Genomic DNA, 54,638 nt, shown 5'->3' with positions numbered 1-54,638 from the left:
AAAATGAGGAAGAATCCATACGTAGTGCCTTAAGTGCCATTCAAAAAGAAATTTATTTGCATAATAAGACTGAAAAGGAAATGATTCATGTCTTTATCGATGAATTTTATCCGAGCTATTACCGTGTCCTTGTGCGTTTTTATGTGGCAAGCAATGAAATGGCTGTCATGCTAGATACACGTCAGGATATTTTATTTGCGATTCGTCAAATCATTGAGGAACTACAAATTGTGTTAGTAAATCCAACAGAAGATGAATGGTTTGGTACTAAAAAATAGTTTGAATTGTTAGTTTTTTTAGTTTACAATGAAGGTGAGTAATCAGCTTTGATGAAGAGTAGTAGCTATTATTATTTGTTATAGAGAGCTAGTGGTTGGTGGAAACTAGTGCAAATGAATGGCGAATGGACTTCGGAGCTCTAATCCTGAAAAAAGTATGGATTAGCGTTTGCCTGCGTTATAAGGCTTAGAGTGGGTCTTTATAGGAGACCAATGAAGGTGGCACCACGGCTTTTCCGTCCTTTTGTGATGGAAAGGCCTTTTTATTTTGATTCAGCAGCTCTTTACTGTGCGAAAGCAGAGCGACAGCAGTAGATTTTTCCTGTGCCGAAAGTGAAGCGTCAGGTGCAAAATACTTCCATTTCTAACAGATGGAGAGAGGGATGCTGATGAGGAGCTTTTCAAGCGAGCTTGAAAAAGTCCAGACACAATTACGTTGAGGCGTAATTGATATGTTTTAAGGTGTAGAAGAGTAGAGCCTAGAGAAGGAGAGAGAATTATGACAGTTGAGCTTAGAACGTATACTATGAAAGTATTACAAGGGGATATGATGACGCCAATCTCCGTCTATCAATCACTTGAAGGAAAGCATAAAATGCTTTTCGAATCGTCAGCCAAGCATGAGGAAAGTGGTCGATATTCATTTATCGCCGTCAACCCAATTGCAGAATTAATTAGCGATCAAAATGGTTATTCTTTTACCAAAGATCGTCATACAGAAAAGGGAAGCGAAAATGTACTTGTTAAATTAAAGCAGGTAATGCCGTTCCATCAAGAGGATTATCCTTTCGCCTTTTTTGGGGGCGCCATTGGTTTCTTTGGATATGAAACCGCTTTTTATACAGAGAGAATAGGTGAATACTTACAGGATGATTTAGAAATGCCTGACGTCCATATCTTTTTCTATGATACCTTTATTGTGTTTGATCATTTAAAGCAAGAGATTACATTGGCAGCTATTGATTTATTTGCTGAGGGACGTTCTCTTGAAGAAATGAAAGATGAGATCAATAGGATTGAAGAACAGCTATACGCTGGCGCGAGATATGAAGAAATGGAGCTTGGAGAGCTAGATTTCAAGCCAATGATTGCAAAAGAGCAATTTATCGCATTAGTTGAACGTGCGAAACAGCATATTCTTAAAGGTGATATATTCCAAATTGTTTTATCCCAACGCTTCACCTCATCCTTTACTGGAAATCCATTCGCCTTATATCGTCAATTGCGTACATCTAACCCATCGCCATATATGTTCTATATGGATTATGGAACGTACACTATTTTGGGCACCTCTCCAGAAAGTCTAGTGAAGGTAAAAGATCGCAGAGTAACGACAAATCCTATTGCTGGTACAAAACCTAGAGGTCAAACAGTGGAGCAGGATAAGGCTATAGCAGAGGGCTTATTAAATGATGAAAAAGAAATTGCTGAACATCGGATGTTAGTGGATTTAGGTCGCAATGATTTAGGTCGAATTTCAAAAATTGGAACAGTAAAGCTTGTAAAGTATATGAATATTGAGCGATATAAGCATGTTATGCATATCGTGTCAGAGGTTATCGGAGAATTACGTGAGGATGTGCATGTTTTGGATGTTCTTCGTGCCTGTCTTCCTGCAGGTACAGTATCAGGTGCACCGAAAATTCGTGCTATGCAGCTTATCAATGAGCTAGAGCCCGTGAAGCGTGGTGTTTACGCTGGCGCAGTTGGCTATATTTCTACAACTGGGGATATGGATTTAGCACTGGCTATTCGTACAATGATTATTAAGGATCAACATGCCCATGTTCAGGCAGGTGCAGGTATTGTGTACGACTCTGTGCCATTGTCTGAATACGAGGAAACATTGAATAAAGCACGCGCGCTATTGGAGGTAAAAAAATGATTCTACTAATCGATAACTATGATTCTTTCACTTATAATTTATATCAGCAAATATCAATGCTTGGAAAGGAAGTAAAGGTAGTACGTAATGACGAGCTTACTGTAGCTGATATTGAGAGCATGCAGCCAGAGGCGATTATATTATCCCCTGGCCCAGGAACGCCAACTGAAGCCGGAATAACAGTGGATGTAGTAAAAGAGCTTTATAAAAGGTTTCCGATTTTAGGTATTTGTCTTGGACACCAATCTATTGGGCAGGCTTTCGGAAGTAATATTGTGCAAGCTAAAAATATAATGCATGGTAAACTATCTACACTTCAATATGAAAAAGCAGGATTATTTGCACAATTAGACGGGGAAATTGAGGTCATGCGTTACCATTCGCTTATTATGGAACAGAGCACTCTACATGAGGAGTTTAAAATTTTAGCAACCTCTAGTGATGATGGCGAAATTATGGCAATACAACATAAGAATTATCCGCTTTTTGGTCTGCAATTCCATCCAGAATCTATTGGGACAGAAGAGGGCGGTCTCATGATGCAAGCCTTCTTAGAACAGATTTCATAAAGTAAATAGAAAAGGCTGTCACTAATATCTTTTATTGACAGCCTTTTCTTATTTATTGTTTTTTTCCTGTAATTAGCTTTGCAATTTCCTCTAAGGACATTGAAGAATTGACCTCATAGGAACCAATTTGTAAGCTTCGTGAGTATTTTGCATTGGCAAGTAAGAGCTCCATCTCCACACTATTGTCAATGATACCGCCATCTTCCAGCTTTTTTGCTACAGTATATGGTGCCATGCCACTATAAATTTGAAGCGTCATAGTAGCTGCGTTGTTAGAGCCGTCAACGGACTTATTTATATCCTTCGATTCAGTTGGATTAGGTTTCTCAGTATTTTCTTTAGGAACCTGTTTTATTTGCTCCTTTAACGAAGTAATTTCTTGATTTGCCTGTGCAAGCTTTTTTTGTAGTTCCTCTACTTGCTTCTCATTTGAGGAAGTTTTCGTCGGTAGACCGATATTGAAATCGAAACGAGTAGCTAAAGCTAGTAAAGCACCCACAAGAAATAAGGCAATGCCGAATGAGCGGATCGCAGACTTATTCATCAATTATCGACCTCCGTTTGCAATCACTTGTCGGACTTGTTCCTCAGTTAAATTAGAGCGAATACTTATATCTGCTACGGACATACCCTGCTTATTGAGTTCAAGCACCTGACTTACAATAATTTGATGGATGGGTTTTGTTTTGGTAGCTACTTGACCATTTTTGGATACTTGAGCTGCTTGTTGCACAGCTTGCATGACCTGTTGAACCTTTGGATTTGAGACTGAGTTATTTATTGCTGACGGTGTTTTAACCTGAAACTCCGGCTCAAGCAGCAGTTCCTCTTCGACAATTTTAAGTCGTCGCTTTAGATTGTTGGTTTCCTGGAAAATGGAGATTGATAATTCTTCTACATCCTGTTCGACTTTTTTTGCATTATTTTTGAAAAAGAACGATACAATGATTAGAACAATACCTACACTCATAAGTATGATGGATAAATCCAATAGTCTCACCTCATTAAAGTATGTAATTATCCTGCATAACCTAGTAAATTATCTGTACCAAAAGGGAAGCATCAGGTACAAGACTCCCACTTCAATTTAAGTGAGGCAAAAAAATATATGTGGGAGATTAACTGCCCATATTAGCCCGATTGAGGCCAACACAATGTTAGTCACACAAGCGTTTCCGCAGGATGAGGAGTACTTAGCTTGTGTTTCTCTAACAATCAGTGGGAATGGGAAAACCCCACTGATAAAAGTCACTTTATAAGGTATTTTACCATATGCAAACTTAATATGAAATGAAGGTAGATTTTTTTTCAGTTTGTGTTATAATAGGTTAGTCGTATAAATCATGCTCAAATTTAAATTCTTGATATAGAGTGGGAGGGTTAATGATGCGCGTAAACATTACTTTAGCTTGCACAGATTGCGGCGAACGTAACTACATTTCTAAAAAGAACAAGCGTAACAATCCAGAGCGTCTTGAACTTAAAAAATATTGCTCTCGCGAGAAGAAATACACTCTTCACCGTGAAACTAAGTAATCGCTCATTAAGCCAAAACCACAAGTGGTTTTGGCTTTCTACATTTTATCTTCATTCAGGCAGAGGTTTTTTGTATCGAAAGCAAAGCGACAGCTACAAATGTTTTCTGTAGCAAAAGCAAAGCGACAGCTACAATTACACCAAGTCGAAATTGATTAAGGGAGGTAGCTTGGCTTGGATAAAACAACCTTACGAAACAAGGTAAAGGAAGCGCTTGCAACTATGAGTGAAACAGCTTATCATGAGCAGTCTTTAGCTATAGTAAAAAAAGTGCTACAGGAACCATATATAATAGAGGCAAATACAATTGGTATTACAATTTCCAATAAACCAGAAGTCGACACGCTTCATCTTATAAACGAATTATGGCAGCTTGGTAAAAAAGTTGCAGTTCCAAAATGTAACCCAAAAACAAGAGAAATGACATTTTACATTATTAATTCTTTTGAACAGTTAGAAACTGTGTATATGCATTTGCGTGAGCCGATTCCAGAAAAATGTGAGTTTGTTGACGCAAATGAGATGAATGTCCTACTTGTTCCAGGAGTTGTTTTTGATCAATATGGCTATCGAATAGGCTATGGCGGTGGTTATTATGACCGCTATATATTAAACTATAAAAAGGGTAAGCTCATGTCATTGCTATTTGACGAGCAGCTAGTTGATCGTGTTCCTACAGAAGTACATGATTGCCCAGTAGATATCATTGTGACATCCACAATACGTATAGATTGTGCTGCACAACGAGGAGCGAATTAAAATGGATAAAATGTTAGATATTTATGAATTATTGAAAACATATGGTACTTATATTTATACACGTGATCCCATTGGAGATTTAATGCTAATGGAGGATGAAATTCGTGAATTGTATAAAGCAAATGTGCTTGATATTAAAGATTACCAAATGGCATTGTTACTAATTCGACAAGAAACTACAAAACTTCGTATGAAAGAAAATAATCAATCGTGATTGAAAGATTACGAAATTGGGTATTGTAAAAATAGTGTAACAACTTTGTAATATTCTAAGAAACAGTGGCTTTCCACTGTTTTTATGATTTTATGAAACTTTTTACAATGCAAAACGTATATATAAGTATCTGGCGCATAGAAGAGTAAGGAGAAGAGTTTTCCAAAAATATATCTGTTGATTATCTGTAAAAAAAGGATTAAGATATATTTTGTTTCAGTAACAAATTGTTAAAAATTATTATTTTTTTGTGTAAGAAAGTAGGGAGGATGTTAGGAATGAAATCAATTAAGTGGCCTAAACATTCATTTATGATACTAGCAATTGTAGCAACTTGGATAAAAACGGTCATTGTTTATCACACAAGTTTTGAGATGAAAATTGAAAATGCGATGCAACAATTTATCTTGTTTATTAATCCGTTAAGTTTCTTACTCTTTGCTTATGGATTAGCATTGTTCTTTAAATCAACAAAGGCTAAAAACCGATTTATTATTACTGTCAGTGTTCTTTTATCAATAGTCTTATATGGAAATGTGGCGTTCTATCGTTTCTACAATGACTTTATTACATTACCGGTATTATTCCAGACAAGTAATTTCAGCGATTTAGGAACTTCTGTAGCAGCTATTGTAAGCCCATGGGATTTATTGTATTTTGTTGATGTACTAATTCTAATTTTAGCTAATAAATATGTACCTAGAATGAAAGAAGCAGTAAAAGTCAACGTTGAATTCCGTCGTGCGTTCTTCGTATTAGCAATTGCTATGTCTTTCTTAAACTTAGGGCTAGCAGAAACAGAGCGTCCACAACTGTTAACACGCAGCTTTGACCGCGAATTACTTGTGAAAAACATTGGTACGTACAACTACCACTTGTATGATATTTATATTCAATCAAAATCTTCTGCTCAACGTGCATTAGCGGATGGTAGTGAGCTAGTAGAAGTGAATAACTATATTCGCTCTAACCAGGCAGCCATTAACCCTGAAATGTTTGGGGAGTACAAAGGGCGTAACTTAATCGTTGTGTCAATGGAATCTTTACAAAACTTTGTTATTAATAATCAGATGGATGGTCATGAAGTTACACCATTCTTAAACTCTTTAACAAAAGATAAAGATACGTTTTATTTCAGTAATTTCTACCACCAAACTGGCTTAGGAAAAACATCTGATTCAGAATTTATTTTAGAAAACTCATTGTTCGGCTTAGGACGTGGTGCAGTATTCTTCACACATGGTGGGAATACGTACAACTCAATGGCTGAGCGTCTTGGAGAAAACGGCTACTTTACAAATGTCATGCATCCAAATAATAAATCATTCTGGAACCGTGACATGATGTATCAATCTTTAAATATCGATAAATTCTATGATATAGATTCATATACGATTGGCGAAGGGCAAGCTGTCAACTGGGGAATGAAAGATGTCCCATTTGTAGAGCAATCTGCAGCATTAATGAAAGATATGCCACAGCCATTCTATTCTCGACTAATTACATTAACGAATCACTATCCATTCACATTGGATCCGGATGATGTTATGATTCCTGAATATACTTCGAATTCAGGTACATTAAATCGCTACTTCCAAACGGTTCGTTATATGGATGAAGCACTGAAAGACTTCTTCCAAAGCTTAAAAGATCAAGGCGTATATGATAACTCTATTATCGTAATGTATGGTGACCATTATGGTATTTCTGAAAACCATAACAAGGCGATGGCACAGTATTTAGGAAAAGAAAGCATTACACCATTTGATAATGCACTGCTACAAGAAGTACCTTTATTCATCCATATCCCTGGAGCTGGCGATGGTAAAGAAATGACTGAGGTAGCTGGACAAATGGATTTACGTCCAACAATCTTACATCTTCTTGGCGTTGAAACGTCAAAAGACATGCAAATGGGCGCAGACTTATTCTCACCAGAGCATGAAGACTTTGTTGTATTCCGTGACGGTCGATTTATAACAGATAAATATGTTTATGCTGGTGAGGCTTGCTATGACAAAGCTACCGGTGAAGAGGTTGATGGCGAGCCATGTCAGCCATATGCTGATCGAGCTACAATGGAATTAGAAAATTCCGATGCCATCATCAACGGCGACTTGCTTCGATTCTATGATGAAAAGACTGGGAATTTGAAACAAGATGCTGTGAAATAACATAAAGAGGGATCTCTACTTATATGGAGATCTCTCTTTTTGTATTTCAGGAAAAATGGGAGAAATGCTCGGGTAGTGAGGGAAACTGCTCAGGAAACGCGGGAAACTGCTCAGATGAAAGAAAAACTCGCTCGGGTAGCAAAGAAAACTGCTCAGATGAAAGAAAAACTCGCTCGGGTAGCAAAGAAAACTGCTCAGGTGAATGAGAAATACGCTCGGAAAGCAATGCAAACTGCTCGAATGAAAAGGAGACTCACCTAATTAAAAAAATTCATTCAGATAGTCAAAAAAGTAGGTTTATGGCTCCCTATCAATAATGTGATCTAGATAGAAAAAGAGCAGCCTCGTAATAGAGACTGCTCTTGTTTCTGTCTAGATTTTAGTGTAATTTTGGTGGATAACCGCTATGAACGATTGTCATGATGACGAACCAACCGAATACTACAGCACTTAATAAGTTGAAAACAACACTTAAAAGGTTCTTTTCTTTAATTGCTTGGAATGTACCAACTACAGCAAAAATCGCTACTAGACCAAAAATAACCATTAATAAGTTCATTAAAAATTGACACTCCTTTCGACATCAGAAAATGAATGTCGTAAACAATATTCCTCCTTAATTGTAAACGTTCTACCTGTTTTTGTCGAGAACTAATATAGCGTAAACTATGAACATTTATCGTCAAATTGTGGCAAAGGCTGTATAATAGGAAATTGAGGTGATGACAATGATGAACGTACGAAGTTATTCACTTGGACCCGTCCAAACGAATTGTTATATCGTATCGAATAAAGAGAAGGAATGCTTAATATTTGATCCAGGAGAGGAAGCGCAGCGAATTATTAAAGCTATACGCAGTAATGGTTTAACGCCATTGGCTATTTTTTTAACACATGCACATTTTGATCATATTGGTGCAGTGGATGCAGTCCGTGAAGCTTTTAATATTCCCGTATGGATCCATGAAAAGGAAGTTAGCTGGTTAGGAGATCCATCAAAGAATGGCTCTAGCAAATATGCGGCTTTACCAGATTATGTTGTTGCTGCACCAGCTGAAGAAAATATAATAAAAGAAGAGCGTCTATTTGAAATAAACGGTTTTGTATTTAAAGCAATTTTTACACCAGGTCATTCACCTGGCAGTATTTCGTATATATTTGAACATGATGGTTTTGCTATTGTGGGAGATACGCTATTTGAACAAGGTGTAGGAAGAACCGATTTAATTGGCGGTTCAACAAAGGTACTTCTTGCATCCATCCATGATAAATTATTAACTTTACCAGAGGATACGATTGTCTATCCTGGTCATGGCAATTACACGACCGTTGGAGCGGAAATGGAGACAAATCCCTTTTTAAATGGATTTTAAAAAACGATAGAAAAATTAAACAATTTTATTTATTTGTGCTAAAATAAACTTAGGTGATGTAGATGGAATTGATTTTACTTTTATCGCTGATTACTGATTTTAATTACTTAATTCAACATAGTCCGTTTATTAAAGTATACATCTATACTATATTTGATAAAATTTCTGTTTTTGATACGAATTTTGATGTAACGATTGATTTAACAGTCAATGTAAGTTTTGAAACAAAGATGTATTTATCTCATATCACACTTAATAAATGGCTGAGAACAGTAATTTACAGTAAATCCGATAATGATGAGGAATTAGTATCCCTTTTATAAGAAAAATTATAAAAGGGGAGATAATCATTAATGCTTGAATTATTAACACAACCATTGACAAATTTGTTAGAGGCTTTTTTTCATTTTACAGGGAGCTATGTTTTTGCAATCGTACTTCTTACAGTGCTTTTACGTTTAATTCTAATGTATCCAAATTTCAAGTCTTTTAAATCCCAACAGGTGGTTACGCAAACTACCGAAGGGAATAAGGAGCAATTATTAGCTTTACAAACAAAGTTAAGCCAAGCTAAAACAGATGAAGAACGTAAAGAGTATCAACTGCAAATGTCTCGATTAATGATGGAGAACTTTTCAGGCATGAAAACGGGATGTCTAACAGCGCTTATACAATTTCCGATTTTAACTGGCTTGTATTTAACCATTTCTAAAAACAATGCTATTATGCATGAGAGCTTGTTATGGTTTAATCTTGGTTCTGCAGATATTTTTATGGCAGCTTTTGCAGGTTTAGCGATGATGATTCAAATGTATTTATCATTTAAGCTAGCAGGAAATAGTAATCCACAAATGAAAATGATGATAGGGATCATGCCAGCTATGATCGTATTCTCATCTCTATTCATGCCATCAGCCATCCCATTCTATTGGACTGTGTCCTCTATGTGGATGATTATACAAACGATTGTGTTTAATAAATATAAACCTAAACTAACCTCATAAAATATAAATCCCCCTAACCTAAGGGGGATTTTATTATGCTCATAAAAGATAGAAACAAAAAAGGCGTGTCTCATATTTTGAGACACGCAATTTTCTCTGTATTAATGACCGCCACCAGGTACGTGAATAAATGTTGTATAGTACGTGAAGCCAGCGAAGAATACAGTTAAATATGCTCCGAAAATGTACATGTACATACGTTCTGAAAGGTTTAAGAAGCCTAATAATAAGAATAAACCTGTATTACCTACGAATAATAGCGATACCTCGTTCATACCACCAAGGTAGAACATAACTGCAAAAATACCTGTCCAGAATGCCATAACTTTATACATATTATCCATGAAATTTCCCCTCCTTTTGCCCACGACACAATAATCTCTTACTCATTATAAATGATATGAAAGGTGTCTGTAAACTGGAACTTCTCCTTCTTTGTGACAAACAAATGGAATTTTTAAATTAACGATCTAATTCTGTCACGTTTATTTCATATTTACATAAATCACAATTATGTATCATGCTTTCAATTTGTATAAATTCATTACTAGAAAATAATGCATCTAACTGACCCTTTAGATAGGATTCATGTAAAGAACATACAATTTCTGAATGGGTAGTAAGCTGTTCCTGGAACGGACAATTAAATATGGAGAATATCACCTTTTTGCCATGCTCTGTTTGCTGTATTTGCGGGATATAGCCAATTAATGCAGCATTGTCTGTTAATAGTTGAAGCTTTTGGTCGAAGGAAAGGGTATTATTTAATTTTAACTCAGCACTTACATAATTCTTCATTTGCTGGAATCCGTCTTGGTAGCCGATTTCCATGCATTTTGTTAAAGCAGATGGGCCAAATTCTTGAATTAATTGAATTGTCCACTTTAATAGTCGATCCTCATCCCGTCTTGGGAATGTTAATGATACCCCTTTTTCGGAAGCCTTATATACGCGGCCAGGTCGCCCGCCCTTACCAGTCTTGGCAAAATCAGCAGTAATTATATTAATTTCTGAAAGTTTTGTTAAGTGCAGGCGTGCAACGTTCGGATGAATGCCGAATTTATCAGCAATATTTTGAACAGTTACTGTTTTTCTCTCTTTCAATATGTACTCATAAATCGAGTATCTAGTTTCATCGGCTAATGTACTAGTAATCTTTAATGGATGGATCATTTGCTTCACCTCAATTTTATTTTTCAAATACTATTTAGTCTACCAAGTGTTAGTAAAAAAATCATGTTGATTCTATTATATTGTATTATTGAAAAAGATACAGTTCCTTTCGGCATAAATATTAACTTTTTCATGTAAGGATGTTCTTTTTTAGTGGAAATTTGCAAGTTATCCACATTTTTATAACAAAAACCTAAATTGTTAGGCGTTTTAATAGCAAATTTTTATTTTGAGAAAAGGGCTTTTCTCGTGACATATTCGTCACTATACTAGGAAATAACGAATAGGGCGGTCATATTCGAATGAACTAGAAGAGAGGTGCAAATGTGCAGAATTTCGAAACAATTGTCGAACAAAAATGTGAGCAGCTTTTACTAAGGGCTTATCATTTCGGTGCATCAGATTTATTATTAGTACCCGAAATGGAACGGTACCGTCTGTATTTTCGGAAATACGATAAGCTGCTTCAGGCTGGTGAATTACCGAACGATCTGGCAGAACGGATGATTTCCTTCTATAAATTTTTGGCAGCCTTAGATATTAGTGAGCGTCGCAAACCCCAAAGCGGCTCCTTTCAAAAATCAATGGAGAAAGATCCATTTGCCTTTCGTGTATCTACACTTCCCTCAGTGTTTTTAAAAGAAAGTCTGATTATCCGACTTCTTCTACAAAATCATACATTCCCACTTACGTCTTTATGTTATTCCAAATTCGCAGCGAACATCTTAATGGAGCTCGTGAAACATCAGCAAGGGCTTCTATGCTTTACAGGAGCAACTGATTTTGTCACGAGAGTACAAGTAAATTAGTCAATAGAATTCTAAATTAGTGATAACAATTCGAGGTCGTGCTTTTTTATATTTATTACATTTTGGAGGGCGTTCTTCATAACGAAACTCAATTTTTCGTATAAAGCGTTGTACGAATTCATTTTTCTCTTCTTGGTTTAATTGTACAAAACAATTATTGAATGTGACTATAATATCCTTTATAGCATCTAAATTAATTTTTTCAGGTTCTTCATACTCATCTAATTGTTTCTGTAGGTTATTGAGGACATTTTTAGTATCATACATAAGTTTTTCAAATTCCGCGTCATTGATATGGTCTGCGGCCCACCCACGTTGATACTTTAATCGTTGTTGTTCTACTTGTGCAATTTGCTGTAAAATTTCTTCTGTTTCTATATGATATACTGGTTCGGGTGCTTCAAAATCCGCGAAATTAATATTTTGCATGTATTCTGTCAGTCCTTCAATAAAATATCTTTCACCAGATGTTTTTTGAGTCCGTTTATACTTTGAACAGTAACTACATCTATAAGTGTAGCCAACTGTTTCTGAACCATCGGCACGTTTATTTATAAATCTTGTAGCTATTAATCTATGCCCACAATTATCATTAGGGCAAACTAAAATGCCACCGAAAATACCTGTGCTTTCAATGTCTTTTCGGAATTGCTTACCTCTATCATCAAGCATCTTTTGTAATCTAAGGAAGCGTTCTTTTGTGATATAACCATCATGAGTGCCTTCTCGTATCTCTCCTTTGCGCCTTGACGCTCCATAAACAGCAGGATTTCTTACTATGCGTGATACAGCATTAGCACTCCAACCTCTACTCTGATCAGTGACTCTATAATGGTCACTTATGCTATTGTAAGACCATCCAGCTTCTAATTTATTTATAATATCAATCACATATTTACCTTTGTCATTCTTCACCAATTTATCATTTTCATCTACATCATACCCATACGGAGGTTGACCTGACCATTCACCATCAGCAGCCTTCTCATCTAAAGCCATGATAATCCTTTCTGATAAATTTTCCGTTTCCCATTGAGCTAATAGGGCAACGAGTCCAATGAACATTCTACCCATTGCTGTGGTTGTATCATAAACTTCGGTGGCGGAACGAAACTTACAATTATACTCTTCAAGCAAGTCCAACATCTGATGTAAATCACGCACAGATCGTGTGAAACGGTCAAGTCGATACACTAAAATAATATTGATTTTTTGTTGTTTAATATCTTCTAATAGCAGTTGTAATTTTGGTCTTTTTATATCTTTTGCTGATACACCTTCATCTACGTAAAATTTATACTCCGACCAACCTTGAGCTTTACAATATGCCACTAAACTTTCTTTTTGTGCTGCAATAGAATAACCCTCATTAGCTTGTTCAAGTGTACTCACCCGTACATATAAGCCTACTACCATATTTCTCACCTCGTTTTATACAAGAAAAGAGCTAGACAAATGTGCCTGCTCTTTTCTTGTAATCATTTGCTTATCCCTTCATTCGCCCTTGTCGCCAGTATAAAAATCCTTTTAAATAATATCTTGCTCTTGCGAGACTGATAACCTTTGCGCTTTTTTCTCAGCTCGCAATTCTTGACGGAAAAGATCTAGTTCTTCCTCGATTTCTGCTTCAATTTCTGCTTCAATGTCAGTTTCCACAGTAGTAGCAACTATTTCAGAGCGTTGTTGAATAATACTCTCTACTTTTTGTACAATTGCTTTTCGTACGTCTGAATCAAGTTCCATATAACCACGCATGATAGCAACCTCTAATTCACTGAGATTGCTTTTTTTAATTTGCTCATCAAATGAAAAAGTAGCGGGTTGGACAAACATTTCACCTTCGCCAGTTCGTAACCATTCTTCGTTCACATTGAATTCGTGACAAATGATTTTAATAATTTTTTCGGTCACAGCGTTTTGACCATTCTCAATATTAGATAGATAGTTTTGAGAAGCTACAATCTTTTTGCCAAATTCTTTTTGATTCATTTTCAAATCTTTTCGTATTAAGCGCACTCGTTCGTTTATATCCAAAAAATCACCTCCTCAAAAAGAGTATAACACAAAAAATCTTTATAGAGATATTTAGATGTTGAAATAGTTGACATTTAATCCTTGTAAAGATAATATAAAATCATTAAGAAGATATTATTTTATCGTCCTTATAGTTGAAGCGGTAGTAAAGCTCTAATTCATTTATTAAAGGTGGTGATAAACATGACAGACATCTTATACAACATTGAAGAAAAAACTGATTGGAAACAATTGGATATTTTACTGGAACAACTAGAGCCGCATGAAAAAGAGCGAGTGTTTGGTTTTGTTGAAGGAGCTTTATTCTTAAAACAATTCAAACAACAGCAACAGAATGAAAATGCGTAGGGAATTAAATAGATGGAGCGCTGTGATACCGAGCCAGTGACGGTATAGTCGTAACTTATAGCTGATATGACAGTAGCAACGTTAGATGAATAGAGAGAGGTGAGAAGTATGGAGGAAAAGAAAAAAACAATCGCCGCTGGAACGACGATTGTTGAAAAGAGTTTTTCTGAAAGTTTTCAGAAAGGTACAACTGTAAATTTTAAACTCAAAGCCACAGTTGAAAATTTGAATACAAAAGATGTTGAGGAAATATTGACATTCATTGCTCAATCGTCACGCAAGTTTTACCTCGAAGTTGCTAAAAACGTTAATAATACGCTTTAAGCATTTCGGGCGTGCCGTTGTAGTGGTCATGTTCGATACCGTGGATGACAAATGACTGGTGAGAAGCTGTTAGAACATCACCAGGAAGTATAGTGGCATCCATTAAGAATGCAATATGTCGCCCATTTTCACCTTTGTTTATTAGACCTTTAAAGTTTCCAACGATTGCATTCTTTCTTTTCACTTCATATTCAATTAAATCGAAGGAAAAATCATTGAAGTATTGTTTTGCTGGAATTGGTAAAACAGCCATATCTATCACCTACCTTTCTACCAATATTTTAGCAGAAAGGTAATCGAAAGGAGATGATTATAAATGCAAACAGTTAAACAGCCAGAGATTCCGCCGGATACGTACAAGCGTATGAAAGAGTTTTTCATGCGAACATCAATACCTCGTATATATCAAAGTCGGCTAAAAGAGGAAGCTGAACGCAAAGAGAAAGAAGCACTGAAAGCATCTAATAGAGAAGTTCTTTCTAAGCGTAAGTAGTATGCAGCAATACAACTATGTTGCGCAAGCGCAAATCAGACGTTTGCGAGTACGAAAAAAAGCTCGCTCACGTCAAGCTTCTTAATGAAAGGAGAATTATCCAAATGGAAGGAACAGTGCAAATTTCAATTAAAGATTTTGATGATTTACGAGAAAAAGCCGATGGGTTTGAAAGGAAATTTAAGAATCTAGTAAGAGCGCTTAATGAGTGTACGGTTGAGGTTCAAGATCGTGAAGTTGATGCTGATTTAGATGAGTGGATACAAATTATCTCAATTGATGCAGAAAGAGCTTTGAAACTAGTAGCTCAGTATGGAGTTGAGTTTATAGATGAAAAAGACATATTACAATTCGTGAATGTGGAAAATGTAAAGATTGGAGCGGAAAAAGAATGATAGAACAACTACAACAAGCCTACGAACAAGGCTTAAAAAACGTAGTATTCGTAGATTTCAAAAATAAAATCGTTATTGGAGGCACAATGAACTTGGAATTAGAGCTAAGTAAAGAAAGGGCCTGTGGTCAGGACTTAATAACAGCTATGAATTTACATTTTTACAATGAGGATTATGATTCTGCACAAAAATGTGCAGAGGTTTTAGCAGATAGGATAAATTACATCAAACGCTTAGAGGGGCAAATAAAAGAGCAGCGTCGTAACAAATTATTTGATATTGCCAGCCAATTAAAAAAGCAAGGCAAATTCGGAGAGGTAGTGCATATTAATGCTAATCCGAGTTAAGGGCATAAAAAAACTGCTTAATCGCTCCAACGATTAAACAGCATTTAAATCGAAATTTGACTAACTATAATTATATCAAAAAGGTGATTTCGTGTCCAACTTCTACCATCCATCAAGTGGAAAGGGGTGTCCTCCAGTGAAACAAGGTCTTAGTTTAACTAGAAAGCAAAAAATCCATATTGCTAGTTTAAGGTTAAATCCTGATAACTGGCTGATTAGTAAGAAGTTACATGATAGTTGGCTACTTGTACATCGTAAATCAGGTAAACCACGTACCATTAAAGCACCATAATAAAAAGCCTTTGTGAATAATCGCAAAGGCTTTGATTTTAAACATAAAAAATGCCGTACAAACTCTGACCAGTAAGCACGGCTTCATTTGACTATTGCCAAATACCCTATCACTAGTATAGCAATTTTCATGGCAAGCAGTCAATTACGTCCTTGTATGGAGTATTAAATTTACGACCACGCAGAAGTACGAGTGGAGTAAATCAAACAAACATACTAGGGGCTATAGAGGATTGATTGGAGGATAGAAACATGAAGAGTGCTCCGTTTAATGCGCTAAATAAACAAATTGACATTGAAGACTATGAAGACATATTCACAGTAGATGAAGATACAACAGAGGATCGTATAGAAAGATTACGGGATAAAAACATAGTTAAGTGTCGAAGAAAAACAATTAAGAGCGGAAATATACTTGAATGTGAAATCTATCCTATTCGTTCTGATATGGGTAAGTGGGAGCGCGGAAAAAAGAAGCAAGATGGCAGAAGTAGAATGACGCAAAAGAATTTGAATATGAAAAATGCTGTAAAGCACTTTGTAAGATTAGTGAATAGAAACTTCACTTCAGAAGATATTGCTATGCATCTTACGTATGACAATTTTAATTTGCCTGAAAGTTACGAGCAAGCAAAAAAAGATGTAACAAATTATATACGTCGTATCAAACGTTATATGCAAAAGATGAGATTAGGAGAGCTTAAATACATCTATGTTATAGAGTTTGCTGATACGGAAGGGAAAAAGGTAAGGGTACATGCCCACATCATCATGAATTTCAGCGACCGCACTATAGCAGAGGAATTATGGGCTAAAGGGCGTGCTAATTCGCGACAGTTGCAACCGAATGAAAGTGGATTAAAAGGGATTGCTCAATACATGATGAAGCAACAGCGCAAAGACAGCACAAAACGTTATACACCTTCTCGTAATTTGAAACAACCAATTATCACAATAGCAAACAGCAAAGTAACAAGAAAACGTGCGGAACGTATTGCACTAGAGCAAAATACTGCTCATGAAATATTTGAAAAAATGTATCCTGGTTATCAATTTAATGAAATCAAAGTGAAATATAGTCCTTTTGTTTCGGGTGTATATATATACGTAGAGATGAGACGAATTGATAATCCAGTACAAACAAAAAGGAGACTAGATATATGAGAGTAATAAGCATTATAAATCTAAAAGGCGGGGTAGCTAAAACAGTTTCAGCTATCAATATCGCTTACACACTAGTAGCGGTGCATGGGAAACGTGTATTGCTCATTGATAACGACAAACAAGGTAATACATCTAAGTTTTTCGGGATGTACGGTCCTGAGAGTGAAGGATTATCAGAGTTATTAACTGATAAAAAGATGGATGTGGATAACGTCATTCAAAAAACAGCTTATGAGGGTCTAGACATTATCACTTCCAACATGAACTTGCTAAGAACCAATAAAGAAATCTTGATGGATGTGTCACGCCCACAGCAAACACGACTACGCAAAAAACTGAAAAAAGTAAGAGAACAATATGATTACTGCATTATCGACAATGCCCCAGATATAAACATGACGGTTGTAAATGCATTAGTAGCTTCTGACGATGTGCTAGTACCAATCAAAATAGATCAATTCAGCTTTGATGGATTAGAGCAGATTTTAGAACAAATAGAGGATGTAAGTGAGTTTAACAGTGATATTCGTTTGGCGGGTTGTTTTGTCACGATGTATCAGCGGAGCAGCGTGAATCAACAAGGAGTGGAGCTATTAGAGCAACAAGATTATCCGATGTTCTCAACACGTATCAGAAAGACAGTAAAGGTTGATGAAATGACCTTCACTGGAAAGCCATTGTTAGTATATGCGAAGCGGTCAACAGCTTGTGTAGATTATGTAGCTCTAGTAAATGAATATTTGGGATTGTGATAGTTTCGGGCACATTTTAAGAAAGGAGAAAGCTAATGTCAAAATTCAATCTATCACAGCTTATGAACGTGGAATCAAAGAAGCAAAGTGTTGCCTTTAAGATTGAGTACATGCCGTTAGACCGCATACAGCCTTCGCCAAAGAACAACTACAGTGTTGATGATGTATCAGAGCTTAAAGCGAGTATTGAGCTAATGGGGTTACAACAAAATTTAGTAGTGCGTATCAAAGACGATGGCATGTATGAGTTGATTAGTGGGCACAGACGTTTAAAAGCCATGCAGGAGCTATACAGCGAAGGAAATGAGGATTTTTCCAAAGCACCTTGCAAAATTGTGAAATCAACAGACGACATACAGGCAGAGCTACAGCTCATATTAGCAAATTCAACAACTCGTATTTTAACGGATGCGGAAAAAACGCAACAGGCAGCAAGACTACATGAATTGTTACAAAAATTACAAAACAGTGGTTATCAACTGACGGGGCGCAAACGTGAGATTGTAGCACAGCTAATGGGCGTCTCATCGGCACAAGTGCAGCGTATGGATAGCATTAATAAAAAACTAACTCCTGAACTAAAAGAAGAATTTAGCGAGGGAAATATCAATATAACGACAGCATATGAGTTGTCACGTCTTCCAGAAGACAAACAGCAAGAAGTGTTAACAGAGCAACGAGAGGAAGGCAAACCACTAACGCCATCCGTTGCAAAAGAAAAGCGACAGGAAGTCATAGAGTCGGAGCAAAAAGAAAAGCCTATGACACACGAATTAGACAGCTACATTGAACAGTTTGAGGATATAGCGAAAGGCTTGAAGACATTTATGTGTGGCTTTGATAACAGGAGCTTCCGAGTAGGCGACATTTTAAAAATAAATGAATATGATCGTGACGCAATTCTGTATACAGGGAGATTTGTTGAAGTAAGGGTCACTTACTTACAGCAGGGAGGAGAAAACGGTCTTCCAGAAGATTTTATCATCATGAGTATTAAGAAAATCAGGTAGAGGTGATTTAGTTGATGCGACATGAACCGTATGAAGAAGTATCAATGTATATATGCAACACACCACTAGTCATAAGCATTTACGATAACACTACACTCACTGGAAAAGAAGCGGTTGTTCAAGGTGGCTCTAAATGGCGTCGAGAGGATAAGCAAAAGCGCGGTCTAAGTACCGTGCACTTGCTTAACTTATCAGGCAAGGTAAACGAAGAAATTTTATGGCTTGAGATTGATGAACAAGTGTTAGAAAAGCACTTCATAAAAATCTAAAGGGGATGAAATAAAGTGAAAACACAGCATTATTCACGGAGTCATGCTAATAGAGGTGCGAAAATAGAAAACCTATTAGAAATGACAAATAACCAATATCGCAATGCATGGTTAGCAGATATAAGAAAAGTGCCAACGCCAGTAAAGATTTTAAAAGCAGATGGAAACAAAGTAACAGGACATTTCGACACGCCAACATGGGTTGACTATAGCGGTATTTATGAAGGTCGTTCAATCATCTTTGATGCAAAGGAATCAACCCTAAAACGGTTCCCATTGAAAAATATCTCATTGCATCAATATCAACAATTGAAATCATGGCATAAGCATGGTGCGATTGCATTTTTACTAGTGGCTTTTTGGCTGGAAGGTAAAAACGAGCCAGAAATTTATGTGTTGCGTTTCGAGCAGCTAGAAGCGGCTTATGAAAATCAAGATGCTGGAAGAGGCTCTAAATCTATATCGTTCGATTTCTTTAGAAATAATTGTGAACGTGTGAAATCAAGATACGGCATACTTGTTGATTATTTAGAAGCACTTAAATTAAATCAAGCAAAAAAGGTAGTGCCTTGAATAACGCATAAGGAGCGTGTTAAGTATGTCGCTTATTCAACAATTAAACATATTTGATTGTGACACTAGCATTCAACAAAATGATTCGATTTTTCAGAGGTTAGAAGCTTTAGAAATTGAGCAGCACAAATTAAATGTTGGAAATATGCAAGTTAGCCGAACTGAGAGATTTTATGTCGTTGAAAAAGAAGCAGAATTTGAAGAGATATTTCCAAATATTGAACGTTGCTATGAATTTATAAATAAAAATTTATCACAGTGAGGGGTGAATAGTGGTGGAACCATTTTGGAGTGCTAAACAAGGGGAGTATGTAAAGTGTCCTGTAGAGAGTTGTAACCATATAGGTATTGTCATCACAAAAGCTCATTGTCGCATAGAGCATGGCATGACACGCGAAGAAGTTAGACAAAAATACGGCTTTCCTGAAAAGGCGTACAAGCTTAATTCTAAGCAAATTGAAAAATTATCGGCTGGAGGGTATCGTCAATGATTGATATTAGAAATAAACGTCTAGTTACAACGCGAAAGGAGCATAAATGCTTTGGGTGCACTGAAACGATAGAAAAGGGTCAAAAGGCGGTAGCTTGTAAAGGCGAGCAAGATGGGAAACCTATGAACCTTCATTTACATGAGGAATGTAACAAAGTGATTGCAAAAGATAAATGTTATTCAGGAAGCGGTCTGTTTTATGGGTGTATCAAAGAAGCGGAAAAAGCTTCGCAAGCCATGAGTGGCATCACGTTAACTCCAGATGAAGGATTACCTTTTATATGAAAGAGGTGTGATTGATGCGAGGGCGCTGCATAAAGGCACCAGAAAAATCAAATCTTGTAGAAGGTGAAATATACTATCTGTTTCAGCATGGAGGATTAGCTTATAACGTAAGCAGATTCCCTCATCCGGGTGCCCATTTCGGCACCTACCAAAAGAGCCGCTTTGAGTTAGTAGATACTGCTGTGGAAGTGCAAAGCAAATACCTAGCTCGTGTAGTTAAGCCGCCTTCGCACTTCTACAAGATTGGCGAAGAATACATTATCACAGAACCAAGAGCAAACGGCTACTACGATGTATTTTTAAAGACCCGTCCTAATGTTGCTCCTGTTGGTTCTTACAAAAATACTAGTTGTTTTGAATGCATTGAACCTTTTGAAACGGTTGTGGTGAACGATATGCCAAAAATGGTGCAAAAAAAGGTGGAAATGGTGCACGCACCAATTAAAAAGCAAGTATATGAGCAGTTGAGCTTATTTTGAGATAACTTCACAAGATAAATATAAAGCAAAGGAGAATGTGCATGAAGATTGTAGTATCGAAAGAGCAATTTGAACAGGTACGTCAAGTAGAAAACATGCTCGGAGTAAAAATAGCATTAGCACCAGAAGATCACCAGTTACGTGTAGTGGATAACGTAAATGGACAATGGGGCATTTATCAAGTAACACGTTGTTACAAAAGTGTAACGAAATATTTTGCTGAATTGAAATTAATTGAGCCTGCTACAACAGAACAAGAAGCGGTAATGAAATTTATGGCGCTACAACAAAAAAAGGCGAGAGAAGGCAAATTAAAAGTAGTGATTTATTGAAAGAAATTGCGAAATAAGGAGGTAATGCAATGGAGTTATTACAAGTTGGCGAAGTAGTTGAAGCTAATGAAGGTTTTTTCTTCTATGATGCTTATTTTCCAAAAGGTTATAAATTTGAGATTGAGCCACAACATGTCGGTCATGGTTTTGAAAAATGGGTAACTAAGGTTAAATGTGTGATGTGTAAGCAAGTATTGTATTCTAATGGATTTGAGTATTTTGAAGGTGAAGTTTGGTGTAAAAGTTGTTTTGAACAAGAGTCCGATACAGGGGATTTATTAGGTTAATAGAAACATATTATTCAGTAAGGAAGTGAGAACATGGGTTATCAATTACCTGATATTAATGAATAATTCTGAAAAGAAAAAAGGAGTAATTCCTACGCAAAAGGTTAATCACTCCTAACTATGAAATCTTTTGAAGTTTTGAAATGAAGAAAGTTTTTATATCTCTAGACAATAGGACTTAACATTTTAAGGATAATAGAGGCATTTACGTTGGTTTGTGTGCCTCCTGCCAAAGTTTGAAGGATTACTGCTGCAGCGGAGGAATGATTCCTAAGTGTAAGAAACCCGCCGGCAGGTATAGAAATTATTACCTGACCTGTGTTTTGTTGAGTACCAGCTCCTGAACCATAGACTGCTTGCGTAACCGGTGCACCATTTAAAAATAGTGTGAATTGGTTAGGTTCAACACCTGATACGATAAAAGTAACCTCGTAAATTCCTGGTGTGGTAACAAAAATTTGAGAGGTTCCAGGAGCATGCGCAATCCCCGATGTAACTATACCTGTTGAATCAAAAATAATATCTGCCTCTATAGCTACAGTTTCAGCACCTAGATTATAGATATAACCATATTCGCAAAGACCACTACATGCTGTTGGCGTTACAGGAATAGCGCCAGTAATTCCACAGAGATCGACGGCTGTGAATGGTCCTATTTGGCTTCCACATAAGCAGGAACGTTTATTACAGTTACTACAGTTATCCATTTTTTCACCTCCATTTGTAGTATTTTATTCGTGTGAAAAATGGAGTAAAGGGCAATAGGCTACAATCAATTAATAATTTAGACTCATTATTAATGTTCTATTTTAAAAAAAGACCACTCGTATGAGATGGATACGTCTTTCTAGCTATTCAACTAAGCCCCTGTTAGTTCAAGAATAAAATTACTAATTATTAATAACTAACGACTCACTAAATATTTTTAATGTCATTCCTTATTCAATTAGTCTGCCCTACAGCTGTAATTTTGCAAGTTGAAATTGCAAATCTAACGATTGTTTCAGGACTTATTGGTAAAGTACCTAGCACTATGCCAAGACCTGTTTGTTCCACGGTAAAATCTGCTGCAATAGAACCATTAACTGCTAAAAGATTCACTGTAGAACCGATAAGTGTATCTAGCAATTGTCTAATCGGTCGTTCGCGACAATCACATTCGCACCCTGAATTAACAGGTGGCAACAATTTGATAGTAGGTCCTGGTGGTAAAAATCCTACCCCTGTAACATCAGAAATATTTACTTCAAAGGTTGTCGCACCATCTGTAACAGTAACTAAAAAATCATTCACTTCAATAATTGTGAATAAAAAAAATAGAGGAGGTACATTTGGTGCGTCTGCAACAGTGCCAAGAATTACAGTTTGCCCAACAAGCTGCTGTAAGACGGACTGAAGTGGAGAAACACAACAATCACAAAGACACGAAGAGGCGGGGACTGAAGGACAGCAACTATTAAGTGCTGTGTACTTAACTGGCGGACAATATCCGTTAGGTTTTATTCTAGTAATTTTCTTTTTTTTAGACATAATTTCACCCCACTATTTCTTTTATAATATGTTTAAAAGAAATATGAGATTGGATTAAAACCTATTTAGGTTTGAACAAAGATACTTTATGTGAGCAGCGCTTACTGAACAATATGAGTAAAATGTGCAGTTACAAGAAGGTGATAAATTGAGGTTTTTAGATTTATTTGCTGGTATAGGTGGCTTTCGATTAGGGATGGAAGCCGCTGGACACGAATGTGTCGGCTACGTTGAAATAGATAAATTTGCTCGTAAATCATACGAGGCAATTCATAATACGGAAGGAGAGTGGACAGCTCATGACATCACAAGTGTTACAGATGACGCTATTCGAGGAATCGGAAGTATCGACATTATCTGTGGAGGATTTCTGTGCCAAGCTTTCTCAGTTGCTGGTAAGCGAAAAGGTTTCAATGATACTAGGGGAACTCTCTTCTTTGAAATTATGCGCTTCGCATCTATTCTCAGACCACGCTATTTATTCCTTGAGAATGTCACAGGACTCCTCAATCACGAGGGGGGCGATACGTTCGAGACAATCATCAGAACGCTGGATGAAGTCGGGTATGATGCAGAATGGGATTGTATTAACTCTAAAGAGTACGTACCCCAAAATAGAGAAAGGGTGTTCATTATCGGACATTCTAGAGAATCAAGTACCAGAAAAGTATTTCCTATCAGAGAAGCATCTGGAACGGTTGATGAAAGCAGAATCACGACAGGAACACTTACTGCACGATACCCGGAATCACAACGTGAAGGCACATATATTGAAACGTATGGGAAAGCAGGAGCAATTAACTTAGTTGGAAATATTAATCCTTCTGGCAATGGTATGAATGGGCAAGTACACAGTAGTGAAGGATTATCTCCCACTTTAACAACTAATAAAGGTGAAGGTCCAAAAATTGTTCAAAAACCAAGAGGATTTAATAATGGCGGTCTACATTATATTGCACCTACATTAACATCAAATAGTTACCACGAAAATAATCTTCTTAAAATTAAAGAAGCCACAAAGCAGGGATATGACATATTATCCTTTGGACACTGGTTGTCAACAAGGTGTCGTTGTTTGGGATATGTATAACAAAAATAAAAGAAGTGACGGCAATATCGGAACATTAACAGCTAATGGGAATACAAGTTCTACCAACAGTGGGACGTTTGGGATTGATAATGGTGTTCGGATAAGAAAATTAACACCTCGTGAATGTTGGAGATTACAAGGATTTCCCGATTGGGCGTTTGATAGAGCAGCAGAAGTTAATTCAAATAGCCAGCTTTATAAACAGGCTGGCAACAGTGTAACTGTGAATGTGATTGAGGCAATTGCGAAAGAGCTTTACTGAACAATATATTGCATATTAAACAACAGAGGAGTAAATAAAAAAGCTGTAGTGCATGACACACTACAGCTCAGAATTGGTTACCATTTACGGTTTGTCATAAAGCATTATATCACAGATTAACAATATTACTTTAAGAAAACCTCAAGGTCTGGAATCAATTTATCAAATGTAGTGGTAAATTTATCATTCATTGATTGGTCAGTGAAACCTAAAGAATCAGCCTCGTTCATATTATCTCGAAGTAAAACAAGTGAATGATGTAATATACGCAATTCGTCGGTTGTAAATGAAACTGAATTATTTTCGAACTTCTCTTTAAAAGCCATTACTGATCTTTTATAAAGGGAAGCGGTATTATTATCATCAATTAATTTGTAGCCAAATTTTAAAAACTCATTGATAGCAGTTTGGATAACATCTTTATCATCTGGAGTAAGTTCTCCTAAGAAGTTAGACATACTATCACCTCCTATTGGGGATATTCTAACCAAAATAACAGATTGAAAAACAAGAAAAGGAGAGTATGCCAATGAGCAGTATCGCACAAGAACAAATTGCTGCAATAGCGGAGGTAGCCATTGCAAAGTTTAATGAGCTTCAACAAGAAGAAAAAACTAAGAGATTAGACAGACGGCTTTTTAACACTAAAATATTGTTGAAAAATTATCGTCATTTAAAAGTGTACTGTAATGAAATGAAAGAGAATATGGATTTAAAAGATGGAGAGCAAGAGGAAATAATTACATCAGATAAAGAATACCTTACATTAGAATCCATAAAAAGAAGTGAAGCCCGAACACTTGCTATGATGCGGTTCATTGATAATATGATTAAAGTTTATGAAATGGATTGTAAACATTTAGGGGAAGAAGCGGTACGAAGATATGAAACGCTTTTACATTTTTATATAAACGATGAAAGAAAAGCTTACGCTGAAATAGCGAAGCTGCATAATGTACATGAACGTACAGCACAAAGGGATTTGAAAGAAGCGGTTCACGCTATGTCAGTGCTTTTTTTCGGAACAGATGGATTACGGCTACAGTTGTAGTCGTGTCGTAAAGATGTCGTTTTAAATACATTTTAAATATTGTATAGTGTAAATGTAGAGTAATTGGATTTACTTTACAACATTAGTCTTCCAATCGACATGTAAAAGACCTGTTTAACAGGCAAACAACTAAATAGACGTTCGCTGGAACGTCAACACTACAGAGGTCACATCTAACAAGGATGTGGCTTTTTATAATGACAATCCATTCCATTTATCCTATGATATAGGTAGATGGGGGATGATTAAAGTGGCAAAAGTAAGAACCAAAATTCTTGAAGCCAATGATATACATGATATAGAAAATATAGAAGACAAAGTAAATGCATACTTGGATTCTTTACAAGAAGGAACATTCATCGATATAAAGTTTTCTACTGTTTTGCATCCTAACTACAGTAAAACATACACAGCACTTATTGTTTATAAAACTAATTAAGGTCACATCTAACAAGGTGTGGCTTTTTATTATGAGAGTAAATTTTCAGAAGTATATTTTTTGTTTATATGTAATATTTAGTATAATTTTGTATAAAATTGTCGATAATTTCCTTTTGTAAGAGTAAGTTTTTTCCTGTATAATTTTTCCTGTAAGTAATTGTTAAATTAAAAATTAATGATGAAGAGAGGGAGACTCATGGCTTGTACACAAGGTGAAAAAGGACGCAACATGGGACAAACAAACAGCAAATTAAATAAAGAAATACAAGGCGACATCATAGACAAAATCAAAGATATAAATGATATTAGAAGAACTGCAGATAGTATTTATAAATCAGATCATTTTCATTTAGATTCTCAACAATTACCTAATACGAGTAACTTCAAAGTGGAGATACAGTATAGAGAAGGAACGAAACAAACGGTCTCTGTAATCGAGGTAAAAAATACGGCTACTATTACTGCAGAAGTTCATCAGGCATTGAATAACAGTTTGAAGGATGGGTATAAGTGGATTGTTAGTTAAAGGACAAAATAGTATTTTAGTGTGTATCATTGAATCAATATGGGTTTATAACAATATGGGTTTATAAGTTATCAAAATAAGTAAATGGGGTCACGTTCTTTTGAGCGTGGCTTTTTCATGCAATTATCTTTGATTGCGGAGAGACTAAAAGGTGGGAAGAATCAAGTACTGAAAAAGGTAGACTATTATTGGTGAAATAAAGAACTACTCAAAGAAAAAGAGGCTTGTCTCAAAGTAATTAAAATTTTTGAAGACAGCCTCATTAACTATTGAACATTCTGTTTAAAAATAGAATTTATTATTCTTAGGAAGAAGATTCTGAAGAAGTAGGTGGGGTAGGAATATTATCTAATCCTACTACTCTAAATTGGAATGGAACTACGTCACCTTGTCCATCAATGCTGTAATCATAAGTACCGCCATCTAAGGGTTTAGTAATTTCTTTTTCACTATTTGGTTTTACTGTTTCTGTAGCTATCATAGTGCCCTTAACCGCATCCTCAACTTGAAGTATAATAGATACATTTCCTTTGTTTTTAATATTCATTCTCACATTTCGTTTACTATCTACTTTAAAAGAACCTTTGTATACTCCATTTAATGTTTTAGATGTTACATCTTCTAGTACTTCAATTGCTCTAGTATTCGTCATCTTTTACATCTCCTTTTGATTTTTATTTAGTAGGATTTTTATGTAAATCTTACTATATATTAATTTACTACATTATTTGGTAATTATCAATTAATTTACCTTTTTTAGAGTAAATTGGTTTAATTGTATATAGCACACAATCAATGAGGGGTCACATCTAACAAGGTGTGGCTTTTTATTATGAAAATAACCTATAACAAACATTTCCTTTTAATCTATGATTAGGTTGAGAGGAGGTGTGAACAATGACTAAAAAATAGACACTGTTTATTTAGTATACAAATTAGTAAGTGGATTTCCGTTTCATGAAGTATTAGTTGGCTGCTACAGCACATTAGAAAAAGCCGAAGAAGAAAAAGCAAAATACGAAACAACACGCATTCAAGAAATCGAAGTAGAGTAAAATCAATTTCTATTAAAGGGGATGTTAAAATGAATCAAGCAGAAAAGGTTGAGGAAATTTTAAAAGAACTATCGCACTTTTTTGATAGCTTAGACAGTTTGCCAGAAATGAATAGTATCGATGAAATAATAGGTGTTGGAAGTCATCTAGCCCATGGTGCAGATATTGTAGATGAGGCAATAAGAATTATAGATGAGTTTATGAGTGCTAATAAATAAGATTCTAGGTCACGTTCTTTTGAGCGTGGCTTTTAATGTGCTTTGAAAACTGCATCAAACAAAAAGTAAAGTGGTAAATTAGCTGACAAGGTGGCGGGCGGCATCGAACAGGAAAGTCTAGCTTTCTATAATTAAATATTTTACCGAAGTAGACGGGACAGGACTTATCCCTAGCACCGTAAGGCTTTTTTGATGCTTCGGAATGTATATGTTGTAACCTTTAGAATTGAAAAAATATTAATTAAATATTTATCTTATCTTATTTCTTTGGAAATATTTTTAATTAATGACAAAAATATAGACTAGTATATAATTAAATAACTAGGAGGGATAATATGAAGAAAATACTATATTCTTTATTAATTATGATTATTACATTTCCTTTATTTTCTAAATCATATTCAGCAACTACATATCCAAGCTTAATCGCTGAATATGATTTTGAAAAAGATTTTGAAACAACAATTGTGGATACAACAGGAAATAATAATGGTACTGCAACAGGAACTGCTTTAGTGACAGGATACGATGGAAACGGAAATGCTCGGCTATTTAATGGTGCTAGTGATTTTATATCATTTAATAAACCGATTATTCCGAATAACAAAATGAGTATTAGATTCAAAATAAACACTACACAAAATGTTAGCGGAGATATTTATCCTACTGTGTTTGATACAAAAGGTTCTACAACAAATGGAATTGTAGGTTTTGTTCGAGGTGGAAGGTTACAGATACAATTATGGGATAGAACTTTTAATGGAGTTGCCCATTTTATAGCAGATGGGGAGTGGCATGATGTTCTTTTTACATGGGACGGTACAACTAATTCAGAATCAATGAAGTTGTATGTTGATGATATGACTACTCCTAAGAATATTAATAGCACTACTTTCACATCCATTACACATTCTAAAAATTTAAGAATTGGTCACGGACAATATGCAAATGGTGTATATTTCAAAGGACAGTTAGATAATTTTCAGATATATAATGATTCTATAGAACCTGAAGTTGATTCACCAACCCAACCCCAAAAAGATAAGGGAACTCTTTATGTAAGTAATAATGCTTTTTATAAACTAACGGAATCAGGAGATGTATACTCTTGGGGTGAAAATAATTACGGTCAATTAGGATTAGGAGATACCGAAAAGAGATCATTAGTTAAAAAAGAAAAAGTTAATTTACCTGAAAAAATAATAGACTTAGTAGTTGGTAAAAACTTTGTTGTGGTGATCGGTGAAAGTAGTAAGGTATACGGTTGGGGAGATAACACTTCTTTGTTATTTAATGAAAGAGGTGGATTAATTCTTTCACCAGTTGAATTCGATGAAAATATAGGGAAAATATATAAATCTGAATAAATTTTAGAAAAGACATCTTTTGGGATGTCTTTTTCTTTTGACAAAAATAAGCAACTAGTACAAATGGGGTGATTACAAAACAAACAAATGGCGGAGGTGGTGGTGTATGAGATATGGCTAGACCAAGGAATCCGAAACGTGATGAGGCGTTTCAAATGTGGCTTGAAAGCAAAGGGCAAATGATATTGAAGGATATTGCCGAACGGTTAGGATTATCAGACTCACAGATTAGAAAGTGGAAGAATCAAGATAAATGGGATGATCAATTGAATGGTAACGTTACTAAATCCAATGGTAACGTTACTAAACGAAGTAGAGGTGCTCCAGTAGGCAACAACAATGCTAAAGGACACGGGGCACCTAAGCAAAATCAGAACGCTGTTACTCATGGTTTCTTTCAAAAGTTTCTACCAGAAGAAACACTCGAAATCATGGAAGCGATGAATGAACTTTCTCCAGTCGATTTAATCTGGGATCAAATACAGATACAGTATGCTGCGATTATAAGAGCTCAACGAATAATGTTTGTAGAATCTAAAGACGAAATGATTAAGGAACTAAAAAAGCATAAGGATACCGAATGGGGAGAGGAAGTCGAATATGAATTCCAATTCGCATGGGAACGACAGGCGCAACTACTCACTGCTCAATCTAGAGCAATTGGGGAGTTGCGTTCTTCTATTAAGCAGTTTGTGGAGATGGCTGACCAGAATGACGAGCGAAGGCTGAAGCTTCAACAGATGCAGCTGTCAATTGATAAAACGAAAGTGGAAATTGAAAAGCTCGGCTCAGATGATCAAAACGAATCGTTTGAGATTAAAATTGTTGGTAAAAAACGCGAGTAATTTTATGCAGGAAATGTTGGGAAATAATTTCGAGTAGCTTGATTAAAACTTGATAAATCAACAGTGTATAAAATCGTGCATAATCAATAAAAAGTAAGGATGTAAGAACATTGATATAACAGTGTTTGGTGATTATACAGCTTCCTAAAATTAGAATTATGTTAACTAGTTATGAATGCTAAATACAACGAATGTATAAGGAGTTGAGTGAATGACACTATCAGTCGAGAAAGAAGTAAACCCACATTTCGAAGATTTCCTTTTCGACTGGCGTTGTAAAACTCAACTCTTAGTCGGTGGGTATGGATCTTCAAAATCCTATCATGTTGCCTTAAAAATACTATTAAAATTACTTGAAGAAAAACGTACAGCTCTTGTAGTTCGTGAAGTTTACGATACACACAGGGATAGTACGTTTTCTTTGTTTACAGAGATCATTGAAGACCTTGGGCTATCTGGCAAGATAAAAACAAGTTCATCGCCAATGACAGTGAAGTTCCCGAATGGTTCAAAGATTATCTTCCGAGGCATGGATAAACCTGAAAAGCTAAAATCTATTAACAACATATCTCTGATTTGGTTAGAAGAATGTAGTGAGATTAAGTATGCAGGATTTAAAGAGTTGCTTGGTCGTTTAAGGCATCCAACATTAGACCTGTTTATTATTCTTTCTACAAACCCTGTATCTAAAGATAACTGGGTGTACACGCACTTTTTCATCGATGAAGAAAATGAGCGCATCGTCCTGGATGATGAACAGTTATACAAAGAGCGAACTATCATTCTGAATGAGGTTTACTATCATCATTCAGTTGCCGATGATAATTTGTTTCTACCCCAGTCGTATATTGATCAATTAGAAGAAATGAAAGATTACGACCCTGATCTTCATCGTATAGCTAGGTTCGGCAAATTTGGTGTAAATGGCAAATTAGTGCTTCCGCAGCTAGAAGAGTGGGCGCATGAAGAAGTCATGAGAAACATCAACAGTATGCGAAAACCGTTGTTTAAAAACGGAATGGACTTTGGTTTTTTAGAATCAGCCAATGCTGTCTCTCGAATGTGTATAGATACAGAAAAAGAGTGGTTATATGTATGGGATGAGTATTATACGAGAGGTAAAACTGATCCAGAAATTGCTGATGATTTAGAGGCGAAGGGGTTAAAGAAAATATTAATGAAAGGCGATAACGCTGAAGCGAAAACAATCTTCTACTTACAGCAGAAAGGCTTTCGTATATTGTCCTGTTACAAATTAACACGTATTGAAAATACCAAGAAAATGAAACGATTTAAGAAAATCATTATATCCAAAAACTGCCCTAATCACATTCGAGAATTAAAAAACCTCACTGTTAAAATTGATCCTCGAACAGGAAAAGAGATACCAGGTGAATTTAATATTGACCCTCATACATTTAGTGCAATGTGGTACGGTCTGGATGATTACGAAGTGGCAAGTCTTAAAGGTTACAACGCTAAAAGAAAGTAGGTGAAAAAATGGATGAGAAATTAACGATACGTCAACAAATGGATTCTTTTAAAGTGTACATACCGTACCTAGATGAACACGGCATCAACGAGACTATTCTTGCTCAAATAATCAACGAGCATAAGCCGATTAAACGTGAAGTAGAAATGCTACAGAAAAGGTATGACACAACAGACGTACCAATTATGAATCGTCCGATCATTGAGCTGCCGATTGCTAGTGAAAATATGAAACGTATTGACCAGCTCATTAACAACAAGCTTAACAATGCCTTTGACGCAGATGTGGTAGACACGAAGGTTGGGTACTTCCTTGGGAATCCAATTAACTATGTCGTAGAAAAAGAGTCACTAAATTTCAAAGTACTTACAAGTACTATTGATGAGATGCGAATACGTGAGAATATGCCATCTAAAGACACGACAGCAGGCATCCAGACATCTATCGCTGGCTATGGTGCAAGGTTAGTTTACTGGTCTGAGGATAACGGCAAACAGGTACTACGAGTATCAAATGTTAATCCAGCTGAGTGTATATTCTTGTATCACGAAAACATGCATGAACCTTCATACGCCATTCAGTATTACTCGACGACACGTATAAAAGCTGATGGTACCAAAATGAAGGTGCAAGTAGCAGAGTTTCATGATAAGGAGAATACCTGGTTTTTCGAAAGTGGTTCAAGTGGATTCGAGTTAGTAGATGTTAAACCTCACTTCTTGTTGAATCCTCCATTATTTGGTGTTGAGAATAACGATGCTCTGCAAGGTGAAGCTTCTAAAATACTCGCCCTAGTAGATGCCTATGACCGTACAATGAGTGATGCAAACAGCGAGGTAGAAGCTACTCGTTTGGCTATTCTCATTTTGCGGAATATTGGCATGGATGAGGAGGACATACAACAACTCAATAAATCAGGAGCACTTGAGCTATGGGGTAATGACTCGGATGTGAAGTACTTAACGAAAGACGTAAATGATTCGATGATTGAGCATTTACTAGATCGCCTTGATGAAAACATCACCCGTTTTTCAAAGAGTGTAAATTTCAACGATGAGGCTTTTGGTGGGAATATCAGTGGTATTGCAATGCGCTTTAAAATCTTTGCCCTTGAATTTAAGACAATCTTAGCAGAGCAACGTTTCCGAAGTTCTTTGACATATCAATTTAAGTTGTTATGTGCTGGATGGTCATTGCTCAATATGTGTAGCCCTGACGACTACCTCAAAATATGGTTTGGTTTCAAACGTAACCTACCATCAAATTTGAAAGAAGAGGCAGAGATACAGTCGATACTCCAAGGCAGGGTATCAGAGCGTACACGTTTGTCGTTGTTCAGTCAAATTGATGATGTAGAGGCTGAATTAGAGGCCATGAAACAGGAGAAGGCTGAATTTCAGGGAGAGCTAGAAGGGTTGAAGCGTAAGAATATTGATGATCCAGATAAAGACGATAAAACAAATGAAGATGAATAGGTGGTGGCTGAATGGACCAACTAGAAATCTTTGAACGGTTGCAAAAGATACTCGAAGAATATGAGAAATCATTTGATAAACATTACTCTCGTTTGCAAAGCAGAATAGTTGAAAGCTTACAAGAGGCTTATGAGAAGCATGGAAACAACCTATCAGAATATCGTAAATACAGTCGATTACAGTCGTTGAAAAAGCAATTAGATGGCATTTCTACAACAGAGTATCAAAAGCTGTTAGATGAAGCCGTAAAGATGCAAGAAGAGACGTTTGATATGACGTTTTTACTTTACACCTATCTGATTTATATGTACCTAAGCAACGAGGAAGGTAAGCTGTTGAATATCACAAGTGCAGCAGCTGGTACAAGCGCAGCAGTAGCTATTATCTACTGGTTACTGAGGAATCGTAAACGATTACGTACAGAGTTTTTTAAAGAGACAGAGTATGAAACATTGCTCCGATTTAAAAAGCACAAAGATGATTATGTGTACAGCGTCTTTATGGACACGCAAGACAAGCTGAAAGCCGAAGGAGATTTTACGGCAACTTCTAAGCAAGCTAAAAAGCGTACTCAATCAGCAAAAAGCAATGGACTTAATCGAATGCAGGAGATGTTTAATACCACAATTAATTATGTGCAGGAAAAAATGTATGATGCACTCAAAGGTAAGGTCGACGGTGTAGAAAAGATGTGGATTTCTATGCGTGACATGCAGGTCCGGCATGCACACAGAATACTTGATAATCAATTTGCTGATGAAGAAGGCTATTTCCACTATGCAGGAGATAAAGCTAAGCGTCCTAAGGTGTGGAAAGATCCTGCAATGAATTATGGTTGTCGCTGTAAGATATTACTTTTGTTTGGTGGTCGAAATCCAATGTTTAGCAGGATATATGATTATCAGGATCCGCAGTATCAAATAAAGCTTGCAGAACGAATTGATGAGTTGTTACCTAACAAAACATACCTTCAGTCATTGAAGCAGGCCCAAGATGAAATTAAGCCACCTAGAAGAACTGTACTTTACATTACATTTGAGGATTGGCTTGAGGAATATGGAGAGGTGGAATAGATATGAATAGAACTCAAAAGATCATATTATTAACAACGGCTTTAGGTGGAATGGAGAAAGCTGGAGTTAAGCCAAAGTTGAAATCTAGCGAAGGAGCATTATTACAACATGAACTTCTTAAATTAATTGAAGAACATGGAGAAGAAGCTGAAACGATATTAGAAAAGGATTTGCAGGTGGCTGTGCAACAACTTTATAACGAAATTGTGAAGGAGTAATTATTACAGATGCCAATTCCATTAAAAGTAAACGTTGCTGGTGTTGATTATACAGTGCAATATCAAGAGGGTTTGTTGAAAACATATAGTCTTATGGGACAGGTGTTATATGCTGAATCCAGAATAGATATTGATTCCTCAATGAGTGACAGTAAAAAAGAACAAGTTTTTATCCATGAATTAGTTCATGCCATGCTGAATGAAGCTGGCTACGATGAACAGGATGAGGAAATGGTCAATCGAATAGCCATCGTTTTATATCAAGTGCTAAAAATGAATTGAAATTTTAGTCGTTGTGATACGGCTTTTTATTTTGTCTTTTTTAAGCATTTGAAGACGCTATAAAGAACAAATGACTAAGTGTTTCGTGGGCGAGAGCGTGCGAAGGACAGGAGGATAACATGCAAATAAATTTTGAGACATTAAAAACATTGGTTGAAGCTGGTGATAAGTCGGCTTTTGAAAAACATATCTTTGAGAGTTTGGAAAAAGGTGACGTAGTTGCGGCAGCATCACACAATGCTTTAGTAAAAAGTGAACTAGATTCAGAGAAAGATAAACATCACAACACGGCTCTTGAAACTTGGAAAACCAACCAACTGCAAATGTTAATTGATGAGGAAGTTTCAAAGCGAAACCCTCAAGAAACACCAGAACAAAAACGTATTCGAGAGCTTGAAGAAAAGCTTGCGAATCAAGAGAAGGAAAATGCTCGTAAGACCTTACGTGAAAATGCTGTTAAGTATGCTACAGGTAATGGGCATGATGTTACATTTGCAACGAAGTGGATTGACAAATTACTTGGTGATGATGAGACAGCTACTAATGCTACGTTAGATGATTTTAAAACGGATTTTGATGCTCTTGTGCAGGCTCAAGTAGAAGAGAAGCTTAAGGGTGCTAATCGTAATCCTGGTGGTGGTTCAGGTGGAGGCGCAGATTTATCAACTGGTGCACGTGTAGCCCAACAAAACCAAAACAAAAATGCTGAAGAACAACAAAAAACGTTCTTTGGATAAGGAGGAAAAAGAGATATGCAATTTAAGAAGACTGAATTTACAACACCTACTGAAATTTTAAAGTTTCCTGAACATCATGTATCCGTATCCGTGTATGTAGATGACACAGGTGTTACAGCGAATGCAGAAGGAAAGAAAATTGTTCCTGCTGGCACAATCTTGGGTGGTGGTTTTCTAAATGAACGTTCTGTAAAGGCAAAGAAAGCCAATGGAGCTACAGCAGAAGGGGTACTACGTTATGATGTGGATGTGACATATGGTCCAGCTAACGGAGCAGCAGTCATTCACGGCTTTGTTGACTTAAACAGATTACCTGAAGTACCAGCAGCTGAAGCAGTAACAGCTTTAACACAAATTACATTCTTAAAATAATGGAGGTTTAAAGTATGCCAACTATTTTTGATTTAGTAACAGCGAAAAATACCAAGGATTATATTGAAAATTCCGAGCAAAAGGTTTATTTAGGAGCTTCTTTGTTTCCTGATGAAAAACAGTTAGGGCTTGATTTATCTTATTTAAAGGGACGTCACGGTGCACCAGTAGTTTTAAAAGCAGCAGCGTTTGATGCTAATGCGCCTGTTCGTCCACGTATTGGTGTTTCTGCTATACAAACTGAAATGCCTTTCTTCCGAGAGCAAATGAATGTAAAAGAAAAAGAACGTCAACAAATCAACACGCTTTTAGCTGGTGGACAAACTCAATTGGCTGAAGCAGTGTTAAAACATGTGTATAACGATCAAAAAGCACTTGTTGATGGAGCGAATGCTACAGCTGAGCGTATGCGTATGCAACTTCTAACATCAGGTAAAATTGCAATCGACAGCGGAGTGGAAGGTGCTAAATATGATTACAATTATGAATTTGATCCATCACAGTTTGAAGTGCTAACAGGAACGGACGTATGGTCAGATTCTAATTCAACACCAATTCAGGACATTATGCGTTGGATGCAGGCTGTAAAACTAGCAAATGGAGCACGCGCTATTGTAAATAGTGCAACGTTTTCACATTTAGCTGCACATGAGTCTATTCGAAAAGACCTTAATCCATTAGGAGCTACAAGCATCATCTTAACAAACGATGATGTTAAAAATTATTTACAACGTAAGTTAAAACTAAGCGTAGCAATTTATGATGAAACATTTATCGATGAAACTGGCGTTGAACAAAAATTTGTACCAGATTGTGTGTTCACATTAATTCCACCAACAGGTACGCTAGGTAACACAGTGTATGGTACTACACCAGAAGAGTCAGATTTAATGACAGGTGCTACAAAAGCTAATGTTGAGATCGTGAATACTGGGGTAGCTATCACAACTGTTAAAAAAGAGCATCCAGTTAATGTTCAAACGATTGTTTCAGAAATTGTACTACCATCATTCCCTGTTGCAGATAAAGTGTTCATCGCAACTGTTTTGTAATCACCAAGCGACTTGATCAATAGTCGCTTTTTTCTTTTTCAGGGAAAGGAGAGGTACAAATGAAATACTCTGTAGAATTATTAAAAAATGCTAAGGTTCTTGGAAAGCCCTATAAAACAGGTGAACTTGTGAATGTAGACAATGATTTACTTGAAGAATTAAAAGGCAAAGGCCTTGCTGGGGCTGTAGACGAAGTTGAGGAAAAACGAGAATATCGTTTCTTAGCACCTTATGAAAAAATTACAGAAACTGATATCCGTAAAGAATTAGATGATTTAGGAATTGATCACACAGGAGCTAAAGATAAAAAAGCTGCTTATCTTCTTTTAGAAGATGATTATAATGCTACTTTGGCTAAAGCAACAACAGGTGAATAGTATGTGGGATGTCACAGATGATGATGTGAAGTATTATGCAACATTAGGTCAAGTTAAAAAGCCAGATACGGACTATTACAAAGCCATGTTACCTTTACTACTTGATAAGGTGAATGAGGACTATAGGACATGCTTCACATCTGATAACATGCCGCCTAATGTTAAATTGTTTTTGGCTAAAGCAGTACCATTTTACAGTGGTGCCAGTGGTTTAAAGTCTCGAAAAATGGGTTCTGTATCCTACTCATTTGATTTCAATGAAATGCCTGTAGCTATTACGGATTTACTAAAACGTTATAGAAAGGCGAGATACCATGTTTTTCAATCCTATGGATGAATTTCCTCACACTGTAAAAATAAAAGAAGAAAAATCAGTATCAAATGGATCAGGCGGTTCAACAAAGAAATGGGAAGTAACAAGTGAATTTGAATGTTTCATGGATACACCATCGACATCCAGGCTTGTGGAAATGAAACAACTTGGTGTGTCATTCCAACGTGATATGTACTACCCTTATGGGATTGAAATTCCTGTCATGGTAAGGATTGAGTATGAAGGTGTTGAGTACACAGCAGCAGGTGATGCCGAAGACCAGGGTGGCATGCATGAAATTATGCGTTTGCCATTAAAGAGGGTGTGACTATGGGTATCACAAAGCGAGGTAACAAACGTGTACAGCGTGCTTTAAAAAATTGGCAAGATGACATCATCGATGAAGTAAAACGTATCATTCGTGATACAACTATCTTACTAGAAAAAGAGTTGAAAGCTCGAATGCCTCATGAAACAGGTGAGATGGCCCAATCAATTAGCTTGAAATTTGATGCTGATGGATATGGTGCGAAGCTAGAAATCGGTGCTTTTTACGCGATAAACGTATGTCGCCTCTATTGGTAACAATAGATGTTTAAGAATCGGGGAAAATCGGTGGAAGTCTTAGGTATAAGAAAAAGATAACACCGAGGTAACTTGTTAGATTGCGAAAGGCTAGCAAGCACCGTAGAGCGTAGGATTGAATAAATATAATATCCCAAGAGTCCCCAACAGCCAATATAGGTTGTCTTTTTTGTTGGTTGAAAATGTACGCCAAACTGGGTTGGATTAGACCAACCGATGCAAATGAAGGTGACTTCCAGAGCATGAGATAAAAAGCTCATGGTTAATAACAAATGATATGTGAACTATGGTACTGGAATCTATGCTCAAGGACCAGGAGGAAGTAGAGCAAAGAAAATCCCTTGGGTATACTTCAATACAAGGTGGGGACGTTTTGTCCTAACCCATGGTCAAAGAGCACAATTCTTTTGGGAACAAGCTGTGGATGAAGCAGCAGATTACTTCATCAAAGAATTTAGAAAGCTAGGGAAGTGACAATATGGCACTACCATTTATAGAGCTACAAAGGGCGGTGTATCAAAGGTTATCCAATGATGCAGCGCTTTTAAATTTGGTGACCGGTGTATACGATCATGTGACTGAAGATACATCATTTCCTTATGTGTACCTTGGTGAACCGTTATTAAATATAGACCAGGAAGTAAAGATTGAGGAAATTGCTGAAGAAACGATTGCTATACATGTCTACCACAATCAAGCAACTAGTGGTGAGTATGGTAATGAAAAGGTTTATGAAATCATAGAGGCGATTCATGAGGCTTTAAGGTACAAAATAGAATTGCCGTCTTATGAAATCCTGCAGGTCACGCCACGCGAACCACGTGTCTTTGATGACATCGATAATGTACAGAAACATGGCGTAATTACTTATAAATACAAACTATTAAAATTTAAATAGAGGAGTGATATTCATGGTTAAAATTATTTTGGTACAACCTACCGATAATGTTCTGGGTGCTGATGGTTTAGTACCAGGTTTCCAAACAGATTATTCGCATAGTTTAGAGCGTGATAACTCTACTGAAGCTACAAAAATGGGTTCTATTTCAGCCATTGGTACCTTAACAGAATCGATGGAATTATCCATGTACGGCCGTAAAGGTGATGCTGGACAGAAAGCCATCTATCGTGCAATTAAAGACGGTAAGGAGCTAAAGGTGTGGGAAGTGGATACAGAAAAAAATGATGAAGGTACACATGATGCTAAGTTTGCCTTTGCCGTGGTGGATTCGTTTGAAACATCTAGCCCAGTAGAAGGATTAGAGGAACTAAGCACATCAATGACAGTACAAATTGAATCAGCAGAAGGCACATTTATGGATTTACCACCAGGCCTTATTAATTTTGCGAAATATGGCTTCCAGCTGCCGGGCGATACTACTGGTGATTCTAGTAACATTGTTAATAAAACAAAGGTTACTGGCATTACAGTGACACCTGATACGCTCAGCCTAACACCAACAGATAAAGAACAGTTAAGTGTTGAGGTTATACCAGCTGATGCTTCAAACCAATATGTAACCTATGCAACATCTAATAAAGATGTGGCTACAGTTTCACCAAATGGATTAGTGACAGCTGTAGCAGATGGTACTGCAACAATTACAGTCACATCAAAAGACAATCTTGCAATTACTGATACGGTGTCTGTAACAGTTTCTTAATCAAAGGACGGACTTAGGTTCGTCTTTTTCTTATGTCCAAAATCAAAAAGAAAGAAGGAATAGAGAATGGCTACATTAACAGTTAAAGAGAAGGAATACACATTAAAATGCTCTATTATGCTTGATAAATTATTAAATAAAGTGATTCCGGAACCAAAAACAAAAGACAGTGAATCGCAAAAAGATAAACTGTCTGGTGGAATCTCGAAGGTACTACCACAGCTGATTGAGCAAGATGTTGAAGCACTTGTACATCTTTGGGAAGCAACGATTAAATTGCAAACAAAAAAAGCACCAACACAAGATGAGATCTTAGAAGCAATCGATGAGCGTATGAATGCTGATGATGACGCAACGGTTATGTTTACAGAAGTGTTTGAGGCAATTGAAGAATCGGCTTTTTCTCGAAACGAGTTGACGAAATTCAAGAAGAATATGCTGCTCGTAAAAGAGATGAAGCAGAAGGACGAGGAAGAAGTACAGAAAACAGCGCTAATGATGAAACGTATGTCCGAGGGGTACAAGGAGATCACTGGTCGCGATCTATTCGAGGAAAAACAGACGGCTTAACCTATGATGATTTTGAGCGTAACTGTGCTAGGTTTCTAGGTACCTATGATATAGGTCTAATCTATTCCTGGACACCTAGAGAGTATCGCAATTTCTTACAAGGTGCACAGTTAGCAAAGATAGATGATCATGAGCGAGCAATTCAAGCTGCATGGATAGCTGGCGTAGTTTCTAAACCGAAAAAATCTCGAAAAGAAAACCCTCCTAAGAAATACTTTGATGCTGATAAAGCTCGTAAAGAAGTACTTGCTGGCACAAAAAATGAGCAACAAATGAAAGTAGACTTTACTTTATATGACCAGATGAGAGAAGAGTTGAAGACATTTAATTGGCAACTTGTAGAGCAGAAATCATAAAGGTGGTGAGTGTATGCCAGTTGAGCGCTTTAAAGCTGAAGTAGATGCAGACATAAAAGATTTTAAACGAAAAATGGCAGAGGTTGACCGTCAGATGAGGGAACTTGCAACAGGTGTGTCTGTCGAAATTAATGCTTCTATCAATGAATTTATAACAAAGGTGCAGCAGGTACAAGCGAGATTGCAACAACTAGATGCAACTCAAGCAACTGTTGAAATCGAAGCCATACTCAACGACTTTATGCAAGACATCCTACGAGCCAAGGCACTTGCACAAGACTTAGACAAAGAGTCCATTAAAATCAAAGTACATCTTGAAATGGATGCATTCTATACACAACTATCAATGATCAGAGCTGAAATCGATGCCCTAGAACGTGAACGTGTAAAAGTTAATGTTGAGATATCTCTTGGCAGTTTTATGATGGATTATGCTCAAATACAATCATTATTAGCTCATTTATCAGGTCAAAGTGGCAGTATCAAAATCGATGTAGACTTTTCAGAAGTGATTGCAGCTATCCATGAGGTCAAACTTGCTATTTTAGCACTTAAAGATGTCACAATTGACATACATGCTGATATCACCGAGTTTTTACGAGGCGTTGTTATTGTTAATAGTCAATCCAAAAAGCTGAAGAAGAACATCGTCATTAAGATTTGGGCTGATTATACAAATGCTATGAAATCGTATGCAAATACGGTCCAAGCATTTGCAGAGGCTGGGCGTCAAATTATCGGTGGAGCATTACTTTCATTAATACCTGCACTATCACAATTTTTATCAGTACTAGTTGGGTTAATTGGATCCTTAGGTGTCATGATTGGTGTGTTAGTAGGTCAATTATTAATCTTGGTTAGTGCATTAAGTATTGCCGCATTAGGTTTTGTTGGATTAGCTGCTGTGGCCATTCCTACAATTAAAAAATTATTTGATGAAACAGCCAAGTTAAATGCTGAGCAACAACGAGCAAAAGCTTCATGGGATGCTTTCAAAGGTACTTATGATGATCTAGTCAAGGCGACTGAAAAACCTGTGCTACAAGCATTTACTAGTGCTATGCAAGGTGCTCAGAAGATATTAAAATCGCTGCAACCTATGATTGAATCTGTGGCTATAAGTGCAGCTAAATTGATGGGTGCTTTTGATAAATCAATCAACAGTCAACCGATTCAAAAGATATTCGATACATTCAATAAATATGGTGCATCAATTTTTGAAAATTTTGTTGCAGGTATTGGTCATCTTATAGCTGGGCTAGGCAGTTTGATAGCAGCGCTTGCACCTGCAGCTGAGGCATGGTCCAAAAATTTTAATGGTATGATGCAATCCTTTGCTTCTTGGGCAGATGGCCTGACGCAATCTGAAAAATTCCAATCGTTTATTAGTTATGTACAAACCTATATGCCTGTTATTTCAGATATATTTGCAGATTTAACCATGGGGATTATCGCGTTCTTCTCAGCTTTTAGTGACATGGGTGGTAGCTTCATGACACGTCTTGCAGGCATGATGGAAAGTTTTAGAGCGTGGGCTGAAACGCTAGGAGAAAATCAGCAATTCCAACAATTTTTAAGTTTCATTCAAGCTTCAGCACCAGCTGTATTAACATTGCTAGGCAACCTTTGGGACTTAATTATTAATCTAGGGATTGCATTCGCTCCTATTGGTGCAATTGTTTTAGATGTCGCCAACTCATTCTTAGAATGGTTTAATAATTTATTACAGACAAATCAAACTGCAGCTAAATTAGTTGCTCTATTCCCGGTAGTATTGGGCGTTATCTCAGCATTAGCACCAGTAATTATTTCTGTTGTATCGATTTTCGGGAATCTTGTTGCTGCTATAGTTCGTGTCTTGCCGCATTTATCTAGCTTCTCTGCGATTGCCACAAAAGTAACTGATATTGTCACTAAAGTTTGGGGGCATTTATCCAAATTAGGTGCTGTTTTTGCGTGGCTTACTACACCTGTAGGTATAGCAGTAGCTGCAATTGCTTTAATTATCTCGGCTCTCGTACTTGCATATAACAAGGTAGATTGGTTCCGTGACTTGGTTAATAAAGCCTGGACGTCCATAAAAGAAGTAACATCTAAAGCTTTTAAAGCAGTATATGATACTATCTCAAAAGCACTCGAGGAAGTTGTAGCATTTGGTAAACAGATACTGGGGAAATTTGAACAGTTTTGGGAACAACATGGTGAGTCCATTTCTTCAATTGTTAAAACAACATTTGAATTCATTTATAGCTTTATCGCAAATAACTTGAAGCTCGTTGGTATAGTAATTAAAACAACTTGGAACGTAATCACAAAAATATTTAGTGCTGCATGGGACTTGATAAAAGGAATTATACAAATAGCGATTGATTTAGTATTAGGTATTGTGTCTACAGGTATGTCTCTCTTGCAAGGTGATTGGGAAGCTGCATGGGATACAATTGTTGAAACAGCTAAGTCAATTGGTACAACTATTGTTGAGACATTCGGCAGCATAATAGATAAGGTTTGGCAAATAGGCGTAGATATCATTAACGGTTTAATTGAAGGTATCACTTCTATGTTTGAGTCAGTAGCTAAAGCGCTAGGTAAGCTCACAGATAAAATTCCTCAATGGGTAAAAGATGCACTTGGCATCCATTCTCCTTCTCGAGTAATGGCGGCAATTGCTAAGTGGATTCCAGCAGGTATTGCTAAAGGCATCATCGATAACATCAATGTTGTGCGAACTGCATCAAAAGAGATGGCACAAGCTACATTCCCTGACTTTTCTCGAGAAATAAAAGCGTCACAGGCACAGATTGAAGGTGCTCAAAAAGCCGTTAGTCGTGCCATTTCTGAAAATAATAGTGAAATTAAAGAATTAAATCGTAATGCCTCTAAAGAGATTTATCAAATTCAGGATAAACTCGCTAAAGACATTAAAGGTATTAATAGCAAATCTACTAAAGAGAAAACTAAAACAGTTAAAGCTAGCAATGCTGAAATCACTAAGCTTCAACGTGATGCAAATAACCAAATACTTGAAATCCAACGGAGGCTTGCAGAAGAAACCAAGAAGGTCAATGATTCTGTCAATGCTGATAAACTACAGTCACTTCAAGAATATATAGACTTGCAAAAAGAATTGTATGACTTGAGTGCTGCAGAAGAAGCAGCTTACTGGAAATACGCATCAACAGCCTTCAAGGATGGCACAGACGAAAAAATTAAGGCTCTCAACAAATATAAGACTGCACATAAAACTGCCATGCGAGATCAGTTTAATGCTGAGACAAATATGATAGATGCCTTAGTAAAATACGGGAAGATGTCACTAAAAGAACAGCTACTAGCCTACGAGGATTACATGAAAAGCTATGAGGTTGGTTCTGCAGAGCAGATTGCTTATGAAGAAATGATCTACGATAAGAAGCTGAGTTTGTATAACAATATTAAGTCACTTGCTGATGATTACTATTCGAAAATGAGAGACATCAATCAGAAGCTTATCGATGATGAAAAAGCTTTACGTGATGAATATGAGCAAACGTACAACAGTCGTGTAGAGGCTATCAAGAATACTTGGGGCTTATTTGATAAAGTAAATCTGACGGAAATGGTGACCTATAACGAAGATGGAACTATTAAAGATCAAATAAATTTACTCGAGAATATGCGTGGTCAAGTCAATGCTTTACGAGGCTGGATGAATGACTTATTTGTTCTTGAAGCAAAAGGTATTGATAAGGATCTTTTAACAGAATTGCAATCATTAGGAGCTAAATCAGGCGCTGAAATTAAGGCACTTACACAGATGACTGCATCTGAGTTAGATGAGTATCAAATGTTGTGGAAAACAAAAACTGAGCTCGCAAACAAACAGGCAACTACCGAACTTGCTGGGGCTCGTAAAAAGATGGAAGATGAGATTGCTCAATTGCATATCAATGCTGAGAAAGAGCTTCAAGCACTATCTGAGACGTTTATATCAGAAGTGAATGAGATGGTAAATGGTGCTGAAGATGAATTTAATGTAATGACAGCAACCTTGCCTGAAATCGGTGCAGCAGCTATCCAAGGGTTAATGGATGGCATGAAGTCGATGAAAGGGAATCTGCAAACTACTGTGAAAGGTATTGCCAATTCTATTTCTGGAACCTTAACTAATTTATTAACAAATGATGGCAGTTATCAAAGTTCTATAGCTGTCAATGCTTTGTCTGGTGCATTATCTGGAAATGCTAATCGTTTGTTAAATGTAGCTGATGATATCGACGATGAGCAACAACCAGTGAATGTAAATATCCATCAAGAGTGGAATGGTGAAAACGTGGAGTCATGGTTAGATCAGCGAAGTGCAACTAATCTTAAATTAAAAACATTCAAGAAAGGGTGACGCCATAATGGCTATTTTAGAAACAATGGATGGGATACGTCATGATTTAACAAAATATGGCGTCCCTGTCCTAAAAGTAGCGCCAATCGATATCATGTACAACTCAGAAAACATAAAAGGTAGACCAGGACGTAATCGAACGGAACGGTACCACGGTGTGCGAAAGTTGCAATTGACTTTGTTACTACAAGCCAAAAACGTTACTGACACTGAACTATTAACTGATAAGTTGGCTGATATCTTAGATGGTGATGAGGAGTTTTATATCTATCAGCAACTAATGACTGGCAGCTATAAATTTGAGCTACCTGGTGACTCTTCATTTGTACGTGCTTTGGATAACGTGGAGTGGACATCTCACATGTATAAACGCTGGAAGGTAGAGCGTATAAACAATGATGCTGTTGAGTGGAATGGCTTACGTGGCAAGCGAGTGATTGAGTTTGAAACAAGTGATTTGCCTTATGGTGAGACACCATTCACCTCACTCCAGCTATTAGGTAAAGAGTGGGATTTAGAACAAATTGCATGGGGGCTAGGTTTTGATTGGGATGAAGCAACACCACAATTTACTTTTGCAAGTAACAATTTTACTGTAAAAAATCATGGTCAAGTAACTATCAATCCAAGGTATATGCCTTTACGAATTACTATACGTGGTAATTTTCCAAGTGGTTTAAACATCATTAATCAATCGACAGGTGATGCCTTTACGTTTAATGGCTCACTTACAGCCAACGACACAATGATCATAGATGGTGTGAGTTACTTAAAAAACGGTCAGCATGTTACAGGTCAAACCAATAAAAAATTAATATCACTTAAACGTGGGGTAAATCAATTTGTGATTAGTGGCGGTACCGTCGCATCGATCAGTTTTGATTTCCCTTTTTATTTTAAGTAAAGGAGGCGATTAAAGGTGTCACAGAAGTACCCTTTACAAGAAACGTTATCTCCAATCAATCGCGAAGGTCGTGACAGAATTAATGAAAACTGGGCACGTATCATGGCTTACTTTGAACACGTACAGTTGCAGATTAAGGCTTTGGCAGGTGGCCGAGAAGTTGGTGAACTAATCGCACGGCTTGAACAAGCGATAGAGAATGCTGAAACAGATGTACAAAAATATATAGTTTTAGTTGATACAACTGTGAAACAAGCGATTGAAGCTAACAATACAGCAACACAAGATGCAATTGCAGCTAATAATGCAGCATTACAAACAGCCCTTGATACAGTTGCTGCAAGACTAATAGAGGTAACTCAAGCTATCAGTAATGCAGAAACAGCTACGGAAGATGCAACTAACGCTAAAAATGCTGCTATCCAAGCAACACAGGATGCACAAGTAGCTATCGACACTATGCAGTCACTTATTGATAATTTTGGTTCCAGAGGTGCTTGGTCATCAACAACTCAATACTTTAAGAATAATCTTGTGGGTCTAGACGGGCGCACGTATATTGCCTTACAGGAAAATATTAATACACCTGTTACAAATCAAAGTGTATGGACTTTATTTGCTGATAAAGGGGCGCAGGGAGCTGAAGGACCGCGTGGATTACCTGGTAAAGATGGCACAGGGGTAAATATTATTACTAGTCTGGATAGCGAAGACGAACTACCACCAATTGGTTCACCTGGCGATGCATATATGATCAATGGTGATATGTATGTTTGGAAAGATAACTTGGGAATTTGGGATAATGTAGGTCCAATCCAAGGTCCACCTGGGAAAGATGCCTATGATATAGCTGTAGAAAATGGCTTTGAAGGAACGATGGAAGAGTGGATTGAATCGCTAAAAGGTGCACAAGGTCCTCCAGGACCAGACGGCCCAGCTGGACCACCTGGACAAGATGCAGATTTGACAGAAATTACTGCACAATTGGACCAAATGAAACCTAAAGTTGATAATTCATGGCAAAAAGGTGTTTATAATGATACTGGTATTACTAACTTAGGGCAATATACTGCTACAAGAACATATCACGTAGAATACACCGATTGGCAAGCACCAAGCAGTAATTTTGAAATGGTTTCTATTTTTATACCAATAGGTGTTTTTTCAGGAAGTGTAAAAGTTAGTATTATAAGCGACTATAACCATACTGATGCATTTGGCTTGTTTGAGTATATTAACTCATGCTTTAAACGTGCTAATGGCACATTAGGTACAAATTCAAGAACAATATTAAAAGCAGATAGTAAAGTTACGAATGACTTTTATTTCCCTGATTTTAATTTTAGTAACTCTCTATTTACAATACCTGTTGTCAGGAAACCTAATGCTAAGAATAGTTTAACTATTAAAGTAGAATTAATGAGCAATAGGAATGATACGCTAATATTTAACGCATTAAGTGACTCTTATATCTATTTTGAGGACTTAGGTACATCTTGGTCAGGTTATCCGTGGACACCACAAACTAGTAATATTCCTTCTAGTGCAGAAAAAAATCTGTGGAATAGAAAAGAGTTTGTTTCAATTGTTGATAATCGCAATACCAATCCTGCACATCTGAAAAAACCAGTTGATTATATTAATACTAGCTCTAAAGGTACAATTACAGAATTTGTTGAGTTAGCAAATTTTAGTTTAAGTGAATTTGGATTGTATGGAGTTTTAGAGACAACTACACCATGGAATGACATAAGTGTTACTCCATATCAGTATATACGAACAGGAGCAGTAACACTTATGCGTTTGGCAAATGGGGTAAATGCATGGGGTACATGGACAATAACAGAATACCAAGGTTTAGGCATTTTAGACCTTTTTCAATCTGTCAGTGATGTTAAAACAAATGTAGCTGCGGCAATCACTGACAAAGGTGTACCTACAAGTCCGACAGCTACAGGTGCTCAAATGGCTGCTAATATTAGAGCTATACCTACAGGCGTTAAAAGTGCAGAAATGACACTTTCTATACCACAAATTTTATCTAATCAAGAGACAACTGTAACAACATCAGCAGTATATTTTCTACCAAAATATTCAAATGCACCGATGGCAGGCGCTCATTTCCATAACGGTATCGTCACACCAATACTAAGTGGAGATATTATTGGCTTCTCTTATATTAGAGCAATGTCTATTAATGCTGTTGGAGCAACAGGTTATAGTGTTAGTGTCACAATAAGAAATCCTACAAATATAACCCATCCTGCTAGAAATATGAAGCTTATCTTATTTGGAGATTTAGCATAAAAAGAAAGGAACATATCTATGATATTAGACAATCGTATAGTTTACAACAAGATGACTGGAACGATTATTCATCAATCTGGAGAAGGCAAGGGAGATATCGTTCCTCATGAATCAGAAATAGAACTCGCTTACATTGACATACCTTTTGGCACCATTGATTATACTAAATGTTATGTGCAGCGAATTGATGAAAAGGGCAATCTAGTAATTAAGGAATACGAAAGAGATTTATCACCAGTGGAATTAGAAAATATCAAACTAAAAGAAGATATTATTTTACTACAAGCAGAAAATGAAATTGGAGGGATATTATAATGGTCAATCAAATCGTTGTCCGTATTGCAGCAGAGCGCATAATGACAAATGGGCTTAATCCAAAAACAAACAAAACTTATGTTATTGATGACATCACTAATCAGGATTACAAACAAGCCATAGAGGATTATATTTTAACAGCTACCGAAGGTGTGTAATCGCAGTCAATGACTAACGTTATTTTTACTGTCTAACAAAGGAGGAAAACCTTTCCTTTTGTCGAATTGTAACCACAAAAGGAGGGCTTATGTTGAATAAAACTGTTTATTTTGAAGAACTAGACTCAGAAACAAAAATAGCTTTATCAACAATTGAAGATAAAGGCTTAGATTTTAATAAATGGAAAAGGTGTAATACTGAAGAAAATAGGTTTGTAATATTTGAACTCGAAAAGAAAGATGTCATTTTTAAAATGATTAAAGACAAAGGGATAAGAGATTCAGATATTAATGCCTTAATAGATCTTGCGGGGATTAAATATTTCCCAAAACTATATGCTTTTAGAGAACAAAAATATTTAATTATGGAAAAAGCAAAAGGGGTTTCCTTACATGATTTATTAATACTTAAGCAAATCTCTAAGGAAGAATTACAGATAATAAAAGAGCAAGTATTAGATGCTTATACAGAAATGTTGACTAGAAAAAGGGACGATCCTGATTTTAAGTTGGAACATATTTTTTGGGATGCGGAAAATCAAAAAATAACATGGATAGATTTAGGTAGTTGTGATGAACTAGTCATTTATTTTCCTTCAAAAGAAGAAATGATTGAGGAATTCGAAGAACGATTTAAAGAGGATTTAATTGAATATGAAGTACAAATTTAAATATTAGTTCCATATTGTTCAATAAATGCTGCTCACATTGAGTGGCGTATTTTTATTGTAGATAATTCCATAAATCTGGGCTAAAGTGGTTATATACTAGTTCAGGAGTGATTTTTATGCCATTTAGAAAACCAGTATCTACTTTAGGCGGATTAAATTTTTGGGAAAATATTAGACAAGATACTTATTTCATTATGCAAGAACATAAAACCGGAATGTGGCCATATAAGTATAGAATCTTACTTCGAGAGAATTCAAAAGAAATTGCCAATTCAAATGATCTAGAAACGATTAGTTTTGATTGGGAGTATCTACAAAATCACGCTGTTCCAAGAATAGATGAAAAAGGTTTCTTAGATTTTGAATACTTGTTAAAAGACTTATTAAAATAAATACCAAGTGTTGTAAAAAAACTTTTCTAAATAAGCAATAATAAATTTAACAGTAAACATTATTAAAGTGTTCTCTTATGAGGATGCTTTTTCTTTTTTACCAAAAGGGAGGTGAGACCATGTTTAGTGTGCTACATCAAGGCACTGAATACCCAATCAATCACATACAAGCTATGCGTAGAGATTTGGAATTAAACGCAGCTCATGAGTTGAATATGATCGTAGTAAATCGGGAGAACAATCCAGCGTATCCATACCTGCAGGAAGAATCCATTATAAAAATAAAAGGGCATGAGTACCGCATTAAAAAGGTAAGCGAAAAGACACCATATAAAAATATCAGTGCTCTTCACACTGTTACAGACTTGGTTGGCGTACCGTTTAATCAAAAGCTTAAAGGCTCCTATACACCAGCTGAGCTGTTTAGCATGCTGCTTAAAGGCACTGGATGGACAGCTCATTTTGATAGTGCTGGTGTTGATGCCTCTGTAGATTTAGTAGACTGGGGACGAAACAATGTATGGAAGTTGCTTCTTGATCTTTGTAATAAGTTACGTGGGCAATTTGAGATATTACCAGGTAAGATCCTGAACATAAAAAAATCATTGAGTACAGATTACGGCCGACAATTCCGTTACGCTTATAATCTACGAAATATAACTAAGGATTCAACTTCTACCGATATTGTGACACATTTAATTGTTAATTTTGATGAGGAGTTAAAACAGTCTGAAACGTTTGTTTCTCCAACAGCTAGTAACTATGATCGACCAATCTACGGTGACATTATCAATGATGAACGTATCAAGACTTCGGATGCCGCCTATAAGCGTGCAAAGGACAAGTTTCGAGACATTGAAATATCTTACGATTTAGACATTGCTGAGTTGGGAGAGTCTTACGAGCTGGGTGAAACCATTCACACAATCTATGAGCCGATGAATGAACTGTCCATCGTCACAAATATCCTGAAAATACGTGAAGAGTGGGACGGTGAGGATTTAGTAGCTACGAGTGTAACTGTAGGAAACTATGTCTTTAAAACTGCAGAGGAGATCCTTCAGGATCAGATAAAAGATACAGAATCTACTGTAAATGACAATATTGAAAAGACTGCAGAAAAAACAACGGAGGTAATCCGAAAAGAGTATAAGCTTGAATTATCTGAAACTGTCACGGATTTAGAACGGAATATTACGACCGAATATACAGCCATGATTAGTTTGACCGCGCGTGAGTTAAAAACTGAGATGACGCAACATGTAACGACCATCAACAATAATATGGGGAGTATGGAAGCACGTTTTAATTCTTCTATTTCACAAACAGCTTCTCAGATAAGGGCAGAAGTAAGCTCAGAAGTCACATCGATTAATAACAATATTTATAATGTGCGCCAAGATGTATCGAACTTGTCTATCACAGCTAGTAGCATTCAATCTACGGTTACGAGTCATCAAACATCTATAAATGGATTAAATACGCAAATGAGTAGTGCTCAGTCAAGCATTACGCAGATGAGTAACCAAATCACACAAAAGGTGTCTTACACAGATTATAACGGATCAACTATCATAAGTAAGATTAACCAGGATCCGTATTCTGTAACGATCGATGCCCAAAAGATAAACCTTAATGGTGCCGTAATAGTCAGTGGTGACATAAGTGGAGCTACAAATATTAACGTTAGTAAAAACATAACCGTCGGGCAAACGCTCAATATAGGTGAAGTCTGGACAGGTAATTATAATATTAATTTTGGTGGAGAGTACGGGGCAATGCAAATAAAAGCTCAAGGCGATATGATTACCTTAGCTGCTATGAGTGGTGTTAAAATCTCGCATGGTCCCCTGTGGATAGAAAACAATTCTGCTGTAACTTCTTCTGTTGTCGGCATGAATCTAGTATGGAATGGTTCCCAAGCAGGAGCAGGAGGGCGATTGTATGTACGTTCATATAGTGGAGAAATTGGCTATTTAGAATTGAAAAAATAAGGAGAATGATAAAGATGGATAAATACGTAATTATCATGATGAATGGTGAAAAGGTAGCAACTACTAGTGTAAATTTAAATGCTGTTACAACAATCTTCAACTCCAATAATACGATTGCTGCTAAGATAGGAAAGAAAAGCATGGCGAAGCATTTAGTTTCAGCAATTGTAAAGATAGAGGCTCTTATTAAAACGGAAGATAGAAATGTCACAATAAAAATAGGTGAGACGCCACTATTCACTAATACAATGGATACGGATAAACTGTTAGAATCGTTAACTAGTGATATTAATAAAAAAGCATTTGTCATGGTCAACGATGAAATTTTAATCAATCGGGCTGTGTATCAATACGCAGAAGTCGATGAAGAGCAAAATACGGAGGAAGAAACTGAAACACAAGCATAGGCTTAGCGTTATTTTTATTGCCTCAAACAGTTTATTTCCTTACACTGGAAATAAAAAGAGAGGTTTAGTGTATGAACAATTTAACAACAGAAACATTTTTTAATAGTGTTGAATTATTGAAGCAGATAGGTAGGCAAAATAATTTAACTGAGCTAGTTATTACTTCAAAAGAAGTTCATAAATTAGTAGGCGGTTATCCTGGCCCAAATCATCGAATGCCAATGTGTTGTGATGCGATGTATAAAGCAATGGGCGACCAAGATGAGATATTAGAGAAACCTCCAAAAGATAAAGGGGCAACATTGAAGATTAAGTATCATTTGTAGTTAGTCAAAAAATTGTTAAAGGGCATTTCTTTCATTTGTCGAATGATGATAAAAAGGAGGGAATGTTTATGTATGATGTTATGGTTCATCTAAAGTGCGGTTACATTTACACAGAAAATGGCGAAGAAAAGTCAGCAACGTACATTTCACCAAAGACTAGTAGGAATTTGAATTATGTTAATCCGGATGTAATTGCTAGTAAATTAGCAAATGAAATTTTAGTTGAAACAGGACGAGAAGTAAAATCATTTTTGTATGTTGGTAAAGAGCCTGTACAAAGTAAATCATGAAGGCACTCTCAGTTGAGGGTGCTTTTTATATTCCCAAGCGTTTGGGAATTTGCCTTCCAAATAATCAATTGTGGAGGGTCTTTATTATTGAGAGGAAGTGTTGTTATGAATATGGAATTAACAGCAATAGTAGGTGTGTTAAGTGCTTTATTTGGAATGCTTTTTACGTATCTTGCATTTTTGAAAAATCGTGATAAAGATGTCCAACAAAGTGCAGCAGAATCGGCTGTTATCAGTACTAAATTAGATGCTATTAATAATGGTGTTGAAAACATTCGAGTGGATATGAAGGTTGAGCAGAAAGCTCGTATGGACTTGTCAGAACGTGTTACACGTGTAGAAGAGTCGAGCAAACAAGCACATAAACGAATTGATGAATTGGGGGAGAAAGTATATGAAAATTAACTGGAAAGTGCGTTTGAAACACAAACCATTTTTGGTGGCTGCCTTTGCATTATTTCTTTTACTAGTACAACAAATTGGTACATTATTCGGCTATGACACAACAATCTATAATGAGCGAGTAACAGAGTTATTTAACACTGTGCTCGCTTTTTTAGTGCTTATCGGAGTAGTGGTTGACCCTACAACGGAAGGCACTAATGACAGCTCTCAGGCATTAAAATACGACAAACCAAAGGATGATGTGAAATGACAAGTGTAACAACAACATGCCGAGATTTAGGTGAATTATTACCTGCAGCACAAACAGCTTGCCGACTTTTGTTCCAGGAGTGTTTTAAAGCAGGCATTAAGAATATCTTCATTACTGAAACGTACCGCAGCCAAGAACGCCAAAATTACCTTTATGCTCAGGGTCGTACTAGACCAGGGCAAATTGTTACATGGACTTTAGCCAGCAATCACAAATCACGCCTAGCTTGGGATATTGCTGTTGGTCCTCCACAATCTTTGTATGATGCAGCAACACTAAATAAAGTTGGAGCTATCGCAATTCGTCTAGGTATAACGTGGGGTGGTCAACCATCTTGGGTAAAGGCTGGGGTTGTTGATCGCCCTCATTTTGAGGTTAAGTCAAATTGGAAGATACCAGCAGGTTATAAATTAGAAGGGCAATTAAATATTCCAAGTAACAGCAAAATGCAAGTACAACTAATCGTAGAGGATAAAAAGGAGGAAATCAAAGTGACTCAAACATGGAACCCTGGTTCACCAGCTATGAAAACTGAAACAGAGAATTTTATTGCACAGGCGGTTAAAGACGGCATCGTTCAGGAATCGCATTTAAAGGATTTACAGAATGGTATAATGCCCACTGATCGATTAATTGGTCTGTACATTACTATTCAACAGCGTAGAGGTAAGTAGGGGAAAAAGAGGACCAGCAAAGTTATTTTTTAGCCAAGCTGGTCATTTATTATTGAAATCATAATAATAAATGCGGCAGTTTAGTGAAAAAATTATTTAAGTATAAGAACAGAATTAAATAAAAATTTCAAGTGTTTCAGTGGAAAGTTCATCCAAAATAATACTTACGTTATAATAGCGCCAAAAAATGGCGGTACGCTTGGCGTGATTTGGCGTGATTTATAAATATTTAACTAAATACCGCCAATAAATGGCGATTATAACGTCAAATATTGGCGTGAAAATTCAATTGAAACATACTTGTTGTCACGTTAGGATAATATTAACTCGAGGACATTTATTTGCTATAGCAATTTATATTAATTTCATATACAGAAAGGAAGTTAATCATGAAAAAAATGAGAAAAATAATGTTATCATTCGCCCTTGCCATCTCCACACTGGCATTTGTTTCAGTATCCTCAACAGAGCAAGCATCTGCATCTACTTATTGGCAAGATGTTTGTAAAAGTGATGACTTGTGTAGTAATGTTGTTAGTTATGGGATGAGAGTAAATTCGGAGGCTATA

The 54,638-nt window shown here is 36.5% G+C and carries 78 protein-coding genes, 1 pseudogene and 1 other annotated feature (2 of these 80 cut by a window edge); of the genes and pseudogenes, 67 read left to right on the top strand and 12 right to left on the bottom strand.

Annotation, left to right across the window (positions count from 1 at the left end; genetic code table 11):
- From ACQKIM_RS08010 to ACQKIM_RS08000, 3 genes are all read left to right on the top strand, one after another.
- A protein-coding gene (locus ACQKIM_RS08010) for a mechanosensitive ion channel family protein (protein WP_427541647.1) crosses the window boundary here: on the top strand, positions 1–278 show its 3' end. The gene continues 796 nt to the left of window position 1, outside the view; the window shows 278 of its 1,074 coding nt (coding positions 797–1,074); its start codon lies beyond the left edge, outside the window; it ends in the stop codon at positions 276–278.
- A gap of 39 nt (positions 279–317) precedes the next feature.
- Positions 318–525: a binding site (T-box leader), on the top strand.
- 252 nt (positions 526–777) lie between these two features.
- Positions 778–2,163, top strand: a complete 1,386-nt coding sequence (gene trpE / locus ACQKIM_RS08005) for an anthranilate synthase component I (protein ID WP_427541644.1) — start codon at positions 778–780, stop codon at positions 2,161–2,163.
- Positions 2,160–2,732, top strand: coding sequence for an anthranilate synthase component II (locus tag ACQKIM_RS08000; RefSeq protein ID WP_427541641.1), 573 nt, complete (start codon positions 2,160–2,162; stop codon positions 2,730–2,732). The genes trpE and ACQKIM_RS08000 overlap by 4 nt, the downstream gene beginning before the upstream one ends.
- A gap of 52 nt (positions 2,733–2,784) precedes the next feature.
- Here the strand turns inward: ACQKIM_RS08000 and ACQKIM_RS07995 are convergent, their stop codons facing one another.
- Together ACQKIM_RS07995 and ACQKIM_RS07990 are read right to left on the bottom strand one after the other, a co-directional pair.
- Entirely contained in the window at positions 2,785–3,276 is a 492-nt protein-coding gene (locus ACQKIM_RS07995) for a hypothetical protein (protein WP_427541671.1), read from the bottom strand.
- Between the two features lie 3 nt (positions 3,277–3,279).
- Positions 3,280–3,732 carry a hypothetical protein gene (locus tag ACQKIM_RS07990; protein WP_427541638.1) on the bottom strand — a complete coding sequence of 151 codons (453 nt, stop codon included), beginning with the start codon at positions 3,730–3,732 and terminating at the stop codon, positions 3,280–3,282.
- A gap of 386 nt (positions 3,733–4,118) precedes the next feature.
- On the opposite strand from ACQKIM_RS07990, the gene rpmG reads away from it, so the two are divergent.
- From rpmG to ACQKIM_RS07965, 5 genes are all read left to right on the top strand, one after another.
- On the top strand, positions 4,119–4,268 hold the full coding sequence (gene rpmG / locus ACQKIM_RS07985; protein WP_008408521.1) for a 50S ribosomal protein L33: 150 nt from the start codon (positions 4,119–4,121) through the stop codon (positions 4,266–4,268).
- A 174-nt stretch (positions 4,269–4,442) separates the two neighbouring features.
- A complete protein-coding gene (locus ACQKIM_RS07980; RefSeq protein ID WP_427541635.1) occupies positions 4,443–5,027 on the top strand; it encodes a 5-formyltetrahydrofolate cyclo-ligase in 585 nt (194 codons plus the stop codon).
- Between the two features lies 1 nt (position 5,028).
- On the top strand, positions 5,029–5,241 hold the full coding sequence (locus ACQKIM_RS07975; RefSeq protein WP_427541632.1) for a YqgQ family protein: 213 nt from the start codon (positions 5,029–5,031) through the stop codon (positions 5,239–5,241).
- A gap of 278 nt (positions 5,242–5,519) precedes the next feature.
- On the top strand, positions 5,520–7,415 hold the full coding sequence (locus tag ACQKIM_RS07970) for an LTA synthase family protein (protein ID WP_427541629.1): 1,896 nt from the start codon (positions 5,520–5,522) through the stop codon (positions 7,413–7,415).
- A gap of 114 nt (positions 7,416–7,529) precedes the next feature.
- A complete protein-coding gene (locus tag ACQKIM_RS07965) occupies positions 7,530–7,676 on the top strand; it encodes a hypothetical protein (RefSeq protein ID WP_427541626.1) in 147 nt (48 codons plus the stop codon).
- Between the two features lie 118 nt (positions 7,677–7,794).
- Here ACQKIM_RS07965 and ACQKIM_RS07960 read toward each other — a convergent pair whose 3' ends face one another.
- Positions 7,795–7,974, bottom strand: a complete 180-nt coding sequence (locus tag ACQKIM_RS07960; RefSeq protein ID WP_427541623.1) for a DUF2759 domain-containing protein — start codon at positions 7,972–7,974, stop codon at positions 7,795–7,797.
- A 169-nt stretch (positions 7,975–8,143) separates the two neighbouring features.
- Between ACQKIM_RS07960 and ACQKIM_RS07955 the strand changes: the two genes are divergently transcribed.
- The 3 genes from ACQKIM_RS07955 (at position 8,144) to yidC (ending at position 9,792) form a co-directional block, all read left to right on the top strand.
- Positions 8,144–8,788, top strand: a complete 645-nt coding sequence (locus ACQKIM_RS07955) for an MBL fold metallo-hydrolase (RefSeq protein ID WP_427541620.1) — start codon at positions 8,144–8,146, stop codon at positions 8,786–8,788.
- A 62-nt stretch (positions 8,789–8,850) separates the two neighbouring features.
- Positions 8,851–9,111, top strand: a complete 261-nt coding sequence (locus ACQKIM_RS07950; protein ID WP_427541617.1) for a hypothetical protein — start codon at positions 8,851–8,853, stop codon at positions 9,109–9,111.
- A 30-nt stretch (positions 9,112–9,141) separates the two neighbouring features.
- Positions 9,142–9,792, top strand: a complete 651-nt coding sequence (gene yidC, locus ACQKIM_RS07945; RefSeq protein ID WP_427541614.1) for a membrane protein insertase YidC — start codon at positions 9,142–9,144, stop codon at positions 9,790–9,792.
- A gap of 101 nt (positions 9,793–9,893) precedes the next feature.
- Here yidC and ACQKIM_RS07940 read toward each other — a convergent pair whose 3' ends face one another.
- Both ACQKIM_RS07940 and ACQKIM_RS07935 read right to left on the bottom strand, forming a co-directional pair.
- The gene (locus ACQKIM_RS07940; RefSeq protein WP_024361272.1) at positions 9,894–10,136 is read right to left on the bottom strand and encodes a DUF2626 family protein; all 243 of its coding nucleotides are present in this window, start codon (positions 10,134–10,136) and stop codon (positions 9,894–9,896) included.
- A gap of 118 nt (positions 10,137–10,254) precedes the next feature.
- Entirely contained in the window at positions 10,255–10,965 is a 711-nt protein-coding gene (locus ACQKIM_RS07935) for a helix-turn-helix transcriptional regulator (RefSeq protein ID WP_427541611.1), read from the bottom strand.
- 326 nt (positions 10,966–11,291) lie between these two features.
- Here ACQKIM_RS07935 and ACQKIM_RS07930 point away from each other — a divergent pair, with 326 nt between their 5' ends.
- The gene (locus ACQKIM_RS07930; RefSeq protein WP_427541608.1) at positions 11,292–11,774 is read left to right on the top strand and encodes an ATPase, T2SS/T4P/T4SS family; all 483 of its coding nucleotides are present in this window, start codon (positions 11,292–11,294) and stop codon (positions 11,772–11,774) included.
- Here ACQKIM_RS07930 and ACQKIM_RS07925 read toward each other — a convergent pair whose 3' ends face one another.
- Positions 11,775–13,190 carry a recombinase family protein gene (locus tag ACQKIM_RS07925; protein ID WP_427541606.1) on the bottom strand — a complete coding sequence of 472 codons (1,416 nt, stop codon included), beginning with the start codon at positions 13,188–13,190 and terminating at the stop codon, positions 11,775–11,777.
- 111 nt (positions 13,191–13,301) lie between these two features.
- Positions 13,302–13,808: a helix-turn-helix domain-containing protein gene (locus ACQKIM_RS07920; protein ID WP_427541603.1), complete on the bottom strand. Its 507-nt coding sequence runs from the start codon at positions 13,806–13,808 to the stop codon at positions 13,302–13,304.
- 183 nt (positions 13,809–13,991) lie between these two features.
- On the opposite strand from ACQKIM_RS07920, the gene ACQKIM_RS07915 reads away from it, so the two are divergent.
- A complete protein-coding gene (locus ACQKIM_RS07915) occupies positions 13,992–14,156 on the top strand; it encodes a hypothetical protein (RefSeq protein ID WP_427541600.1) in 165 nt (54 codons plus the stop codon).
- A gap of 108 nt (positions 14,157–14,264) precedes the next feature.
- Positions 14,265–14,480, top strand: a complete 216-nt coding sequence (locus ACQKIM_RS07910; RefSeq protein WP_427541597.1) for a hypothetical protein — start codon at positions 14,265–14,267, stop codon at positions 14,478–14,480.
- Here the strand turns inward: ACQKIM_RS07910 and ACQKIM_RS07905 are convergent.
- Entirely contained in the window at positions 14,464–14,733 is a 270-nt protein-coding gene (locus ACQKIM_RS07905) for a hypothetical protein (protein WP_427541595.1), read from the bottom strand. The two genes, ACQKIM_RS07910 and ACQKIM_RS07905, sit on opposite strands and share 17 nt — an antisense overlap.
- A 63-nt stretch (positions 14,734–14,796) precedes the next feature.
- Here ACQKIM_RS07905 and ACQKIM_RS07900 point away from each other — a divergent pair, with 63 nt between their 5' ends.
- The 15 genes from ACQKIM_RS07900 to ACQKIM_RS07830 all read left to right on the top strand — a co-directional run bounded on the left by ACQKIM_RS07900 (position 14,797) and on the right by ACQKIM_RS07830 (position 21,647).
- Positions 14,797–14,973 (top strand): hypothetical protein, encoded by a 177-nt coding sequence (locus ACQKIM_RS07900; RefSeq protein ID WP_427541592.1) that lies wholly within the window; start codon positions 14,797–14,799, stop codon positions 14,971–14,973.
- Positions 14,974–15,077: 104 nt separating this feature from the next.
- Positions 15,078–15,368: a hypothetical protein gene (locus ACQKIM_RS07895; protein WP_427541590.1), complete on the top strand. Its 291-nt coding sequence runs from the start codon at positions 15,078–15,080 to the stop codon at positions 15,366–15,368.
- Positions 15,365–15,715, top strand: coding sequence for a hypothetical protein (locus ACQKIM_RS07890; protein WP_427541587.1), 351 nt, complete (start codon positions 15,365–15,367; stop codon positions 15,713–15,715). Before ACQKIM_RS07895 ends, ACQKIM_RS07890 begins: the two co-directional genes overlap by 4 nt.
- 136 nt (positions 15,716–15,851) lie before the next feature.
- On the top strand, positions 15,852–16,007 hold the full coding sequence (locus ACQKIM_RS07885) for a DUF6906 family protein (protein ID WP_427541584.1): 156 nt from the start codon (positions 15,852–15,854) through the stop codon (positions 16,005–16,007).
- A 251-nt stretch (positions 16,008–16,258) separates the two neighbouring features.
- Positions 16,259–17,170, top strand: a complete 912-nt coding sequence (locus tag ACQKIM_RS07880) for a rolling circle replication-associated protein (protein WP_427541581.1) — start codon at positions 16,259–16,261, stop codon at positions 17,168–17,170.
- Positions 17,167–17,922 carry a ParA family protein gene (locus ACQKIM_RS07875; protein WP_427541578.1) on the top strand — a complete coding sequence of 252 codons (756 nt, stop codon included), beginning with the start codon at positions 17,167–17,169 and terminating at the stop codon, positions 17,920–17,922. Before ACQKIM_RS07880 ends, ACQKIM_RS07875 begins: the two co-directional genes overlap by 4 nt.
- Positions 17,923–17,957: 35 nt before the next feature.
- A complete protein-coding gene (locus ACQKIM_RS07870; protein ID WP_427541575.1) occupies positions 17,958–18,932 on the top strand; it encodes a ParB/RepB/Spo0J family partition protein in 975 nt (324 codons plus the stop codon).
- Positions 18,933–18,946: 14 nt separating this feature from the next.
- Positions 18,947–19,201, top strand: a complete 255-nt coding sequence (locus ACQKIM_RS07865) for a hypothetical protein (protein WP_427541572.1) — start codon at positions 18,947–18,949, stop codon at positions 19,199–19,201.
- Between the two features lie 15 nt (positions 19,202–19,216).
- Positions 19,217–19,774, top strand: coding sequence for a Holliday junction resolvase RecU (locus ACQKIM_RS07860; protein WP_427541569.1), 558 nt, complete (start codon positions 19,217–19,219; stop codon positions 19,772–19,774).
- A gap of 25 nt (positions 19,775–19,799) precedes the next feature.
- Positions 19,800–20,036 carry a hypothetical protein gene (locus ACQKIM_RS07855; protein WP_427541566.1) on the top strand — a complete coding sequence of 79 codons (237 nt, stop codon included), beginning with the start codon at positions 19,800–19,802 and terminating at the stop codon, positions 20,034–20,036.
- A 13-nt stretch (positions 20,037–20,049) separates the two neighbouring features.
- The gene (locus ACQKIM_RS07850; protein ID WP_427541564.1) at positions 20,050–20,265 is read left to right on the top strand and encodes a hypothetical protein; all 216 of its coding nucleotides are present in this window, start codon (positions 20,050–20,052) and stop codon (positions 20,263–20,265) included.
- Positions 20,262–20,549 (top strand): hypothetical protein, encoded by a 288-nt coding sequence (locus tag ACQKIM_RS07845; RefSeq protein ID WP_427541561.1) that lies wholly within the window; start codon positions 20,262–20,264, stop codon positions 20,547–20,549. Before ACQKIM_RS07850 ends, ACQKIM_RS07845 begins: the two co-directional genes overlap by 4 nt.
- Before the next feature lie 14 nt (positions 20,550–20,563).
- Positions 20,564–21,028 carry a hypothetical protein gene (locus tag ACQKIM_RS07840; RefSeq protein WP_427541558.1) on the top strand — a complete coding sequence of 155 codons (465 nt, stop codon included), beginning with the start codon at positions 20,564–20,566 and terminating at the stop codon, positions 21,026–21,028.
- Between the two features lie 41 nt (positions 21,029–21,069).
- Positions 21,070–21,360 (top strand): hypothetical protein, encoded by a 291-nt coding sequence (locus ACQKIM_RS07835; protein WP_427541555.1) that lies wholly within the window; start codon positions 21,070–21,072, stop codon positions 21,358–21,360.
- A gap of 29 nt (positions 21,361–21,389) precedes the next feature.
- A complete protein-coding gene (locus tag ACQKIM_RS07830; protein ID WP_427541552.1) occupies positions 21,390–21,647 on the top strand; it encodes a hypothetical protein in 258 nt (85 codons plus the stop codon).
- Positions 21,648–21,811: 164 nt separating this feature from the next.
- Here the strand turns inward: ACQKIM_RS07830 and ACQKIM_RS07825 are convergent, their stop codons facing one another.
- Together ACQKIM_RS07825 and ACQKIM_RS07820 are read right to left on the bottom strand one after the other, a co-directional pair.
- The gene (locus tag ACQKIM_RS07825) at positions 21,812–22,354 is read right to left on the bottom strand and encodes a collagen-like protein (RefSeq protein ID WP_427541549.1); all 543 of its coding nucleotides are present in this window, start codon (positions 22,352–22,354) and stop codon (positions 21,812–21,814) included.
- A 235-nt stretch (positions 22,355–22,589) separates the two neighbouring features.
- Positions 22,590–23,075 (bottom strand): annotated as a pseudogene (locus tag ACQKIM_RS07820) (bclA protein); the annotation flags it as partial.
- A gap of 250 nt (positions 23,076–23,325) precedes the next feature.
- Here ACQKIM_RS07820 and ACQKIM_RS07815 point away from each other — a divergent pair.
- Together ACQKIM_RS07815 and ACQKIM_RS07810 are read left to right on the top strand one after the other, a co-directional pair.
- The gene (locus tag ACQKIM_RS07815) at positions 23,326–24,267 is read left to right on the top strand and encodes a DNA cytosine methyltransferase (protein ID WP_427541546.1); all 942 of its coding nucleotides are present in this window, start codon (positions 23,326–23,328) and stop codon (positions 24,265–24,267) included.
- Positions 24,221–24,529 carry a DNA cytosine methyltransferase gene (locus tag ACQKIM_RS07810; protein ID WP_427541544.1) on the top strand — a complete coding sequence of 103 codons (309 nt, stop codon included), beginning with the start codon at positions 24,221–24,223 and terminating at the stop codon, positions 24,527–24,529. Before ACQKIM_RS07815 ends, ACQKIM_RS07810 begins: the two co-directional genes overlap by 47 nt.
- Positions 24,530–24,654: 125 nt before the next feature.
- Here ACQKIM_RS07810 and ACQKIM_RS07805 read toward each other — a convergent pair whose 3' ends face one another.
- A complete protein-coding gene (locus tag ACQKIM_RS07805) occupies positions 24,655–24,987 on the bottom strand; it encodes a hypothetical protein (RefSeq protein WP_427541542.1) in 333 nt (110 codons plus the stop codon).
- A 71-nt stretch (positions 24,988–25,058) separates the two neighbouring features.
- On the opposite strand from ACQKIM_RS07805, the gene ACQKIM_RS07800 reads away from it, so the two are divergent.
- From ACQKIM_RS07800 to ACQKIM_RS07790, 3 genes are all read left to right on the top strand, one after another.
- Positions 25,059–25,580: a hypothetical protein gene (locus tag ACQKIM_RS07800; RefSeq protein ID WP_427541540.1), complete on the top strand. Its 522-nt coding sequence runs from the start codon at positions 25,059–25,061 to the stop codon at positions 25,578–25,580.
- Between the two features lie 250 nt (positions 25,581–25,830).
- The gene (locus ACQKIM_RS07795) at positions 25,831–26,019 is read left to right on the top strand and encodes a sporulation protein Cse60 (protein ID WP_427541537.1); all 189 of its coding nucleotides are present in this window, start codon (positions 25,831–25,833) and stop codon (positions 26,017–26,019) included.
- Positions 26,020–26,217: 198 nt separating this feature from the next.
- Entirely contained in the window at positions 26,218–26,547 is a 330-nt protein-coding gene (locus ACQKIM_RS07790) for a hypothetical protein (RefSeq protein WP_427541534.1), read from the top strand.
- Between the two features lie 304 nt (positions 26,548–26,851).
- Here the strand turns inward: ACQKIM_RS07790 and ACQKIM_RS07785 are convergent, their stop codons facing one another.
- Positions 26,852–27,199 carry a hypothetical protein gene (locus ACQKIM_RS07785; RefSeq protein ID WP_427541531.1) on the bottom strand — a complete coding sequence of 116 codons (348 nt, stop codon included), beginning with the start codon at positions 27,197–27,199 and terminating at the stop codon, positions 26,852–26,854.
- Positions 27,200–27,631: 432 nt separating this feature from the next.
- Here ACQKIM_RS07785 and ACQKIM_RS07780 point away from each other — a divergent pair, with 432 nt between their 5' ends.
- The 33 genes from ACQKIM_RS07780 to ACQKIM_RS07620 all read left to right on the top strand — a co-directional run.
- Positions 27,632–27,820 carry a hypothetical protein gene (locus ACQKIM_RS07780; RefSeq protein ID WP_427541528.1) on the top strand — a complete coding sequence of 63 codons (189 nt, stop codon included), beginning with the start codon at positions 27,632–27,634 and terminating at the stop codon, positions 27,818–27,820.
- Positions 27,821–28,155: 335 nt separating this feature from the next.
- Positions 28,156–29,187: a LamG-like jellyroll fold domain-containing protein gene (locus ACQKIM_RS07775; RefSeq protein ID WP_427541525.1), complete on the top strand. Its 1,032-nt coding sequence runs from the start codon at positions 28,156–28,158 to the stop codon at positions 29,185–29,187.
- Positions 29,188–29,300: 113 nt separating this feature from the next.
- Positions 29,301–30,032 (top strand): phage terminase small subunit, encoded by a 732-nt coding sequence (terS, locus tag ACQKIM_RS07770; protein WP_427541522.1) that lies wholly within the window; start codon positions 29,301–29,303, stop codon positions 30,030–30,032.
- A 211-nt stretch (positions 30,033–30,243) separates the two neighbouring features.
- Complete coding sequence (locus ACQKIM_RS07765) at positions 30,244–31,524, top strand: PBSX family phage terminase large subunit (RefSeq protein ID WP_427541519.1); 1,281 nt, start codon at positions 30,244–30,246, stop codon at positions 31,522–31,524.
- Between the two features lie 8 nt (positions 31,525–31,532).
- Entirely contained in the window at positions 31,533–32,999 is a 1,467-nt protein-coding gene (locus ACQKIM_RS07760; protein ID WP_427541516.1) for a phage portal protein, read from the top strand.
- 11 nt (positions 33,000–33,010) lie between these two features.
- Positions 33,011–34,072: a hypothetical protein gene (locus ACQKIM_RS07755; protein ID WP_427541513.1), complete on the top strand. Its 1,062-nt coding sequence runs from the start codon at positions 33,011–33,013 to the stop codon at positions 34,070–34,072.
- Between the two features lie 2 nt (positions 34,073–34,074).
- Complete coding sequence (locus tag ACQKIM_RS07750) at positions 34,075–34,290, top strand: hypothetical protein (protein WP_427541510.1); 216 nt, start codon at positions 34,075–34,077, stop codon at positions 34,288–34,290.
- Between the two features lie 9 nt (positions 34,291–34,299).
- Complete coding sequence (locus tag ACQKIM_RS07745) at positions 34,300–34,572, top strand: ImmA/IrrE family metallo-endopeptidase (protein ID WP_427541507.1); 273 nt, start codon at positions 34,300–34,302, stop codon at positions 34,570–34,572.
- A 119-nt stretch (positions 34,573–34,691) separates the two neighbouring features.
- Positions 34,692–35,309, top strand: a complete 618-nt coding sequence (locus tag ACQKIM_RS07740) for a DUF4355 domain-containing protein (protein WP_427541504.1) — start codon at positions 34,692–34,694, stop codon at positions 35,307–35,309.
- Between the two features lie 15 nt (positions 35,310–35,324).
- On the top strand, positions 35,325–35,681 hold the full coding sequence (locus ACQKIM_RS07735; protein WP_427541501.1) for a hypothetical protein: 357 nt from the start codon (positions 35,325–35,327) through the stop codon (positions 35,679–35,681).
- A 14-nt stretch (positions 35,682–35,695) separates the two neighbouring features.
- A complete protein-coding gene (locus ACQKIM_RS07730) occupies positions 35,696–36,733 on the top strand; it encodes a major capsid protein (protein WP_427541498.1) in 1,038 nt (345 codons plus the stop codon).
- 59 nt (positions 36,734–36,792) lie between these two features.
- A complete protein-coding gene (locus tag ACQKIM_RS07725; protein ID WP_427541495.1) occupies positions 36,793–37,110 on the top strand; it encodes a hypothetical protein in 318 nt (105 codons plus the stop codon).
- Entirely contained in the window at positions 37,076–37,447 is a 372-nt protein-coding gene (locus ACQKIM_RS07720) for a hypothetical protein (protein WP_427541492.1), read from the top strand. Before ACQKIM_RS07725 ends, ACQKIM_RS07720 begins: the two co-directional genes overlap by 35 nt.
- Positions 37,425–37,751, top strand: coding sequence for a phage head closure protein (locus ACQKIM_RS07715; RefSeq protein ID WP_427541489.1), 327 nt, complete (start codon positions 37,425–37,427; stop codon positions 37,749–37,751). Before ACQKIM_RS07720 ends, ACQKIM_RS07715 begins: the two co-directional genes overlap by 23 nt.
- Before the next feature lie 2 nt (positions 37,752–37,753).
- On the top strand, positions 37,754–38,008 hold the full coding sequence (locus ACQKIM_RS07710; protein WP_427541486.1) for a hypothetical protein: 255 nt from the start codon (positions 37,754–37,756) through the stop codon (positions 38,006–38,008).
- A 478-nt stretch (positions 38,009–38,486) separates the two neighbouring features.
- Positions 38,487–38,906: a DUF3168 domain-containing protein gene (locus ACQKIM_RS07705; RefSeq protein ID WP_427541483.1), complete on the top strand. Its 420-nt coding sequence runs from the start codon at positions 38,487–38,489 to the stop codon at positions 38,904–38,906.
- Positions 38,907–38,919: 13 nt separating this feature from the next.
- The gene (locus ACQKIM_RS07700; RefSeq protein ID WP_427541480.1) at positions 38,920–39,672 is read left to right on the top strand and encodes a phage major tail protein, TP901-1 family; all 753 of its coding nucleotides are present in this window, start codon (positions 38,920–38,922) and stop codon (positions 39,670–39,672) included.
- Between the two features lie 66 nt (positions 39,673–39,738).
- Positions 39,739–40,242 carry a tail assembly chaperone gene (locus tag ACQKIM_RS07695; protein ID WP_427541477.1) on the top strand — a complete coding sequence of 168 codons (504 nt, stop codon included), beginning with the start codon at positions 39,739–39,741 and terminating at the stop codon, positions 40,240–40,242.
- 369 nt (positions 40,243–40,611) lie between these two features.
- Positions 40,612–44,976, top strand: coding sequence for a hypothetical protein (locus ACQKIM_RS07690; protein WP_427541474.1), 4,365 nt, complete (start codon positions 40,612–40,614; stop codon positions 44,974–44,976).
- A gap of 7 nt (positions 44,977–44,983) precedes the next feature.
- Complete coding sequence (locus ACQKIM_RS07685) at positions 44,984–45,880, top strand: phage tail domain-containing protein (RefSeq protein ID WP_427541471.1); 897 nt, start codon at positions 44,984–44,986, stop codon at positions 45,878–45,880.
- Between the two features lie 15 nt (positions 45,881–45,895).
- Positions 45,896–48,187 (top strand): hypothetical protein, encoded by a 2,292-nt coding sequence (locus ACQKIM_RS07680; RefSeq protein WP_427541469.1) that lies wholly within the window; start codon positions 45,896–45,898, stop codon positions 48,185–48,187.
- An 18-nt stretch (positions 48,188–48,205) separates the two neighbouring features.
- Entirely contained in the window at positions 48,206–48,502 is a 297-nt protein-coding gene (locus ACQKIM_RS07675; RefSeq protein ID WP_427541466.1) for a hypothetical protein, read from the top strand.
- On the top strand, positions 48,502–48,660 hold the full coding sequence (locus ACQKIM_RS07670) for a hypothetical protein (protein WP_427541463.1): 159 nt from the start codon (positions 48,502–48,504) through the stop codon (positions 48,658–48,660). Before ACQKIM_RS07675 ends, ACQKIM_RS07670 begins: the two co-directional genes overlap by 1 nt.
- Positions 48,661–48,752: 92 nt before the next feature.
- Positions 48,753–49,331 carry a hypothetical protein gene (locus ACQKIM_RS07665; RefSeq protein WP_427541460.1) on the top strand — a complete coding sequence of 193 codons (579 nt, stop codon included), beginning with the start codon at positions 48,753–48,755 and terminating at the stop codon, positions 49,329–49,331.
- A gap of 116 nt (positions 49,332–49,447) precedes the next feature.
- Positions 49,448–49,723 (top strand): hypothetical protein, encoded by a 276-nt coding sequence (locus ACQKIM_RS07660; RefSeq protein WP_427541457.1) that lies wholly within the window; start codon positions 49,448–49,450, stop codon positions 49,721–49,723.
- Between the two features lie 119 nt (positions 49,724–49,842).
- The gene (locus ACQKIM_RS07655; RefSeq protein WP_427541454.1) at positions 49,843–51,717 is read left to right on the top strand and encodes a phage tail spike protein; all 1,875 of its coding nucleotides are present in this window, start codon (positions 49,843–49,845) and stop codon (positions 51,715–51,717) included.
- Positions 51,718–51,731: 14 nt separating this feature from the next.
- A complete protein-coding gene (locus ACQKIM_RS07650) occupies positions 51,732–52,124 on the top strand; it encodes a hypothetical protein (protein ID WP_427541452.1) in 393 nt (130 codons plus the stop codon).
- A gap of 71 nt (positions 52,125–52,195) precedes the next feature.
- Entirely contained in the window at positions 52,196–52,450 is a 255-nt protein-coding gene (locus ACQKIM_RS07645; RefSeq protein ID WP_427541449.1) for a hypothetical protein, read from the top strand.
- 68 nt (positions 52,451–52,518) lie between these two features.
- On the top strand, positions 52,519–52,740 hold the full coding sequence (locus ACQKIM_RS07640; RefSeq protein ID WP_427541446.1) for a hypothetical protein: 222 nt from the start codon (positions 52,519–52,521) through the stop codon (positions 52,738–52,740).
- Positions 52,741–52,845: 105 nt separating this feature from the next.
- Positions 52,846–53,145: a hypothetical protein gene (locus tag ACQKIM_RS07635; RefSeq protein WP_427541443.1), complete on the top strand. Its 300-nt coding sequence runs from the start codon at positions 52,846–52,848 to the stop codon at positions 53,143–53,145.
- Positions 53,135–53,395: a phage holin gene (locus ACQKIM_RS07630; protein ID WP_427541440.1), complete on the top strand. Its 261-nt coding sequence runs from the start codon at positions 53,135–53,137 to the stop codon at positions 53,393–53,395. Before ACQKIM_RS07635 ends, ACQKIM_RS07630 begins: the two co-directional genes overlap by 11 nt.
- Complete coding sequence (locus ACQKIM_RS07625) at positions 53,392–54,069, top strand: M15 family metallopeptidase (RefSeq protein WP_427541437.1); 678 nt, start codon at positions 53,392–53,394, stop codon at positions 54,067–54,069. The genes ACQKIM_RS07630 and ACQKIM_RS07625 overlap by 4 nt, the downstream gene beginning before the upstream one ends.
- 410 nt (positions 54,070–54,479) lie before the next feature.
- On the top strand, positions 54,480–54,638 hold the start of the coding sequence (locus ACQKIM_RS07620) for a hypothetical protein (RefSeq protein ID WP_427541434.1). It continues 165 nt past the right edge of the window; 159 of the gene's 324 nt are visible here — the first part of the coding sequence; the start codon lies at positions 54,480–54,482; its stop codon lies off the right edge, out of view.

Origin of the sequence: Lysinibacillus sp. NPDC047702, assembly GCF_050272555.1 — a bacterium.
In the GTDB taxonomy this organism is placed as follows: Bacteria; Bacillota; Bacilli; order Bacillales_A; family Planococcaceae; genus Lysinibacillus.
This window is presented reverse-complemented; position numbering and strand designations above follow the sequence as displayed.

Coding starts and splice junctions, on each gene's coding strand:
- trpE (WP_427541644.1), top strand. CDS start 778: ATGACAGTTGAGCTTAGAACGTATACTATGAAAGTATTACAAGGGGAT.
- ACQKIM_RS08000 (WP_427541641.1), top strand. CDS start 2,160: ATGATTCTACTAATCGATAACTATGATTCTTTCACTTATAATTTATAT.
- ACQKIM_RS07995 (WP_427541671.1), bottom strand. CDS start 3,276: ATGAATAAGTCTGCGATCCGCTCATTCGGCATTGCCTTATTTCTTGTG.
- rpmG (WP_008408521.1), top strand. CDS start 4,119: ATGCGCGTAAACATTACTTTAGCTTGCACAGATTGCGGCGAACGTAAC.
- ACQKIM_RS07975 (WP_427541632.1), top strand. CDS start 5,029: ATGGATAAAATGTTAGATATTTATGAATTATTGAAAACATATGGTACT.
- ACQKIM_RS07970 (WP_427541629.1), top strand. CDS start 5,520: ATGAAATCAATTAAGTGGCCTAAACATTCATTTATGATACTAGCAATT.
- ACQKIM_RS07965 (WP_427541626.1), top strand. CDS start 7,530: ATGAAAGAAAAACTCGCTCGGGTAGCAAAGAAAACTGCTCAGATGAAA.
- ACQKIM_RS07960 (WP_427541623.1), bottom strand. CDS start 7,974: ATGAACTTATTAATGGTTATTTTTGGTCTAGTAGCGATTTTTGCTGTA.
- ACQKIM_RS07955 (WP_427541620.1), top strand. CDS start 8,144: ATGATGAACGTACGAAGTTATTCACTTGGACCCGTCCAAACGAATTGT.
- ACQKIM_RS07950 (WP_427541617.1), top strand. CDS start 8,851: ATGGAATTGATTTTACTTTTATCGCTGATTACTGATTTTAATTACTTA.
- yidC (WP_427541614.1), top strand. CDS start 9,142: ATGCTTGAATTATTAACACAACCATTGACAAATTTGTTAGAGGCTTTT.
- ACQKIM_RS07940 (WP_024361272.1), bottom strand. CDS start 10,136: ATGGATAATATGTATAAAGTTATGGCATTCTGGACAGGTATTTTTGCA.
- ACQKIM_RS07935 (WP_427541611.1), bottom strand. CDS start 10,965: ATGATCCATCCATTAAAGATTACTAGTACATTAGCCGATGAAACTAGA.
- ACQKIM_RS07925 (WP_427541606.1), bottom strand. CDS start 13,190: ATGGTAGTAGGCTTATATGTACGGGTGAGTACACTTGAACAAGCTAAT.
- ACQKIM_RS07915 (WP_427541600.1), top strand. CDS start 13,992: ATGACAGACATCTTATACAACATTGAAGAAAAAACTGATTGGAAACAA.
- ACQKIM_RS07910 (WP_427541597.1), top strand. CDS start 14,265: ATGGAGGAAAAGAAAAAAACAATCGCCGCTGGAACGACGATTGTTGAA.
- ACQKIM_RS07905 (WP_427541595.1), bottom strand. CDS start 14,733: ATGGCTGTTTTACCAATTCCAGCAAAACAATACTTCAATGATTTTTCC.
- ACQKIM_RS07900 (WP_427541592.1), top strand. CDS start 14,797: ATGCAAACAGTTAAACAGCCAGAGATTCCGCCGGATACGTACAAGCGT.
- ACQKIM_RS07895 (WP_427541590.1), top strand. CDS start 15,078: ATGGAAGGAACAGTGCAAATTTCAATTAAAGATTTTGATGATTTACGA.
- ACQKIM_RS07890 (WP_427541587.1), top strand. CDS start 15,365: ATGATAGAACAACTACAACAAGCCTACGAACAAGGCTTAAAAAACGTA.
- ACQKIM_RS07880 (WP_427541581.1), top strand. CDS start 16,259: ATGAAGAGTGCTCCGTTTAATGCGCTAAATAAACAAATTGACATTGAA.
- ACQKIM_RS07875 (WP_427541578.1), top strand. CDS start 17,167: ATGAGAGTAATAAGCATTATAAATCTAAAAGGCGGGGTAGCTAAAACA.
- ACQKIM_RS07870 (WP_427541575.1), top strand. CDS start 17,958: ATGTCAAAATTCAATCTATCACAGCTTATGAACGTGGAATCAAAGAAG.
- ACQKIM_RS07865 (WP_427541572.1), top strand. CDS start 18,947: ATGCGACATGAACCGTATGAAGAAGTATCAATGTATATATGCAACACA.
- ACQKIM_RS07855 (WP_427541566.1), top strand. CDS start 19,800: ATGTCGCTTATTCAACAATTAAACATATTTGATTGTGACACTAGCATT.
- ACQKIM_RS07845 (WP_427541561.1), top strand. CDS start 20,262: ATGATTGATATTAGAAATAAACGTCTAGTTACAACGCGAAAGGAGCAT.
- ACQKIM_RS07840 (WP_427541558.1), top strand. CDS start 20,564: ATGCGAGGGCGCTGCATAAAGGCACCAGAAAAATCAAATCTTGTAGAA.
- ACQKIM_RS07835 (WP_427541555.1), top strand. CDS start 21,070: ATGAAGATTGTAGTATCGAAAGAGCAATTTGAACAGGTACGTCAAGTA.
- ACQKIM_RS07830 (WP_427541552.1), top strand. CDS start 21,390: ATGGAGTTATTACAAGTTGGCGAAGTAGTTGAAGCTAATGAAGGTTTT.
- ACQKIM_RS07825 (WP_427541549.1), bottom strand. CDS start 22,354: ATGGATAACTGTAGTAACTGTAATAAACGTTCCTGCTTATGTGGAAGC.
- ACQKIM_RS07805 (WP_427541542.1), bottom strand. CDS start 24,987: ATGTCTAACTTCTTAGGAGAACTTACTCCAGATGATAAAGATGTTATC.
- ACQKIM_RS07800 (WP_427541540.1), top strand. CDS start 25,059: ATGAGCAGTATCGCACAAGAACAAATTGCTGCAATAGCGGAGGTAGCC.
- ACQKIM_RS07790 (WP_427541534.1), top strand. CDS start 26,218: ATGGCTTGTACACAAGGTGAAAAAGGACGCAACATGGGACAAACAAAC.
- ACQKIM_RS07785 (WP_427541531.1), bottom strand. CDS start 27,199: ATGACGAATACTAGAGCAATTGAAGTACTAGAAGATGTAACATCTAAA.
- ACQKIM_RS07780 (WP_427541528.1), top strand. CDS start 27,632: ATGAATCAAGCAGAAAAGGTTGAGGAAATTTTAAAAGAACTATCGCAC.
- ACQKIM_RS07775 (WP_427541525.1), top strand. CDS start 28,156: ATGAAGAAAATACTATATTCTTTATTAATTATGATTATTACATTTCCT.
- terS (WP_427541522.1), top strand. CDS start 29,301: ATGGCTAGACCAAGGAATCCGAAACGTGATGAGGCGTTTCAAATGTGG.
- ACQKIM_RS07765 (WP_427541519.1), top strand. CDS start 30,244: ATGACACTATCAGTCGAGAAAGAAGTAAACCCACATTTCGAAGATTTC.
- ACQKIM_RS07760 (WP_427541516.1), top strand. CDS start 31,533: ATGGATGAGAAATTAACGATACGTCAACAAATGGATTCTTTTAAAGTG.
- ACQKIM_RS07755 (WP_427541513.1), top strand. CDS start 33,011: ATGGACCAACTAGAAATCTTTGAACGGTTGCAAAAGATACTCGAAGAA.
- ACQKIM_RS07750 (WP_427541510.1), top strand. CDS start 34,075: ATGAATAGAACTCAAAAGATCATATTATTAACAACGGCTTTAGGTGGA.
- ACQKIM_RS07745 (WP_427541507.1), top strand. CDS start 34,300: ATGCCAATTCCATTAAAAGTAAACGTTGCTGGTGTTGATTATACAGTG.
- ACQKIM_RS07740 (WP_427541504.1), top strand. CDS start 34,692: ATGCAAATAAATTTTGAGACATTAAAAACATTGGTTGAAGCTGGTGAT.
- ACQKIM_RS07735 (WP_427541501.1), top strand. CDS start 35,325: ATGCAATTTAAGAAGACTGAATTTACAACACCTACTGAAATTTTAAAG.
- ACQKIM_RS07730 (WP_427541498.1), top strand. CDS start 35,696: ATGCCAACTATTTTTGATTTAGTAACAGCGAAAAATACCAAGGATTAT.
- ACQKIM_RS07725 (WP_427541495.1), top strand. CDS start 36,793: ATGAAATACTCTGTAGAATTATTAAAAAATGCTAAGGTTCTTGGAAAG.
- ACQKIM_RS07720 (WP_427541492.1), top strand. CDS start 37,076: ATGCTACTTTGGCTAAAGCAACAACAGGTGAATAGTATGTGGGATGTC.
- ACQKIM_RS07715 (WP_427541489.1), top strand. CDS start 37,425: ATGTTTTTCAATCCTATGGATGAATTTCCTCACACTGTAAAAATAAAA.
- ACQKIM_RS07710 (WP_427541486.1), top strand. CDS start 37,754: ATGGGTATCACAAAGCGAGGTAACAAACGTGTACAGCGTGCTTTAAAA.
- ACQKIM_RS07705 (WP_427541483.1), top strand. CDS start 38,487: ATGGCACTACCATTTATAGAGCTACAAAGGGCGGTGTATCAAAGGTTA.
- ACQKIM_RS07700 (WP_427541480.1), top strand. CDS start 38,920: ATGGTTAAAATTATTTTGGTACAACCTACCGATAATGTTCTGGGTGCT.
- ACQKIM_RS07695 (WP_427541477.1), top strand. CDS start 39,739: ATGGCTACATTAACAGTTAAAGAGAAGGAATACACATTAAAATGCTCT.
- ACQKIM_RS07690 (WP_427541474.1), top strand. CDS start 40,612: ATGCCAGTTGAGCGCTTTAAAGCTGAAGTAGATGCAGACATAAAAGAT.
- ACQKIM_RS07685 (WP_427541471.1), top strand. CDS start 44,984: ATGGCTATTTTAGAAACAATGGATGGGATACGTCATGATTTAACAAAA.
- ACQKIM_RS07675 (WP_427541466.1), top strand. CDS start 48,206: ATGATATTAGACAATCGTATAGTTTACAACAAGATGACTGGAACGATT.
- ACQKIM_RS07670 (WP_427541463.1), top strand. CDS start 48,502: ATGGTCAATCAAATCGTTGTCCGTATTGCAGCAGAGCGCATAATGACA.
- ACQKIM_RS07660 (WP_427541457.1), top strand. CDS start 49,448: ATGCCATTTAGAAAACCAGTATCTACTTTAGGCGGATTAAATTTTTGG.
- ACQKIM_RS07655 (WP_427541454.1), top strand. CDS start 49,843: ATGTTTAGTGTGCTACATCAAGGCACTGAATACCCAATCAATCACATA.
- ACQKIM_RS07650 (WP_427541452.1), top strand. CDS start 51,732: ATGGATAAATACGTAATTATCATGATGAATGGTGAAAAGGTAGCAACT.
- ACQKIM_RS07645 (WP_427541449.1), top strand. CDS start 52,196: ATGAACAATTTAACAACAGAAACATTTTTTAATAGTGTTGAATTATTG.
- ACQKIM_RS07640 (WP_427541446.1), top strand. CDS start 52,519: ATGTATGATGTTATGGTTCATCTAAAGTGCGGTTACATTTACACAGAA.
- ACQKIM_RS07635 (WP_427541443.1), top strand. CDS start 52,846: ATGAATATGGAATTAACAGCAATAGTAGGTGTGTTAAGTGCTTTATTT.
- ACQKIM_RS07630 (WP_427541440.1), top strand. CDS start 53,135: ATGAAAATTAACTGGAAAGTGCGTTTGAAACACAAACCATTTTTGGTG.
- ACQKIM_RS07625 (WP_427541437.1), top strand. CDS start 53,392: ATGACAAGTGTAACAACAACATGCCGAGATTTAGGTGAATTATTACCT.